We start from the raw sequence: 57,379 nt of genomic DNA, 5'->3' as shown, positions 1-57,379 counted from the left end.
CAGCGGCTCGCCCGTTCCGTACTGCGCGGCCAGCGCCTCGCGCAGCGCGGCTACGACGTCCTCGCGGGCCACCGCGACGGTGCGGACGCGCAGCTGTCGGGCCTGCTCGGCGAGGAGTGCGACGCGGCCGCCGGCGGCGGAGAGGCCGGTGACGCGGAAGCGGTCCGGGTTGCGCAGGACGAGATCGATCGCCTGGGTGCCGATGGAGCCGGTGGAGCCGAGGATCACGATGTCGCGTGGCTCGCCGGGTGCGGTGGTCGGCGGGGCGAAGCGCAGATGCGGATGGGCGAGGGATTCCGTCATGGGCACCATTGTGGCCGGTCCCGTCCGGAGTGCGGACACCAGCTCACGGGTGATCCGGCGGGGCGGGGGCGTTGAGAGGCACGAGGGGTGGTGCGCGGGGGCCGCTGTCCGTGCGAGAGCCCGTCGTCGCGCCGGTGGTTTCCGTGCGGACAGCGGGTGCGTGTCCGAGGGCGCTCGGGGGCGCCACGCGGCGCTGCGCCTGCGCCCCTGCCTGCCGTACGGGCCGGTCCCCGCTCGCGAGGACCGGCCCGTCCCCCGTCCCGTCACCGGACGGATCCGCCCGTCACCGGATCCGCCGGTGTACGTCTCACCGGGATGCGCCGTGCGTGTCTCACCTGATGCGCCGGTGCACGTTCTCCCTCCTCGCGGGCCCCGGCGTGGCGTCCGCGATCCAGGGGCCGTCGCCGCTGGGGTCGATGACGCCGTCCTCCAGCCAGGTGTAGGTACCGGTCAGGACTCCGGCCACGACCTTGCGGTCCAGGTCGTCGGTGTTGGTCCACAGCCGCGCGAAGAGCTCCTCGACGCGGATCCTGGCCTGCCGGCAGAACACCTCGGCCAGTTGGTGCGCCTCGCGGCCGTGTTCGCCGGTGGCCTTGAGGTGCTCGGCCCGTACGCACGCGGCGCTCATGGCGAACAGTTCGGCGCCGATGTCGACGATCCGGCCGAGGAAGCCCTGTTTGGTCTCCATCCGGCCCTGCCAGCGCGACATGGCGTAGAACGTGCTGCGTGCGAGCTTGCGGGAGGTCCGTTCGACGAACCGCAGGTGGGTGGCCAGCTCGCCGAACTCCGCGTACGTGCCGGGCACCTGGCCGGGCCCGGCGACCAGCTTGGGCAGCCAGCGGGCGTAGAAGCCGCCGGCCCGGGCCGCGGCCTTCCCCTTGTCGCCGAGGGACTTGTCGGGGTCGATGAGGTCACCGGCGACGGAGAGGTGGGCGTCCACCGCTTCGCGGGCGATGAGCAGGTGCATGATCTCGGTGGAGCCCTCGAAGATGCGGTTGATGCGCATGTCGCGCAGCACCTGTTCGGCGGGGACGGCGCGTTCGCCGCGTGCGGCGAGCGACTCGGCGGTCTCGAAGCCGCGGCCGCCGCGGATCTGCACCAGTTCGTCCGCCATGAGCCAGCCCATTTCCGAGCCGTAGAGCTTGGCGAGTGCGGCTTCGATGCGGATGTCGTTGCGGTTCTCGTCGGCCATCTGCGAGGAGAGGTCGACGACGGCTTCCAGCGCGAAGGTGGTGGCGGCGATGAAGGAGATCTTGCCGCCGACCGCTTCGTGCTTGGCGACCGGCTTGCCCCACTGCTCGCGCGCGGCCGACCATTCGCGGGCGATCTTCAGGCACCACTTGCCGACGCCGACGCACATGGCGGGCAGCGACAGCCGTCCGGTGTTCAGCGTGGTCAGCGCGATTTTCAGGCCCGCGCCCTCGGGCCCTATGCGGTTCGCGGCCGGGACCCGTACCTGGTGGAAGCGGGTGACGCCGTTCTCGATGCCGCGCAGGCCCATGAAGGCGTTGCGGTTCTCCACCGTGATGCCGTCCGAGCCGGCCTCGACGACGAAGGCGGTGATGCCGCCCTTGTGTCCCTCGGACTTCGGCACCCGGGCCATCACCACGAGCAGGTCGGCGACGACTCCGTTGGTCGTCCACAGCTTGACGCCGTCCAGTACGTAGTCGTCGCCGTCCGGTACGGCCATGGTGGCCAGCCGGGCCGGGTCGGAACCTACGTCCGGTTCGGTGAGCAGGAACGCGGAGATGTCCGTACGGGCGAGGCGCGGCAGGAACTGGTCCTTCTGCTCCTGTGTGCCGAACAGTTTCAGCGGCTGCGGTACGCCGATCGACTGGTGCGCGGAGAGCAGCGCGCCGATCGCGGGGCTGGCGGAACCGACCAGCGCCAGCGCCTTGTTGTAGTACACCTGGGTGAGCCCCAGGCCACCGTACTTGCTGTCGATCTTCATGCCGAGCGCGCCGATCTCCTTGAGGCCGGCGATGGTCTCGTCGGGGATCTGCGCCTCGCGCTCGATGCGCGCACCGTCGATCTTCGTCTCGCAGAAGTCGCGGAGCTTGGCGAGGAACTCCTCACCACGCTGGACCGCTTCGGCGGCGGGGGTGGGGTGCGGGTGGATGAGGTCGAGCCGGAAGCGCCCCAGGAACAGCTCCTTGGCGAAGCTGGGCTTCCGCCAGTCCTGTTCGCGGGCCGCCTCGGCGACCTGCCGGGCTTCGCGCTCGGAGACGTTGCGGGTGGTTGGAGCCGTCATGAGGAGGGTCACCTCACCGCGGAGTCGGGTGGTCCGTACCGGTCCACCGGGATCGGCTGCCGGTCAGTGGCCTGTCCGGGCTGGCTACCGGTCAGTGCTACTTGTGAGTCTGTACCCGATCCGCACGACTTGCACCAGTCCTCGCGCACTCGGACGCGGAGCGGTGCCCCCGGGGCCCGCCGTCCGGTCCCCCGCCGTCAGCCCCGCGGCGGGTCGATGAGGCCGCGCTGGTACGCCTTCACCAGACGGCGCGGCACGGTGTACCGGCTGCCGTCGATGGTGATCGGTACCAGGTCGGGCGTGCCGGCCTTCCAGTTGGAGCGGCGGTGCCGGGTGTTGGCGCGGGACATCTTCCGCTTCGGGACGGCCATGGTCTTCCTCCTGTGGCGCGGGGTGCGATACGGCAGTCAGCCTACATGAAAACGATTCCCATATTTATAAAAGGGGGGCCGTGCCCGGACAGACCGGAGGGCCGGGGCGCGCCCGATGCGCGCCCCGGCCCCTGCTGTCCGGTGTCCGGCCCGATGGCCGGAAGCGTCAGAGTTCCAGCCCGGTCATCACCATCACTCGCTCGTAGGTGTAGTCCTCCATCGCGTAGCGGACGCCCTCGCGGCCCACACCGGACTGCTTGGCGCCGCCGTACGGCATCTGGTCGGCGCGGTACGACGGCACGTCGCCGATGATCACGCCGCCCACCTCCAGCGCCTTGTGGGCACGGAAGGCGGTCTGCAGGTCGTGGGTGAACACGCCTGCCTGGAGGCCGTACTTGGAGCTGTTGACGGCGGCGAAGGCCGCCTCCTCGCCCTCGACCTTCTGGACCGACAGGACCGGTCCGAAGACCTCCTCGGTCGCGAGCGTGGTGCCCTCGGGCAGGTCGGCGAGCACGGTCGGCGCGTACGTGGCGCCCTCGCGCTTGCCGCCGGCCAGCAGCTGCGCGCCGGCCTGCACGGCCTCGTCGACCCAGGACTCCACGCGCCGGGCGGCGTCCTCGCTGACCAGCGGGCCGACCTCGGTCGCGGCGTCCGTCGGGTCGCCGGTGACCTGCGCCTCGACGCGCTCGACGATCTTCGGCAGCAGCCGGTCGTACACGGACGCGTCGGCGATCACGCGCTGCACGGAGATGCAGGACTGGCCGCCCTGGTAGTTGGAGAAGGTCGCGATGCGCTGCGCGGCCCAGTCGAGGTCCGCCTCGGAGGCGTAGTCGGCGAGGATCACGGCCGCGCCGTTGCCGCCGAGCTCCAGGGTGCAGTGCTTGCGCGGCACCGAGTCCATGATCGCGTAGCCGACCTTCTCGGAACCGGTGAAGGAGATCACCGGCAGCCGCTCGTCCTGGACCAGCGCGGGCATCCGGTCGTTCGGCACCGGGAGGATGCTCCAGGAGCCGGCCGGCAGGTCGGTCTCGGCGAGCAGCTCGCCGAGGATTAGGCCGGAGAGCGGGGTGGCCGGGGCGGGCTTGAGGATGATCGGCACGCCGGCGGCGATCGCCGGGGCGACCTTGTGGGCGCTCAGGTTGAGCGGGAAGTTGAAGGGCGCGATGCCGAGCACGGTGCCCTTGGGCACGCGGCGGATCAGCGCGAGGCGGCCGGTGCCGCCGCCGTCGGTGTCCAGGCGCATGGCCTCGCCGGCGTTGAAGCGGCGGGCCTCCTCGGCGGCGAAGCGGAAGACCGACACGGCGCGGCCGACCTCGCCGCGCGCCCACTTGATCGGCTTGCCGTTCTCCGCGGAGATCAGCTGGGCGATCTCCTCCGTACGCTCCACCAGGCGCTGGGTGACGTGGTCCAGCGCGGCGGCGCGCACGTGCGCGGGGGTGGCGGCGAACTCGGCCTGCACCGCGACGGACGCGGCCACGGCCTCCTCGACCTGCTCCTCGGTGGGCACGCTCACGGTGCCGACGGTGCGGCCGTCCCAGGGCGAGGTGACCTCGAAGGTCTCGGCGCCGGTGGCCTCGCGGCCGGCGAGCCAGAAAGCCGTGGTGGCTGCGTCATTACGGATCGGCACAGTGGTTACCGGCCCTTCTCGGTGGCGGGGTGGGTGGCGCGCCGGCCGGTGCGCGCGACGGTTCCCGCCACGCCGGCCTCGGTCGCCCTTCCGGACGGGAACCACGGTAGGTGCGCACTCCCGGACCGGTGTTTGTCCGGGACGTACTAGTCCACGGAGCGGGTCCTACGGATTGGCGAGTGCGGGCGCGGCAGCCGGCCGTCCGCGTCGCCTCCGCGGCCGGCGTCCCGGGGCTCCGTCGCCACTGTCCGTACTGTCCGTCTCGCGTCCCGCGGCTCAGCTCTCCGGGGAGAAGGTGGTGGCCTTCAGGGCCAGCCACAGTTCCATCCGGACGTCCGGGTCGTCCAGGGAGCGCCCGAGGATCTCCTCGACGCGGCGCATCCGGTAGCGCAGGGTGTGCCGGTGGACGCCCAGGTCGGCGGCGGCCGCGTCCCACTGGCCGTGCCGGGACAGCCAGGCGCGCAGCGAGGCCACGAGATCGCCGCGGCCGGTCGCGTCGTGGTCGTGCAGCGCGCGCAGCATGCCGTCGGCGAAGGCGCGTACCGCGTCGTCGGCGAGCAGCGGCAGTACGGAACCGGCCGCCACGTCCTCGTGCTCGACCAGCACCCGGCAGCGCCGCCTGGCCACCGACATGGCCTGCTCGGCCTGGCGGTGGGCGGTCGCGGCCGCCGCGGGCCCGGCGGGCGCGGAGAGGCCCACGGCCAGGCCCGGGGTGGCGCGGAGCGCGCCGGGCGCGCGCTTGGGCGTGCTCGCGCCGGCCCGGGCCTCCAGCGCGGCGGCGTGTGCGGCGCACGCCTCGGCCGCCGCGCCGCCGTCCGCCGCGAGGACGGTCAGCCGGGCGCCGTCCGGCACCGCGAGCACCGCCTCGCCGCTGCGGGCCGCCGCCGACTCCATCGCGTCGGCCAGCGCGTCCAGCACCGCGGTCGGCTCGGCCGCGGACCGTTCCTCGCCGCCGCTCCCCGGCACCGGCTCCGCCACCAGCACCCGGAACGGCGCGTCCAGCAGCCCGCCGTACAGCCGTCCGGCCACGGCACGCGCGTGGTCCGGCTCGCCGGCCAGCAGCATCCGCAGCACCGCGGCCCCCAGGCGCTGCTCGGCCTCCTGGAGCGCGCGGGACCGCTCGGTGGTCAGGGTCAGCAGGGCGACGGCGGAGTGCACGGCGTACCGCTCCGCCGTGCCCAGCGGGGCCCCCGTGCCGACCGCGAGGACGCCGCGCGCCCGGCGCCCCGTGCCCAGCGACTGCAGCTCCACCCGGTCCTCGCCCTCGGTGTCGGGGACCACCGAGCTCGCGGGGGCGGGGCGTTCGCGCAGCTTGGCGATGTCGTCGGAGAGCCGCGCCGCACGGCGGGCCGCCCAGTCGGGGGCGGCGGCGACCACCGCGCCGGAGGCGTCGTACAGCGCGGCCCAGCCCTTCAGGTGCGCGGCGAGCCGGGCGAGCAACTCAGCCGGGCCCTCGGCGGACAGTGCCGCGCGGGTGAGCTCCCGCTGCGCCTCGAAGCCCTCGGTCACCGCGCGGTACTGGTCGGCGGCGACGGCCGCCGAGACGGCCTTGCTGATCGCGACGAACGGCGTTCGGCGGGGCACCGCCAACAGCGGGAAGTCCTCCTCGCGGGCCGCGGTGAGCAGCGCCTCCGGTACGTCCTCGTAGTTCACCCCGACGGCGAAGCCCAGGCCCACCACGCCGGCGCCCGCGACCCGCCGTACGTACCGCCTGGCCACCTCCGGATCCTCCGCGTCCAGCTTGAGCGCGGTGATCAGCAGCAGCTCGCCGCCCTCCATGTAGGGCACGGGGTCGATCAGCTCGCTCACGTGCGCCCAGCGGACGGGGGTGTCCAGCCGGTCCTCGCCCGCGAGCACGGTCAGCTTGAGCGCGGAGTGGTGGGCGAGGGAGGCGAGGGTGTGAGGCATGGGACCTTCGATGCGCGGGAGGCGGGAACCGGGAGCTTTCTCCGTCCCGTATGAACGACCACCATCGATTCTGCCTCAACGGAGGAAAGCAGGTGGCCGCTCCCGCTCGAAGGAACCGCGGGAGCGGCAAGGGGCCCTCATCCCCGCAGATCGACCAGCACCGGTGGGGCCGTCTCCCCCGTCACGGACGTCACCGACAGGACCGCGTGCCCGGCCGGTACGGCATTGGCCAGGTCCGACGCCGACCACCGCTCCCGTTCCACGGTCCGTACCGTCACGGCCTTCGCCGTCACGTCCTTGCCCGTCACCAGCCGCCTGATCGAGTGCATCAGCTTGGTGAACGGCTCGTCGGAGACGATCTGCCGGTCGGTGACGTCCCGCGTCTCCACCCACGCCTTGCCCCACACCTCGGCGAACCGCGCACCGTCCCACGTCGTCACGCCGGCGAACGCCATCCGGCAGCCGACCGTGCCGAGCAGCGCCCCGCGCAGCGGCTCCGGCACGTCGTCCAGCGCGCGCAGCGTCAGCACGACCCCGGCGTTCGCCGACCGCAGCCGCTGCAGGCCGCGCAGCGCCTCCTGCGTGACGACGTGCGAGGCGTCGTCGAGCACGAGGCAGGCGAACACCGACCTGTCGGCCCGCGCCACCGCGCACTCCGTGAACTGCGCGAGCACCAGCCGCGCCAGAATCCGCGACGCGTCGGCGTGCCCGCGCTCCGGCAGATCGATCCGTACCCGCAGCGGGCGGTCCAGCGCCCGCAGCGACACCTGGCGCGTCTGCCCGGTCGGGTCGAAGAAACCGGCGAAAGCGGGCCTGTCCAGCAGCGCGATCCGGTCCGCGAGCAGCGTTCCGGCGTCCCCGGCACGCGCCGCCTGCCGCTCCCGTGCGTCCAGCTCGCGCAGCGCGCCCTGCTCCCCCGCCGCCTCCAGCGCGGTCCGCAGCGCGGTCATCGCCTCCGGGGCCCCGTCCAGCAGCTCCCGCAGCTCGGCCACCCCGGGGAACCGCCCGTGCGCCGTACGGAACGGGCCGAGCAACTGCCCCAGCACCGTCGCCGCCCGCCGACTCTCCCCACCCGGCGCCGCCGCGGCCATGTCCCCGACCAACGCCTCCGCCAACACGGCAGCCGCCTCGTCGGGATCGCTGGTCCCGCCGTAGAGGTCCAGGTCGCAGGGGGACTCGCGGTGACCGACGCGGACGACGGCGTCGAACGCGTCGTCGCCCGCCGGTCCGTCGCCGGCCGCGCCGACCGAGACCACCGCGGCCCGGCCGGCGAGCGCCTGCAGGCACATCGCCTCCAGCACGGGGCGTACCAGCCGGGACGTCTTCCCCGCGCCGGGCGGTCCGACCGCCAGCAGCGAGGTCCCCAGGACCGCGGGGTCGAGCGCCGCGCCGGTGCCGCGCCGGTCGTAGGGGTTGCGGATGTCGTCGGACGCCGTGCCGATCCGCACCTGGCCGGTGAGCAGGTCGTGCCGGGCGGTCCGCACCGACAGGTCGCGGGCGCCGGAGGGGTGGCCGCAGGCGGCGGAGCCGTGCCGCTGGACGCTCTCGACGAAGGCGGGGAAGCGGCTGGTCTGCACCCGTACGGATTCCCAGGCCCGGCCGATCCGCGCATGGTCCACGTCGTTCATCAACCCGGCCCGCGCCTCCCGAGCCAGCCGCTCCGCAGCGTCCCCGGCCCCCGCGGCCCGCAACTCGGCCCACTCGGCCTGATCCACCTGAAGCACGGGGGCGTCGGTGGCGTCGGTGGCGTCCGCTTCGCCCTTGCGGCGCCAGCCCGGCGGGGCGTGGCGGCGCCACACCTCGGTCCAGCACCCGAACGGGGCGAGGACGGCCAGCACGATCACCAGGTCGATGAGCGAGTAGCTCGCGGAGTAGTAGACGTACGACGCGGCGTCTCCGTTCGGCGGCGTCAGATTCTCCAGCTGGAGCATCAGCAGCGACGAGTCGCGCGTCTTGTCGGTACACCACTCCCACAACAGCCAGGCGACGGCCAGCGCCGCCACGGCGCGTAGGAGCAGCGCGCCGCCGGGGAGGGCGCCCGGGGCCTTCGGGGCCAGCCACCCCGGCAGCCGCTTCCACACCCGGCGGCCCACGGGGGCGAGGAGCCGCCGGACGAGCGTCGGCCACCGGCCCACCCGTCCGAAGAGGGTGACGATCACACCGAGGATCAGCGCCATGTAGACGAAGGACGAGACGACGCCCGCGTTACCCTCCCGCCAGGAGTCGGGCAGCATCACTTCCAGCGGCCACTTCCAGTAGGGGCCGAGGTAGTCGTTCATCAGCAGCGACCACAGCAGCCACGCGCACAGGAACGAGATGACGGCCCCGGCGATCAGCTGCGGCACCGCGATCTCGTGCGGCTCCTCCTTGGGTCGGACCCGGTGTTCGAAGGACCAGATGCCCGGGCCCGCCAGGACGCGGGGGGCGCGGAGCCAGGTCATGAACGGAGACTCCGGCGCGCCGGGAGCCGTGGTGGGCTTCGGCGGTACGGGTACCGCCCCGGGCGGCCTGCCGCCCCCCGCCCCCGGCGGTGGTCCCGGCGGATGCGGGATCCGGGCCGAGTGGGTGTTGCGTGCGTCGTGCGTGCCCTCGGTGTCCATCCGGTGTCCCTGTTCCCCCTAGTTCAGCGGTGGCGGTGCGGCGAGGCGGCGATCGGTGTGCCGCGGATCAATCTACTGGCCGTACGCCGTCGTCATACCCGGCCCGCGCTATGTCCGGTGCGGACAAGGCGCCCCCCGCACTTCTCCCGAACGGTGCATGCCCCGGCCGGCCGACCGCCCCTAGCCTGCGAACGCAACCCCTTAGTACGTCACGTAGTACGCCGCCTCAGTGCATGCGTGTCCGCGTCCTCGTTCCTCCAGGAGACTCCCATGACCGAACTGACCGGAGGCCCCGCCCTCCCCCAGGAGCGCCGCGTCGTCACCGCGATCCCCGGCCCCAAGTCGCAGGAGCTGTGGGAGCGCAAGTCGGCCACCGTGGCGGCCGGCGTCGGTGCGGTCCTGCCCGTGTTCATCAAGCGCGCCGGCGGCGGTGTGCTGGAGGACGTGGACGGCAACTCGCTGATCGACTTCGGCTCCGGTATCGCGGTGACCTCGGTCGGCAGCAGCGCGGAGGCCGTCGTGCGCCGCGCCGCCGCGCAGCTCGCGGACTTCACCCACACCTGTGCGATGGTCACGCCGTACGAGCCGTACATCGAGGTCTGCGAGCAGCTCGCCGAGCTGACCCCGGGCGACCACGAGAAGAAGTCGGCGCTGTTCAACTCCGGCGCGGAGGCCGTGGAGAACGCCGTCAAGATCGCGCGGGCGTACACCAAGCGGCAGGCCGTCGTCGTGTTCGACCACGGCTACCACGGCCGGACCAACCTCACCATGGCGCTGACGGCGAAGAACATGCCGTACAAGCACGGCTTCGGGCCGTTCGCGCCCGAGGTCTACCGCGTGCCGCTGGCCTACCCGTACCGCTGGCTGACCGGCCCGGAGAACTGCGCCCGGGAGGCCGCGGACCAGGCCATCTCGCAGATCACCAAGCAGATCGGCGCGGAGAACGTCGCCGCGATCATCATCGAGCCGGTGCTCGGCGAGGGCGGCTTCATCGAGCCGGCGAAGGGCTTCCTGCCCGCCATCGCGCAGTTCGCGAAGGACAACGGGATCGTCTTCGTCGCGGACGAGATCCAGTCCGGGTTCTGCCGGACCGGTCAGTGGTTCGCGTGTGAGGACGAGGGCATCGTGCCGGACCTCATCACGACCGCGAAGGGCATCGCCGGTGGTCTGCCGCTGGCGGCCGTCACCGGTCGTGCGGAGATCATGGACGCCGCGCACGCGGGTGGCCTGGGCGGCACCTACGGCGGCAACCCCGTCGCCTGCGCCGCCGCCGTCGGCGCCATCGAGACGATGCGCGAGCTGGACCTGAACGCCAAGGCGCAGCGCATCGAAGAGGTCATGAAGGCGCGCCTGCAGACCATGGCCGAGAAGTACGACATCATCGGCGAGGTCCGCGGCCGCGGCGCGATGATCGCGATCGAGCTGGTGCGGTCCGGCTCGAAGGACCCGAACCCGGAGGCGACCTCGGCGCTGGCCAAGGCCTGCCACCAGGAGGGCCTGCTGGTGCTGACCACCGGTACGTACGGCAACGTCATCCGCTTCCTGCCGCCGCTGGTCATCGGCGAGGACCTGCTGAACGAGGGCCTGGACATCCTGGAGTCGGCCTTCGCCGCGCTCTGAGCCCTGAGCCTCCTGAGGCCTCTGCGCCTGTGAGTCCACCGAGCGCCCGCCGGCACGTGCCGGCGGGCGCTCGTGTGCCTGCCGCATGCGGAATCCGGGCCACCGGCCCGAAGTGGCGAGACGGCGTGAAGAAGATGTGCGGGGGCGATGGCGGGTGGGTGATCCGCCTGTCGGAGGGCCACCGCTCTGCCGTACGGTTCCTGCAGATGAGAGAAACACCCCGCTCGCAGGGGACTGCGAGCGTTGCCCGGTCGACGCTTCCCCGGCTTCGACCTGGCTGTGCCCTCGCGCACACCACCGGAGCCTCCGGCTCCGGGAATCCTCACCGATCGGATGGCCGCCCGCCCCAGACCCCCCGGGGCGCGCGGTTCACCGGTCAGCACGGCCGCCCCGGAACCACCCCCCCTGTTCCGGGGCGGCCGCCTTTTCTCCTCGCGTACGCGTGCACGCTGGCCGCGTCGCTCACCCTCTTCACCCTCCTCACCTGGCAGGTCGCCGCCCACGGAGCGCTGCTGCGGCTGGACGCCCGGCTGGACCGGGTCCTGCTGGGCCGTGCGCTGCCCGCACAGCTCGCCGAACTCCTCGCCGATCTCGGCAACCTGGCGGTGGCGCTGCCGGTGCTGCTGATCGCCGCCGGGTACGCGGCATGGCGGGCCCGCGCCGCCGGACTCCCCCGCTGGTGGGTACCGCCGCTCGCCGCGGCCGTCGCCATGGGCCTGGTACCGGCGCTGGTGGGGCCGTTGCAGGCCGCGCTGGCCCGGCCGGCCCCACCGGGCGTGCTGGCCGGCGCCACCGGCTTCTACCCCTCGGGGCATGCCGCGACCGCCGCCGTCGCGTACGGCGCGGCCGCGCTGCTCCTGCTCCCGTACGCGGCCGCCCCGTACGTCCGGCGTCTGCTGCTCACCGTGGCGCTCGTCCTGATCCTGGCCACCGGCCCCGGCCTGGTCGTCCGCGGCTACCACTGGCCCTTGGACGTGCTCGGCTCCTGGTCCCTCTCGGCGGCGCTGCTGACGCTGTGGCACGGAGCGGTACACGGCATCCCCCGACGCCCCGCCACGAAGGACGTCCCGCAGACCTCTTAGCCCGGCGAGGACCAGGCCCTCGTAGCCCGGCGAACGGCTGCCCCCGTAGCCCGGCGAGCGACAGCCCCCATAGCCCGGCGAGCCGCTGGCTCCCTAGCCCATCGAGCCCCCTGCCCCTCGTAGCACGGCGAACGGCGGACTCTCTTAGCCCAGCGAGCCGCTGCCCCCGTAGCCATCGAACCGCTGACCCCCGTAGTCCATCGAGCCGCAGGCCTCCATGGTGCGGTGCTTACCGGGAGTTCCTCAGGGGTCCCCCGTCACCCGGGCCGCGGCTTCGTGCAGGGCCAGTTCCAGGAGGCCGGGGTCGGTGAGCGTGCCGTGGCCGTCCGGGGGGATCAGCCAGCGGATGGCGCCGGTGGCCCGGCCCGGACGGGGGACGACGATCCAGGTGCCGCGGCCGACGCCGCGTACGCCCGTGCCCACCCAGCGGTCCGTCGTGCCCGGCGGGACGAAGAACCCCATGCGGCTGTCGCCGAAGTCGGCGAGCACCGGGCCCGGGCGGTCGAGGCAGTAAGTGAGCACGTCGAGCGTGGGGTGACCCAGGGACCCGGGGATGATCAGTACGTCCCAGGCCAGGCCGGCCGGGAGGAGCGCCACGCCGTGCGGGTTGCGCTCCCATTCGAAGCGGCAGGCCTCCGGGTCGGGTGCCACCGATGCCAGCCATTCCACGGCGCGCTTGTCCCCCGTGGGGTCCATGTCTGTCTCCCTCATTCGCTCGCCGGCCCGTCGCGGCCGCGTTCCGAGAGGGAGAGCGGGAGGCTGCCGCCTTCTTACACGAGTTGATCAATGGTCTTGGAGTGGTGTGGCACACCGCCCGCCCCGAAGGGGTGCGCGGGCGCACCCACAGGGCACGCCCGCGCCGGAAAGGAGACGGCCCTCGAAGGAGGACGGCTGTCGAAGGAGGACGGTTGTCGAAGGGCTACGGCCGTCAGCTGTCGAAGCCCAGGCCCACCTTGTCCATCGCCTTCAGCCAGAGGTTCCGCCTGCCGCCCCGTGCGTCGGCCCGGCTCATCGACCACTGGGTGATGCCGATGCCCGCCCAGCGCAGCGGTTCCGGCGGGAAGGGCAGCGGCTTCGTGCGGACCATCTCCAGCTCCGTGCGCTCGGTGCGCTCCCCGGAGAGCAGGTCGAGCATCACGTCGGCGCCGAAGCGGGTGGCGCCGACGCCCAGGCCCGTGTAGCCCGCGGCGTAGGCGACCCGGCCGCCGTGCGCGGTGCCGAAGAATGCCGAGAAGCGGGAGCAGGTGTCGATCGCACCGCCCCAGGCGTGGCTGAAGCGGACGCCCTCCAGCTGCGGGAAGCACTGGAAGAAGTGGCGGGCGAGCTTCTCGTACGTCGCCGGGTGGTGGTCGTACTCGGCGCGGACGCCGCCGCCGTACCGGTAGACGATGTCGTAGCCGCCCCACAGGATGCGGTGGTCGGCGGTGAGGCGGAAGTAGTGGAAGTGGTTGTTGCTGTCGGACAGGCCCTGCCGGTTCTTCCAGCCGAGGGCGGCGAGCTGCTCGGCGCTCAGCGGCTCGGTCATCAGCGCGTGGTCGTAGACCGGGACGACGTAGGGGCGGACCCGGCGGACCAGGTGGGGGAAGGCGTTGGTGCCCAGCGCCACGTGGCGCGCGAAGACGCGTCCATAGGGCGTGCGCACGGCCATGCCGGTGCCGTCGGCGGCGAGGGCGGTGGCGCGGGTGTGCTCGTAGATCCGTACGCCCTGGTCCAGGCAGGCCTGTTTCAGGCCCCAGGCGAGGCGTGCGGGGTGGAGCATGGCGACGCCGTTGCGGTTCCACAGGCCGGCCAGGAAGGTCGGCGAGTGGACCTCGGCGCGTACGGCGTCCCGGTCGAGGAAGTCGTACCCGGTGAGGCCGAGGCGGTCGGCGTCCTCGGCGGCCTCGCGGAGCTCGGCGATCTGGTGCGGCTCGGTGGCCAGATCGATCTCGCCGGTGCGCTCGAAGGCGCAGTCGATGCCGTACCGCTCGACGGCGTCCCCGATGGCGTCGAGGTTGCGGGCGCCCAGCTCTTCGAGCTTCTTCAGCTCGCCGGGCCAGCGGGCCAGGCCGTTGCCGAGGCCGTGGGTGAGGGAGGCGGCGCAGAAGCCGCCGTTGCGGCCGGAGGCGGCCCAGCCGACCTGTTGGCCCTCGACCAGGACGACGTCCCGCTCCGGATCGCGTTCCTTGGCGAGCAGCGCGGTCCACAGGCCGCTGTAGCCGCCGCCGACGACGAGCAGGTCGCACCGCTCGTCGCCGACGAGGGCGGGGAGCGCGGCGGGGCGGTCGGGGTCGTCCAGCCAGAAGGGGGTGGGGGCGGCGTCCGCGAGCGCGTGGACGGCCGGTGCGGGGGCCCGGGTGGTCTGCCCGGTGGGGTTCATGGCAGCTCGTGCCATGGTTCTCAGCTCCTCTTACGGCGTCCGGTGAACAGTTGCCCGCCCAGGACGCAGAGCACGGCGATGAGGAACATCGCTGTTCCTATGACATTGATTTGAACGGGTGTGCCCCGTTGTGCCGATCCCCAGACGAACATGGGGAACGTCACGGTCGAGCCCGCGTTGAAGTTCGTGATGATGAAATCGTCGAACGAGAGAGCGAAGGAGAGCAGCGCGCCGGCCGCGATGCCGGGCGCCGCGATCGGCAGCGTCACCTTCAGGAACGTTTGCGTCGGCGAGGCGTAGAGATCCTGCGCCGCCTGTTCCAGCCGCGGGTCCATGCTCATCACGCGGGCCTTGACGGCGGTGACGACGAAGCTCAGGCAGAACATGATGTGGGCGATGAGGATCGTCCAGAAGCCGAACTGGATGCCCATGTTGAGGAAGAGCGTGGCCAGCGAGGCGGCCATGACGACCTCGGGCATCGCCATCGGCAGGAAGATCAGCGTGTTGACGGAGGAGCGGGCGCGGAAGCGGTAGCGGGCCAGCGCGAAGGCGATCAGGGTGCCGAGCACGGTCGCGCCGATCGTCGCCCAGACCGCGATCTGCAGGCTGAGGCCGAGCGAGCCGCACAGGTCGGCGACGCCGCACGGGTCGGACCAGGCGTCCGTGGAGAACCGCTGCCACTCGTAGTTGAAGCGCCCGTTGGGCTTGTTGAACGAGAAGACCATGACGATGACGTTGGGCAGGATCAGGTAGGCCAGCGTCAGCAGGCCGGCGATCACCACCGCGTTGCGTCGGAGCCAGCGCATCAGACCAGGTCCTCCGTCCCCGCCTTGCGGATGTAGAGCGTGACCATGGCGAGGATGGCCGCCATGAGGATGAAGGAGAGGGCGGCGGCGGTCGGGTAGTCCAGGACGCGCAGGAACTGCGACTGGATGACGTTGCCGATCATCTTCTGGTCGGTGGAGCCGAGCAGTTCGGCGTTGATGTAGTCGCCGGCCGCCGGGATGAAGGTGAGCAGCGTGCCCGCGACCACGCCCGGCATGGACAGCGGGAAGGTCACCTTGCGGAAGGTGGTGACGGGCTTCGCGTAGAGGTCGCCGGCCGCCTCGTGCAGCCGGGGGTCGATCCGCTCCAGGCAGGTGTAGAGCGGCAGGATCATGAACGGCAGGAAGTTGTACGTGAGGCCGCAGACGACGGCGAGCGGGGTGGCGAGCACCCGGGTGCCCTCGGTGAGGCCGATCGCGCTGGTGACGTCCAGGAAGTGCAGCGAGTTCAGGGCGGAGACGACCGGGCCGCTGTCGGCGAGGATCGTCTTCCAGGCGAGCGTACGGATCAGGAAGCTGGTGAAGAACGGCGCGATGACCAGAATCATCACCACGTTGCGCCAGCGGCCCGCCTTGAAGGCGATCAGGTACGCGAGCGGGTAGCCGAGGACCAGGCAGAGCAGCGTGGCGACGGCGGCGAAGAGCACCGAGCGGACGAACTGCGGCCAGTACTCGCCCAGCGCGTCCCAGTAGGTGGCGAAGTGCCAAGTGACCTTGAAGCCCTCTTCGAGGGAGCCGGTCTGGATCGAGGTGGACGCCTGGTAGACCAGCGGCGCGGCGAAGAAGACCAGCAGCCAGAGGATGCCGGGCAGCAGCAGCCAGTACGGTACGAGCCGCTTGCGGACCGGGGGCTTGCGCACTTCGAGGACGGGCGCGGGCGCCGGCTCCGGCGGCGCCTCGGTGGCGGCGCTCACGCGGCCTCCTCGTCCACGTCGGCCCCGGCGGCGATGTCCTGGTCGGCGGAGAGCCCGAAGGTGTGCGCCGGGTTCCAGTGCAGGACCACCTCGGCGCCCGGCACCAGCCGGCCGTCGCGCTCGATGTTCTGCTCGTAGACGGCCAGTTCGCCGGCGCCGGGCGTCTCGATGACGTACTGCGTCGAGACGCCGATGAAGCTGGCGTCCTTGATGCGGCCCGGGAGCCGGTTGGCGCCCTCGGGTATCGACCCCGCGTCGTCGGCGTGCGCGAGGGCGACCTTTTCGGGCCGCACGCCCGCCAGCACCTTCTCGCCCGTACGGGCGCTGCTCGCGGAACACCGCGCGGCGGGCAGCCGGAGCTTGGCGTCCCCGGCGGTGAGCAGCAGGTGCTCGCCGCCCGTCTCGGCGATCTCGGCGGTGATCAGGTTGGAGGTGCCGAGGAAGTTGGCGACGAAGGTGGTGCCGGGGTTCTCGTACAGGTCGGCGGGGGCGCCCAGCTGCTCGACCCGGCCGCCGTTCATCACCGCGACCGTGTCGGCCATCGTCATGGCCTCCTCCTGGTCGTGCGTGACGTGCACGAAGGTGATGCCGACCTCGGTCTGGATGCGCTTGAGCTCCAGCTGCATCTGGCGGCGCAGCTTCAGGTCGAGGGCGCCGAGCGGCTCGTCCAGGAGCAGCACCTGCGGGTGGTTGATCAGGGCGCGGGCCACGGCCACGCGCTGCTGCTGGCCGCCGGAGAGCTGCTGCGGCTTGCGGCGGGCCAGCGGTCCGAGCTGGACCAGGTCGAGCATCTCCTCGACCTGCTTCTTCACGGACCTGACGCCGCGGCGGCGCAGGCCGAAGGCGACGTTCTCGTAGATGTCCAGGTGCGGGAAGAGCGCGTAGTTCTGGAAGACGGTGTTGACCGGCCGCTTGTAGGGCGGCAGCGCGGTGACGTCCTTGCCGGCCAGCTCGACGGTGCCGGTGGTGGGCTCCTCCAGGCCCGCGATCATGCGCAGGGTGGTGGTCTTGCCGCAGCCGGAGGCGCCCAGCAGGGCGAAGAAGGAGCCGGCGGGGACGGTGAGGTCCAGCGGCTGGACGGCGGTGAAGGAACCGTAGGTCTTGCTGATCCCGGTGAGGCGGACGTCGCCGCCGCTGCTGTCGGTCGTCGCGAGATCGGTCATGTATCCATTCCCGGGCGGTGTCGTCGATGGGGGGAAGCGGGGCCGGGCCGGGTGGTCAGGCGCCGGTGAGGTCGGCGAACTTCTGCGCGAACTCCTTGTTCTCCTTGCTGCCGAGCGCGCGGAAGGCGTGCGACCTGGCCGCCATCTCCTTGTCCGGCAGGATCAGCGGATTGTCCGCGAGGCTCTTGTCGATCTTCGCAAGCTCTTCGCGCACCCCGTCGACCGGACAGACGTAGTTGATGTACGCCGCGATACGGGCCGCGATCTTCGGCTCGTAGAAGTAGTCGATCAGCCGCTCGGCGTTCTCCTTGTGGCGCGCCTTGTTGGGCACCATCAGGTTGTCCGTCGAGGTCATGTAGCCGGCGTCCGGGATGGCGTACGCGATGTCGCTGTTGTCGTTCTGGAGCTGGACGATGTCGCCCGCCCAGGCGATACACGCTGCCAGGTCGCCCTTGCTGAGGTCGTTGAGGTAGTCGTTGCCGGTGAAGCGGCGGATCTGCTTGCTGTCGACGCCCTTCTGGAGCCGGGCGAGCGCCGCGTCGAAGTCGTCGGAGCTGACGTCCTCGGGCCGCTTGCCCATGTCCAGCAGGGTCATGCCGACGCTGTCGCGCATCTCGGAGAGGAAGCCGACCCGGCCCTTGAGCTTCGGGTCGGTCAGCAGCTGGTCGACGGAGTCGACCTTCCGGCCGCCGGTGGCCTTCTTGTTGTACGCGATGACGGTCGGGATGCCCTGCCAGGTGTAGGAGTGGGCGCGGCCCGGGTCCCAGTCCGGGTCGCGGAACTGGGGCGAGAGGTTGGTGTAGGCGTGCGGCAGGTGCGCGGGGTCCAGCGGCTGGATCCAGCCCAGCGAGATCATCCGGGCGCACATCCAGTCGGTCAGGCAGATCAGGTCGCGCCCGGTGTCCTGGCCGGCCGCGAGCTGGGCCTGGACCTTGCCGAAGAACTCGTCGTTGTCGTTGATGTCCTCGGTGTATTTGACCTTGATGCCGGTGCGCTTCGTGAAGCCCTCCAGCGTCGGGTGGTGCTTCTCGTCGTCGCTGACGTCGATGTACTCGGTCCAGTTGGAGAAGGCGACCCGCTTCTCCTGGCGCGAGTGGTCCGCCGAGGACCCCGCGTCGGTACGGCCGGCGGGCGGGATGCCGCAGGCCGAGAGCGCGCCGAGGCCGCCGAGCCCCAGCACTCCGGCGCCGCTCGCGCGCAGCAGGGACCGTCGGGTCAGGGCCATCCGGCCGTTGGTCATGCTGCGCCGCATGGCGGCCAGTTCCGCCGCGGACAGCGGCTCGGGCTGCGGCTCGGGCCGTGGCTCGGACTGCGCGAGGTGCTCCATACGGGGTGGCCTTTCGAGGTCGGCCGGTGGTCAGCCGGTGAGGTGACGAACGGTGCGGTGCGCCGGTGTGCGCTCAGCCGCGGTCCCCGAAGACGGTGCGGTGCCAGTCCTTCCTGGCCACGCCCGTGATGTCGTACATGACGTGCTTGACCTGCGTGTACTCCTCGAAGGAGTACGCCGACATGTCCTTGCCGTAGCCGGACGCCCGGTAGCCGCCGTGCGGCATCTCGCTGATGATCGAGATGTGGTCGTTGACCCACACGCAGCCGGCCTTGATCTCGCGGACGGCGCGGCCGGTGCGGTAGACGTCGCGGCTCCAGGCGGAGGCGGCGAGCCCGTAGGGGGTGTCGTTGGCGAGCGCGATGCCCTCGTCGTCGGAGTCGAAGGGCAGCACGACCAGCACCGGGCCGAAGATCTCGGACTGCACGACCTCGCTGTCCTGCGCGGCGCCGGTGATGAGGGTGGGTCGGTAGTAGGCGCCCTTGGCCAGGTCGCCGCCGGGCGCCGCGCCGCCGGTGACGACGGTGGCGTACGTCCGCGCGCGGTCGACGAAGCCGGCGACGCGGTCGCGTTGGGCGTGCGAGATGAGCGGCCCGAGGTCGGTGGCCGGGTCGAAGGGGTCGCCGAGCCGTACGGTCGCCATCAGGTCGGCGACGCCGCTGACGAACGCGTCGTAGAGGGGGCGCTGTACGTAGGCGCGGGTGGCGGCGGTGCAGTCCTGGCCGGTGTTGATCAGGGCGCCGGCCACCGCACCGTGCACGGCGGCGTCCAGGTCGGCGTCGTCGAAGACCACGAAGGGGGCCTTGCCGCCCAGTTCGAGGTGGAGGCGCTTGACGGTGGCGGTGGCGAGCTCGGCGACCCGCTTGCCGACCGCGGTGGAGCCGGTGAAGGAGGTCATCGCGACGTGCGGGTGGCCGACGAGGTGCTCGCCGGCGTCCTGCCCGGCGCCCGAGACGATGTTGATGACGCCGTCCGGGATCCCCGCCTCGCGCGCGGCCTGCGCGTACATCACGGAGGTCAGCGGGGTGATCTCGGCGGGCTTGAGGACGATGGTGTTGCCTGCCGCGATCGCCGGAAGGACCTTCCAACTGGCCATCTGCAGCGGGTAGTTCCACGGCGCGATGGAGCCGACGACACCGATGGGCTCGCGGCGCACCGAGGAGGTGTGGTCGCCGCTGTACTCGCCGGCCGCCTTGCCCTCCAGGTGGCGCGCGGCGCCCGCGAAGAAGGCGGCGTTGTCCACCGAGCCGGGCACGTCGAACTCCCGGCTCAGCTTGATCGGCTTGCCGCACTGCAGCGACTCGGCGTACGCGAACTCCTCGGTCCGCTCGTCCAGGACGGCGGCGAAGCGGTGCAGCGCGTCGGAGCGCTCGCCGGGGGTGGCGCCCGCCCACTCGGGGAGCGCCTGCCGGGCCGCCTCGACGGCCGCGTCGACGTCCGCCGTGCCGGCGAGCTCGTAGGTGTACGCCCGCTCGCCGGTCGCCGGGTCGGTCACGTCCTGGGTGCATCCCGAGGTTCCCGCGCGGAGCTCTCCCGCGATGAACTGAGCCCCCTGGGCGAATCGTTCGGTGACATCGAATCGCTGATCCATGGCGCTCTCCTCCACCGGCGGCCGGGCTTCCGCGAGGCCTGCCGGGCGTAGCTCTTTCCCGAATTGATGGCCGATCTTGACAGAGCAGAGGGGTCCCAACAAGTGATTCCGTTGTTGCCTTTTGGTTACGCGACGGATTCTGCGAAATCCGTCGCATCGGCGCCCGACATGTTGTCAGTGCCCGCTGACAGAATCCCGGCATGGTGCAGGACCGGGGAAGACGGACGGCGGGGAGAGCGGGGGCGACGGGGATGACGACGGAGGGGGGCCTGGCCGACGGGCCGCGGTCGGTGAGGGAGCTGCGCAGCGCGCTGGAGTCGGGCAGTACGTACAAGTACGTGTACTTCTGGGGGCATGCGCCGCGCCGGGACGGCAGCCTGGGGGCGAGCTGCTTCAGCCAGTGGTGGCCGGCACCGTTCACTGTGGACGGCGTGCCGTACCCCACGGCGGAGCACTGGATGATGGCCGGCAAGGCGCGGCTGTTCGGCGACCGGCAGGCGCTGCAGCGGGTGCTGCGCGCCGGCCATCCCAAGCAGGCGAAGGACGCGGGCCGGACGGTGCGCGGCTTCGACGAGGAGACCTGGCAGCGCCATCGGTACGCGCTGGTGGTCCAGGGCAGCGTGCACAAGTTCGGGCAGGACGCGGCCCTGCGCGACTATCTGCTGGGCACCGGGCAGCGGGTCCTGGTCGAGGCGAGCCCGCTGGACCGGATATGGGGCATCGGGCTGGCCGCCGACGACGACCGCGCGGCCGACCCGGCCGACTGGCAGGGACTGAACCTGCTGGGCTTCGCGCTGATGGAGGCGCGACAGCGGCTGGCGGCGGAGCGGGGCTGAGCGAGCGGCCGAGCCGCGCGGGGTGCGGACGGGGCCGCTCGGGCTGCGAACGGGGCCGCTCGGGGCCGGGCAGCCGGCTGTCAGCGGGCCGGGCCGGGCGCTGCGGGGGCCGCGTTGTAGGTGTCGGAGTAGTCGTCGTAGGGGGACCTGTCCGATCCCTCGCTGATGCCGATGACGAGCGCGACGATCAGCAGGGCGCTCACGAGCACGCCGGCCACCCCGCAGAGCAGCCCGGCCAGCGCCATGCCGCCGTTGGTCGCCTCGCCTCGCCGGGCCTTGGCCCGACCGATGGCGCCGAAGACGATCCCGAGGATGCCGAGGACGAGACCGAAGAAGAGGGTGAGGCTGGAGACGACGGCGAGGATGCCGAGGACGAGCGCGGTGATACCCATGCCGTTGCTCGGCTGCCCGGGCCAGCCGGCCTGCGTGCCGGGCCCGCCCGCCACGGGGTAGGTCCCGGCCCCGGGTATCCCCGGGGCGCCGGGGTACGGCGCGGGTCCCGCACCGTAGGGGACGGCGCCGGGCTGCTGGGGGCCGCCGTACGGGGCGCCGGCGGGGCCGCTGCCGTACGGCTGCGGGGCGTAGGGCGTGCCGTAGCCGCTCCGGGGGCCGCCGGGGTAGGGGGCATCGGGTGCCGAGTCGTGCCCGGGTGCCGGCGGCGGCGCCGGGACGGCGAATCCGGCGCCGGCGGTGGGCTGGTCATGTGCCGGCATGCCGTACGGCTGCGGGCCGGACGCCCCGGCCCCCGCCCGACGCGGCGGGGCCGCGTCCTCGGACGGCGGCGCCCACGGGTCGCGCGGCTCGGGCTGCTGGCTGTCGGACATCGTTCTCCCCCATTGGCTGGGCTCCATGCTAAGACCTGGCCCTGCGGCGCCGCCCGGGGGTCACGGGGCTGCCGGGGAGCGGCACCGGCCGTCCCGCATACGATGAACGACCGGCCGGCACCCGTCGGCCGGACGCTCGGCGACCAGGAGGCACTGTTGTCCGATCTCGACGCATTCATCGCGGGCCTGCCCAAGGCGGAGCTGCACGTCCATCACGTCGGCTCGGCCTCCCCGCGCATCGTCGCCGAGCTGGCAGCACGCCACCCGGACTCCAAGGTGCCGCACGATCCCGAGGCGCTGATGGACTACTTCACCTTCCGGGACTTCGCGCACTTCATCCAGGTCTACCTCTCCGTCGTCGACCTCATCCGGGACGCCGAGGACGTGCGCCTGCTGACGTACGAGGTCGCCCGCGACATGGCGCGGCAGAACATCCGGTACGCCGAGCTGACCGTCACCCCGTACAGCTCCACCCGGCGCGGCATCCCGGACGCCGCGTTCGTCGAGGCCATCGAGGACGCCCGCAAGTCCGCCGAGGCCGAGCTCGGCGTCGCCCTGCGCTGGTGCTTCGACATCCCCGGCGAGGCGGGCCTGGAATCGGCGGAGGAGACCGCGCGGATCGCCTGCGAGCTCAAGCCCGAGGGACTGGTCTCCTTCGGTCTCGGCGGGCCCGAGATAGGCGTGCCCCGCCCGCAGTTCAAGCCGTACTTCGACCGCGCGATCGCCGAGGGCCTGCACTCCGTGCCGCACGCCGGCGAGACGACGGGCCCGGAGACGATCTGGGACGCGCTGAACGAGCTGCGTGCCGAGCGCATCGGCCACGGCACCAGCTCCGTGCGGGACCCGAAGCTGCTCGCCCACCTCGCCGAGCACCGCATCCCGCTGGAGGTCTGCCCGACCTCGAACATCGCCACCCGCGCGGTCCGCACCCTCGACGAGCACCCGATCAAGGAGATGGTCGAGGCCGGCGTGCTGGTGACGATCAACAGCGACGACCCGCCGATGTTCGGCACGGACCTGAACACCGAGTACGGCGTGGCCGCGCGGCTGCTGGGGCTGGACGAGGCGGGCCTCGCCGCACTGGCGAAGAACGCCGTCGAGGCCTCCTTCATGGACGGCCCGGCCAAGGCCCGGCTCGCCGCCGAGATCGACACCTACACGGCGTCCTGGCGCCCCTGAGCACGGCGCGCGGCACCGGAACGGCGCGCCACCGCGGAAGCGCGCCGTTCCTCACAACCCCACCATCCCGTTCCACGCCTTCGCGAACTCCGGGCGTTCCTCGGCGCCGATGTCCTTGGCGATGGCGAGGCGGTCGCGCATGGTGTCGTCCGGGAAGATCAGCGGGTCCTCGGCGAGCGCCGCGGTGTCCTTGTCCTTCGACGAGGCCAGCACGTCGCGGGCCGCCGGCACCGGGCAGACGTAGTTGACCCAGCTGGCGAGCGCGGCGGCGACCTCGGGCTCGTAGTAGTGGTCGACGAGCCGTTCCGCGTTGCGCTTGTGCGCGGCCAGGTTGGGGATCATCAGGCTCTCCGACCACAGTTCGGCGCCCTCTTCGGGGACCACGAACTCGATGTCGGGGTTGTCGACCTGGAGCTGGATGACGTCGCCGGAGTACGCCTGCGCGGCCAGCACGTCGCCCGAGGACAGGTCCTTGATGTAGTCGTTGCCGGTGAAGCGGCGGATGTGCTGCTTGCGGACGAGCGCCGCGATCCGGTCGGTCATGCGGTGGAAGTCGTCCGCGGTCCAGCGTGTGATGTCCACGCCCTCGCCCTGCATGAGCAGCGCGAACGCCTCGTCCATGCCGGCGAGCAGGGTGACCCGGCCGCGCAGGTCGTCCGCCCACAGGTCGCTGGTGTGCTTGATCTCCCGGCCGAGCTTCCTCCGGTTGTAGGCGATGCCGGTGATGCCGGACTGCCAGGGGACGCAGTGCCTGCGGCCCGGGTCGAACGCGGGCCTGAGCAGCAGCGGGTCGAGGTGTTTCGCCACGTGCGGCTGGCGGTCCCGGTCCATCTCCTGGACCCAGCCGAGCCGTACGAAGCGCGAGCACATCCAGTCGCTGATGACGATGAGGTCGCGCCCGGTGGGCTGGTGGTTCATCAGCGCGGGGCTGATCTTCCCGAAGAACTCGTCGTTGTCGTTGATCTCTTCGGTGTACGTCACGGAGACCCCGGTGCGCTTCTCGAACGCGTCCAGGGTGGGCCGCTTCTGCTTGTCGTGGTCGTCGACGTCGATGTAGAGCGGCCAGTTGGCGAAGGTGAGGGTCCGGTCGGCGGCCGAGCGGTCGGGGGCGCCGCGCTGTCCGGCCTTCACGTACGCGGGCGGCACCCCGCACCCCGCCGTCGCCGCCAGGATTCCGACCGTACCGACACCTCTGAGCAGCGCACGCCGCGAAAGACCAGCCATGTGAGGACCCTCACCCGGCGCGGGCCGGGACGGCAACAGACAGATCGTCTGCCGCCGGGCCCCGGCCCGCGACGGTGTGTCAGGCGCCCCGCACGCCACCCGACTCGATGTCGTACGGCCACGGTTCGCCGGTACGGCGTCGAGCCGGTGCCGTACGGCGAACCGGCCGTCAGCCGTCCAGCGAGGTCATGACGTGCTTGACGCGGGTGTAGTCCTCGAAGCCGTAGGCGGAGAGGTCCTTGCCGTAGCCGGACTTCTTGAAGCCACCGTGCGGCATCTCGGCGACGAGCGGGATGTGGGTGTTGATCCACACGCAGCCGAAGTCGAGCTTCTTGGACATCCGCATGGCGCGGGCGTGGTCCTTGGTCCACACCGAGGAGGCGAGCGCGTACTCCACGCCGTTGGCCCACTCGGTGGCCTGGTCCTCGTCGGTGAAGGACTGGACGGTGATGACCGGGCCGAAGACCTCGTTCTGGATGATCTCGTCGTCCTGCTTGAGGCCGGAGACGACGGTCGGGGCGAAGAAGTAGCCCTTGTCGCCGACCTGCTGGCCACCGGCCTCGATCTTCGCGTGCGCGGGGAGGCGCTCGATGTAGCCCTTGACCTGCTTGAGCTGGTTGGCGTTGTTCAGCGGGCCGTAGAGCACGTCCTCGTCGTCGACCGCGCCGGTCTTGGTCTCCGCGGCGGCCTTGGCGAGCGCGGCCACGAACTCGTCGTGGATGGACTCCTGGACGAGCACGCGGGTGGCGGCCGTGCAGTCCTGGCCGGCGTTGAAGTACCCGGCGACGGAGATGTCCTCGACGGCCTTGGCGATGTCGGTGTCCTCGAACACCACGACCGGGGCCTTGCCGCCCAGCTCCAGATGGACCCGCTTGAGGTCCTTGGCGGCGGACTCGGCGACCTGCATGCCGGCCCGGACCGAACCGGTGATGGAGGCCATCGCCGGGGTCTTGTGCTCGACCATCAGGCGGCCGGTCTCGCGGTCGCCGCAGACGACGTTGAAGACGGCCTTGGAGTGGCCGAGCTCGGCCAGCACGTCGCCGATGATCTCACCGATGAGGACGGTGGACGCCGGGGTGGTGTCCGAGGGCTTGATGACGACGGTGTTGCCCGCGGCCAGGGCCGGCGCGAACTTCCACACCGCCATCATCATCGGGTAGTTCCAGGGCGCGACCTGCGCGCAGACGCCGACCGGCTCGCGCCGGATGATGGAGGTCAGGCCCTCCATGTACTCGCCGGCCGAGCGGCCCTCCAGCATCCGCGCCGCACCGGCGAAGAAGCGGATCTGGTCCACCATCGGCGGGATCTCCTCGGAGCGTACGAGGGCGATCGGCTTGCCGCAGTTCTCCGACTCGGCGGCGATCAGTTCCTCGGCGCGCTCCTCGAAGCGGTCGGCGATCTTCAGGAGCACCTTCTGGCGCTCCGCCGGGATCAGGTCGCGCCAGGCCGGGAAGGCGCCTTCGGCGGCGGCCATCGCGGCGTCGACGTCGGCGGCCGCGGACAGCGCGGCGGTGGCGTACACCTCGCCCGTCGCCGGGTTGACGACATCCGTGGTGCGGCCGTCGGCGGCGTCCCGGAACTCCCCGGCAATGTAATTACGGAGCTTGCGCAGCCGTCCCAGTTCGGTGGTCACGTGCGACCCCTCCTGTCAGGTGTTCGGTGTCAGATGACCGGTGTCGGGTGTCCGGTGGTTGAGACGCCCACTCTAACCATGCGAGCCCCGTTTTCGACATACCCACGCGCCGGTAACAACGGATTCCGTGGCGTCGACTTCAGTGAACAACTGATTTCGCCGAATCAGGCTTGCATGACGGACGAGGCTCGTGCACAGTGAGGGGCGTGGCCACTCGTGACAGAAACGGCACCCCGTCGATCGACTCCGTCTCCCTGGCGATCATTGAGCAGCTCCAGGAGGACGGACGCCGTCCGTACGCCGCGATCGGCAAGGCCGTGGGCCTGTCCGAGGCGGCCGTACGGCAACGCGTACAGAAGCTGCTCGACCAGGGTGTGATGCAGATCGTCGCCGTCACCGACCCCCTCACGGTCGGTTTCCGGCGGCAGGCAATGGTCGGAATCAACGTCGAGGGCGACGTCGATCCCGTGGCAGAGGCCCTCACGGGCATGTCCGAGGTCGAGTACTGCGTCGTCACCGCCGGCTCCTTCGACCTGCTGATCGAGGTCGTCTGCGAGGACGACGACCACCTCCTGGACGTGATCAACAAGCGCATCCGCACGCTTCCCGGCGTGCGCTCCACCGAGAGCTTCGTCTACATGAAGCTCAAGAAGCAGACCTACACCTGGGGAACGCGATAACCATGAGCGCCGACGCGTCTCTGACAAGCACGGACAAGACGGCGTACGACCACCTGTGGATGCACTTCACCCGCATGTCGTCGTACGAGAACGCCCCCGTGCCCACCATCGTCCGCGGTGAGGGCACCAACATCTACGACGACAAGGGCAAGCGCTACATCGACGGCCTCGCGGGCCTCTTCGTGGTCAACGCCGGCCACGGCCGCGTCGAGCTGGCCGAGACCGCGTACAAGCAGGCCCAGGAGCTCGCCTTCTTCCCGGTGTGGTCCTACGCCCACCCCAAGGCCGTCGAGCTCTCCGAGCGCCTGGCCAACTACGCCCCCGGCGACCTGAACAAGGTCTTCTTCACCACCGGCGGCGGCGAGGCGGTCGAGACCGCCTGGAAGCTCGCCAAGCAGTACTTCAAGCTCACCGGCAAGCCCACCAAGCACAAGGTCATATCCCGCGCGGTGGCCTACCACGGCACCCCGCAGGGCGCCCTGTCGATCACCGGCCTGCCGGGCCTGAAGGCCCCCTTCGAGCCGCTGGTCCCCGGCGCGCACAAGGTGCCGAACACCAACATCTACCGCGCCCCGCTCTTCGGCGACGACCCCGAGGCCTTCGGCCGCTGGGCCGCCGACCAGATCGAGCAGCAGATCCTCTTCGAGGGCCCGGAGACCGTCGCCGCGGTGTTCCTGGAGCCGGTGCAGAACGCCGGTGGCTGCTTCCCGCCGCCGCCCGGATACTTCCAGCGCGTCCGCGAGATCTGTGACCAGTACGACGTGCTGCTCGTCTCCGACGAGGTCATCTGCGCGTTCGGCCGCCTCGGCACGATGTTCGCGTGCGACAAGTTCGGCTACGTCCCGGACATGATCACCTGCGCCAAGGGCATGACCTCGGGCTACTCCCCCATCGGCGCCTGCATCATCTCCGACCGCCTGGCCGAGCCGTTCTACAAGGGCGACAACACCTTCCTGCACGGCTACACCTTCGGCGGCCACCCGGTCTCCTCGGCCGTGGCGCTGGCGAACTTCGACATCTTCGAGCGCGAGGGCCTGAACAAGCACGTCCTGGAGAACGAGGGCAACTTCTACGCCACCCTCCAGAAGCTGCACGACCTGCCGATCGTCGGCGACGTCCGCGGCAACGGCTTCTTCTACGGCATCGAGCTGGTCAAGGACAAGGTCACCAAGGAGTCGTTCAACGACGAGGAGACCGAGCGCGTCCTCTACGGCTTCCTGTCCAAGGCGCTGTACGACGCCGGTCTGTACTGCCGTGCGGACGACCGCGGCGACCCGGTCATCCAGCTGGCCCCGCCGCTGATCGCCGACCAGTCGGTGTTCGACGAGATCGAGCAGATCCTGCGCGGCGTCCTCACGGAGGCCTGGGCCAAGCTCTGATCCGCGGTACCGAGCTGTCCCTCCGGCCCTCACCGGAGGGAACGGGCGGAGCGGGGCCACGGAACCCGCTCCGCCCGACCTGCTCGACGGTCCCCGAGGAGGGGACGTACAGAGGACACGTACAACGGAACAAACAGCGGCCGAGGTCACTCATTTCAAGCCATATGAGTGAACCTCGGCCGTCTTCCGTGCTGACCGGTGAATGGCGGGACCCGGCAGTACCTACCGTGCTTGTGACCGATACCCTCCATGGTCGTTCACCCGGTCAGGGGAACGAAGGACGCGAGCGAGCACGAGGTGCGCAGATGGTGGCCCCGCCCGACAACGACGTTCTATGGGCTCGCGGACTGCACCACGCCCACGGTCAGAGCCCCGCACTCACCGGCGTCTCGCTCGGTGTGCGCGAAGGGGAGATCCTGGCCGTCACCGGTCCGCGCGGCAGTGGCAAGACCACGCTCCTGAAGTGCCTTTCCGGGCAGCTCGTCGCCGACAGCGGCGAGGTCTGGTTCCACAGCCATCCGGTCCACACCCTCTCCGCGACCAGCCGGGAACGGCTCCGGCTGGACCGCTTCGGCTGGGTCGGTACCGAGCCCCGGCTGGTCCCCGAGCTGACCGCCCGGGAGAACGCCGCGCTGCCCCTCCTGGTGCGCGGCGAGGGCCACCGGGCGGCGAAGCAGGCCGCCACCGAGTGGCTGGAGCGGCTGGACGTGGCGGACTGCGCCAAACGGCGGCCGGCAGCGCTGAACCGGGCGCAGCAGCAACGCGTGGCGGTGGCCCGTGCGCTGGCCGTCGCCCCGCAGGTGCTGTTCGCCGACGAGCCGACCGCGCCACTGCACCGCGCCGACGCCGCCCAGGTGCTCCGCACGCTCGTCAACGCCGCCCGCTCCCACGCCATCAGCGTCATCCTGGCCACCCAGGAGGCGGAAGCGGCCACGCTCGCCGACCGCACCCTCGCCCTCGTGGACGGCCGGCGGGCCGGCGCCGGCCAGGCCGAGGGCCCCACAGAGACGGAAGGCAGGGAAGAGTGCTCGCTCTCCGTCTAGGCCGGGGCGCCCGCCCGGCGGTGCACCTGCGCCGCCTGCTGGTCGTCGGGGCGGCGGCCGGCACGGCCTTCCTGCTGCTCGCCACGCTCGGCCACGCCGTCGACACCCCGGGCGACAGCGCCGGGTCGGCGCTGCGGCTGGCCTGGTGCCTGGTCCCGCTCGCCGCCACCGCACAGCTCGCGGTCGCCGTGGCCCGTACGGACCCGGCCGCCCGGCTGCACGACGGCATGACGGCCGCCGGCCTCGGCCCGGTCCGGCTCGCCCTCGTCACCGCCGCCACGACGGTGCTCATCTGCGCCCTGGGCAGCGTGCTCGGCCTGCTGGCCTTCCTGCGGCTGCGCGGCAGCCTGGGCGGCGCACCGCTGGGCCCCGAGGCGCTCCTCGGCCGGGCCCCGCTCCCGTACGCCGCCGTCGGCGTGCTGCTCGCGAGCGTCCCCGCGGTGGCCGCCGCCGCGACCGCCGTGGCGCTCCGCCCGGGCCGGAGCGAGCCGTCCGCGCCGTGCGCCGACGACCCGCCCCGCACCGCGGGCAGAACCCCGGCAGGCCTCCCCTGGGGCGTCGCCCTCACCGCCGCCGGTCTCGCCCTGGAGGTCTACGCGGCGGGCCACACCGGCCCCGGCGCCCGGCTGCTGCCGCTGCCCGGTGGGCTGGTCACCGGCGAGGCGGGCGTACTGACCGGCTGGCTGCTGTCGGCCGCAGGGCTGGTACTGGCCGCGCCCGGGCTGGTCCACCTCATCGGGCGCGTCCTGGGCGCGGGCCGCAGCGGCGCGGTGCGGCTGCTGGCCGGCCGGGTGCTCCAGGAGGAGTCCCGCCGGCTGGGGCGTCCCCTCGGCGTCCTGATGGCGGCCGCGTCCGGCGGCTACGCGGGATACGTGGTGTACGGCCCCGGCGCGTTCGCCCTGCAGGGCCCCGGTGGCCGCGCCTCCTTCGGCCCGCTCACCGCCCTCGGCGCCGTCCTGGTGCTCTTCTGCACGGTGCTCTGCGTGCTCACCGCGGTCGCGGAGTCCCGCACCGCCCGCTCCGCCACGACCGAAGCACTCCGCCGCCTCGGCACCCCCGCCGGCCTCCTCCGCCGCGCCGCGGCGCTGCGCGCCTCCGTCCTGCTCGTGGTCCTCGCCGCGGTCACGGGCGGCGTCGCCCACCTGGCCGCGGGCCCACTGGCAAGCTGAGAGCGGGCACGGGGAGCGGAAAGCCGGCGCACGCCCAGGGGCGGCGACCGAGATCCGCGCGTCGCGCTCCTGGGACGGTGTACGGGACGGCCGACGCATGGGACGACGGCCGGCGTGTGGGACGACGGCCGCGGCGGCTCAACTGACGTACGGATGACCGGCGGCGGCTCAGTCGGCGTACGGGGGCAGCCGGCATACGGGAGACGGCCTGCCGCCGGGGAGGCCGGTGTGCGGCTCAACCGGCGTACGGGACGGCCGGCCTACGGGAGACGGCCGGCGTTACGGCATGGCCGGCGTACGGGACGGCCGGTGTGCGGCTCAGTCGGTGGCCGGCAGCACCACCACGTCGTCCGACGTGAACGCCGCGCCGACCCGGTCGCCCACCTCCGGGGCGGCCGCGAGGGCGCAGGCCGCGTCCAGCTCGGGTCCGCTGTCCGGGCGCAGCCGCAGGGACACGTGCGTACCGCGGAAGGTGCGCGCCGCGACCGTGCAGGGCAGGCCCTCGCGGGCCGGTACGAGGCGGACGCCGGCCGGGCGGACGAGGAGGCGGCAGGCTCCCTCCGCCGTACCACCCGGGACCGGCACCTTGCCCCAGGGCGTGTCGGCGGCCTCGCCGGTGACCGTGGCCGGTACGACGTTGTCGAAGCCGAGGAAGCGTGCGACGAACTCGTCGGCGGGGCGCTGCCACACCTCCAGCGGCGTTCCGGCCTGCGCGATCCGCCCGTCCCGCATGATCACGACCCGGTCGGCGAGCGCGAACGCCTCGCCCTGATCGTGGGTGACCGCCAGCACGGTCGTCCCCAACTCGCCGAAGAGTCGCCGGAGTTCGACCACGAGGCGCTCGCGCAGACCGCGGTCGAGCTGGCCGAGCGGCTCGTCCAGCATCAGCAGCCGGGGCCCGGGGGCCAGCGCCCTGGCCAGCGCGACGCGCTGCTGCTCGCCGCCGGAGAGCGAGCCGACGGCGCGGTGCTGGGCGCCGGGAAGGCCCACCAGGTCGAGCAGTTCGGCGACCTTGCGCTCCCGCTCCGCCCGCGCCGTACCGCGCATCCGCAGCCCGAAGGCGACGTTGCCCGCCACATCGCGCTGCGGGAAGAGCTGATGGTCCTGGAACATCAGCCCCACGCCACGCCGGTGGGTCGGCACGGTACGCAGGTTCCGTCCATCCAGTACGACTTCGCCCGCATCGGCCGGCTGCAGCCCGGCGATCACCCGGAGCAGCGTGGACTTGCCGCTGCCACTGGGCCCGAGGACGCAGACCGTCTCGTGCTCGGCGACGTCCAGGTCCACCGTGTCCAGCGCGGTGTGCGCCCCGAAGCGCACGGTGAGGCCGCCGAGCCGCAGCAACGACGCCCGGGAAGCGGACGTCGGGCCGGCCGCGGCGGCGCTTGCCACGCCCTGAGCCCCCTCCGTGCCCTCCACGTCTTCCGAGCCTTCCGCGCGCTCCGCGCCTTCCGCCGGGTTCTCGGTCACCTAGAACTCTCCCGTCCGGTCGGTGCGTACCCGCTCCAGCGCCAGCAGCGCCGCCGCGCACACCACCATCAGAATCGTCGACAGGGCCATCGCCTGCCCGTAGTTGAGCTCCCCCGCGCGCCCCAGCAGCCGGGCCACGGCCACCGGCAGCGTGGGCCGGTCCGGGCTCGCGATGAACACCGTCGCGCCGAACTCGCCGAGCGAGACGGCGAAGGCGAACCCGGCCGCGACGAGCAGCGCGCGCCGCACCAGCGGCAGGTCCACCTCGCGCCACACCTGCCAGGGCGTGGCCCCCAGCACCGCCGCCGCCTCGCGCAGCCGGCCGTCCACCGCGCGCAGCACCGGCAGCATGGTCCGTACGACGAACACCACGCCCACCAGCGCCTGCGCCAGCGGCACCAGCCACCACGAGGCACGCAGGTTCAGCGGCGGCTCGTCCAGCGCGATCAGGAAGCCGAAGCCGACCGTCACGGCGGAGACGCCGAGCGGCAGCATGAGCAGCGCGTCGAAGCCGCGGACGAGCCGGCCGCCGCCCCGCCGCGCCAGCGCCGCGGCGGCCAGCCCGCCCACGAGGACGGCGACGGCGGTCGCGGCCACCGCGTACGCCAGCGAGTTCCACAGGGCGGTCAGCGGCGGCACGGTGAACGTCGAGTCGGCGCCGGCCGCGGCCCGCAACGCCCGATAGAAGACCAGGCCGTGGCCGTCGGGCCCGGCGAAGGACCGTTCGACCAGCACCGCGAGCGGCAGCACCAGCAGGACGGCGATCACCGCGAGCGTGCTCCACAGCAGCGCCCACTGCCCGGCCCCGCGCGGCCGGCGCGCCGTGCGCGCGGCGTCAACGAGCTTCAGCGCGCTCTCGCGGCGCCGGACCGTCCACGCGTGCAGCCCGAGCAGGGCGAGGACCGCGGCGAACTGGAGGAGGGTGAGCACCGCGGCGGTCGGCAGGTCCAGGAAGTCGGCGGTCTGCCGGTAGATCTCCACTTCGAGGGTGGCGAAGCGCGGGCCCCCGAGGATCTGCACGATGCCGAACGAGGTGAAGGTGAAGAGGAAGACCATCAGCGCCGCGGCCGCCACGGCGGGCGCGAGCGCGGGCAGCGTCACCCGCCGCCAGGCAGCGAGCCGCCCGGCGCCCAGCACCCGCGCGGCCTCCTCCTGGCGCGGGTCCAGCGCGCCCCAGAGCCCGCCCACGGTCCGTACGACCACCGCGTAGTTGAAGAAGACGTGCGCGAGCAGGATCGCCCAGACCGAGGTGTCCAGCCGTACGCCCCACAGGTCGTCCAGGAGCCCGCCGCGGCCGACGAGCGCGAGGAAGGCGGAGCCGACGACGACGGTGGGCAGCACGAACGGCACGGTGACGACCGCCCGCAGCAGCCTCTTTCCGGGGAACTCATAGCGCGCGAAGACGTACGCGCCGGGGAGCGCGATCAGCAGCGTGAGCGCCGTGGAGGCCGCCGCCTGCCAGACCGTGAACCACAGCACGTGCAGCAGGCCGGAGTCGCCGAGCACCTCGGCCGCCCGACCCCACTGCCAGCTGCCGTCCGCCCGCAGCCCCCGCCCGACGATCGTGAGGACGGGGTAGGCGAAGAAGACGGCGAAGAAGGCGGCCGGCAGGGCCATCAGCGCCAGCCGGGTCACCGTGGCGCGGCGGCCCGCACCACGGGCGCCCGGAGCGCCGGCCGGGCCGCCTTCTCCCGTCGCTTCCTCCCCTGCCGCTTCCTCCGCTGCCGTCACTTCAGGACGAGCGACGACCACTGCTTGATCCACTGTTCGCGGTGCTTGCTGATCTCGTCGGGGGCCACCGTCTTCGGGTCGTCGATCTTCTGCCCGTACTTGGTGAACAGCTCGGGCACCTTCGCGCTCTCGAGCGCCGGGTTGACGAACATCTGCAGCGGCATGTCCTCCTGGAACTCCTTGCTGATCAGGAAGTCCAGCAGCGCCTTGCCGCCCTTCTCGTTCGCCGCGCCCTTCAGCAGCCCGGCGAACTCGATCTGCCGGAAGCAGGTACCGGTGGCGACGCCGGTCGGCGCCTCCTTCGGCGCGGGCTTCTTGTCCATCACCTCGGCGGGCGGGCTGGAGGCGTAGGAGACGACCAGCGGCTTGTCCCCCTTGCCGCCGCCGCCCCCGGCGCCGGAGAACCGCTCGTAGTACGCCTGCTCCCAGCCGTCGACGGTCTCGACGCCGTTGGCCTTGAGCTTCTTCCAGTAGTCCTGCCAGCCGCCCTTGCCCTTCGTGCCGTACTCCGCGACGGTCCCGAGCTGGAAGGCCAGCCCCGGCGACGACGTGGCCGGGTTCTCGGTGACCAGCAGTCCCTTGTACGCGGGCTTCAGCAGGTCGTCGAAGGACTTCGGCGGCGCGAGGTGGTGCCGCGCGAAGTACGCCTTGTCGTAGTTCACGCACGTGTCGCCGTAGTCGACGGGCGTCACCCGGTGCTGCGCCTTGTCCAGCTGCAGCTGCTCGGGCACCCCGGCCAGCCCCTTGGCCTTGTACGGCGTGAACAGCCCCTCGTCCAGCCCACGCGACAGCAGCGTGTTGTCGATGCCGAAGAAGACGTCGCCCTGCGGGTTGTCCTTGGTCAGCACCGCCTGGTTGACGGCCTTGCCGGCGTCGCCGCCCTTGATCATCTGCACCTTGTAGCCGCTGCGCCGCTCGAACTCCTTCAGCACGGACTTCGAGATGGCGAAGGAGTCGTGGGAGACGAGCTTGACGGTCTTGGCGTCGGCCGCCCCGCCGCCGGACGTCGAGCAGCCGGCCAGCGCCGTACCGCCCACCGCTAGGGCGACGGCCGCCACCACGGCCTTCCTGATGGTGCTCACTGGTTTCATTCCTCCTGGCTGGCCAGGAAGAGACGCGGCCCCGCCCGCGGCGCCGAGGAACCGGTGCCGCGGGCGGGGCGCAACAGCATGAGGAGACCGAACTTCCTACCCGGAATGACCCGGGCGAGGTTCAAGGGTCTGCGGCAGCGGCGTCGGCTTCACTGCTCGCACTCTCAGCGCTGTGGCGCTCCCCTGTCGGATGGTGTGCGGTATGGGTGATGTAGGAACGTTCGACACAGGTGAGGTAAGAACGTTCGACGCCACGGTACCAGCGCGCCTGCGGCCTTCCGAGGCCCCGCTGCCCGGCAGGGGGCGACAGGCCGAGCCCGCCGTCCCGCTCGCTCAGCGCTCCGAGGCCGCGAGCTGCCCGCAGGCGCCGTCGATCTCCTGCCCACGGGTGTCCCGCACCGTCACCGGCACCCCGTGCGAGGCGATCGCCTCGACGAACGCCTTCTCGTCCTCGGGCCGCGACGCGGTCCACTTCGAGCCGGGCGTCGGATTGAGCGGGATCAGGTTCACATGCACCCGCTTCCCCTTGAGCAGCTTCCCGAGCAGGTCCCCGCGCCACGCCTGATCGTTGATGTCCCGGATCAACGCGTACTCGATGGAGATGCGCCGGCCGGACTTCTCGGCGTACTCCCACGCCGCGTCCAGCACCTCGCGCACCTTCCAGCGCGTGTTCACCGGCACGAGCGTGTCACGCAGCTCGTCGTCCGGCGCGTGCAGCGAGACGGCCAGCCGGCACTTGAAGCCCTCGTCGGCGAAGCGCAGCATCGCCGGCACCAGCCCCACCGTGGACACGGTGATGCCCCGCTGCGACAGCCCCAGCCCGTCCGGCTCCGGGTCCGTCAGCCGCCGAATCGCCCCCGTGACCCGGTTGTAGTTGGCAAGCGGCTCACCCATGCCCATGAAAACGATGTTCGACAGCCGCGCTGGCCCGCCCGGGATCTCCCCGTCCCGCAGCGCCCGCATACCGTCAACGATCTGATGAACGATCTCGGCGGTCGAGAGGTTCCGGTCCAGCCCCGCCTGCCCCGTCGCGCAGAACGGGCAGTTCATCCCGCACCCGGCCTGCGAGGAGATGCACATCGTGACCCGGTCCGGATACCGCATCAGCACCGACTCGACGAGCGTCCCGTCGAACAGCTTCCACAGCGTCTTACGGGTCTGGTCGTCGTCGCACGAGATGTGCCGCACCACGCTCATGAGCTCCGGCAGCATCTCGGCCGCCAGCTTCTCCCGCGCCGCGGCCGGGATGTCCGTCCACTGCTCCGGGTCGTGCGCGTACCGCGCGAAGTAGTGCTGCGAAAGCTGCTTGGCGCGGAACGGCTTCTCCCCGATCGCCGCCACGGCCTCCTTGCGCTCGGCAGGCGTGAGATCGGCAAGATGCCGCGGCGGCTTCTTGGCCCCCCGCGGCGCGACAAAAGTAAGTTCTCCAGGTGCAGGCATGGTCCGTCCAGTGTGGCAGATCAACTAGCCCGACCCAGGTGAGAGCAGGGTGGGGGCCGTCACCCTCGACCGTCACTTGTCGTCATTGGCCGACCTCGCACGGCCCACAGACGACCCAGCTGTCCCGTGCAGTGCGTCACCCGGCCGGCACGGGTCCCGGCCTACTTCGCACCCTCTGACCAGCCTCGATACAGGTCGGTCACTGCAGCAGGATTTCTTCCGGCCGCCGGTTGGTGACGGCCGTCGCCTGACCATTCAGAACGTGCTCGATGCACGCCACCAGGTCACCGCCGTGATCGTCCCGGGCCATGCTCCGAAGCTCTCGGGCAAGGTCGGCGCCGTTCACCAGGACAATCGGGTACTGATCTTCGACCATCTCCGTCTGCGCCGGCTCCGAGTAGGCCCCGGTCGTCACGTAGACACCGATCCACCCGCGCCGGAGGCGGGCAACCACCCGGGCGATCTGCTCCGCGGTGATCAACGTCTCGGGCTTCACGCACTTGGCCTGTCCCAGCACCACGAGACTGGTGCCGGCCAAGCCACTGCCGAGATCAAGGCGCCCGACGAAGTCCGCGCCGCCATCTCCGGACCTTCGAGTCAGCCAGCCTTCGAGGTAGCTGTGTCCGCTGCCGCGCAGTACGCGCGCGGCCACGGCTGAAGCCAATCCTTCGAAGTCGTGCTTCTTCTTGTCGAAGTACTTATAGATCACTTCCAGGTCGGCGGCTTCGGCAGTGCCGACCTGGGGACGCTGATCGCGCACCTTCGCCACCTTGGCTCGCGCGACGCGACGGCGAAGCCTCGGCAACGCAGAGTTGCCATGCTTGACCCACTCCCGCCAGGCGCGCGGGGCCGATGCGAGAGCCTGCGAGTCCGCAGCCCCCTCGTCCCTGCGAGCGCGAATCCACTCCCAGGCCACCTCGTCGTCCTCAGCGGTCAGATCGATGAGAGCGATGTCGTAGACATAGTTCACGAACGTCGTGTGCTCCCGGCCGGCCCACTGGACCAGCCGCTCGGCACGCTCGATGACGCCGACGCCGCAGAACTCCACGTATCCCTTCTGCTTGCCGTTGCGGGTCACGGAACGGAAGAGGAGCAGGGGCGTCGCCGCCGCTCGCTCCTCCGGGGTGTGCCCCTGATGCCCGCTGAAGGCTTCCAGCAGCGCTGCGTTTCCCGTGGTGGTGCCCGGCGCAGCACTCTGGCCGGCCTTGTGGTCTCCGAAGTAGCGAACGTGCCCGTTATCCATGTCGAACACGTCATGCCACGGCGTCTGCTCAGTGCCGGCCTTCCAGGGGCTGGACCGGATCAGGATGGCGGGGCGGCGGGCACCGTCCGGGCTGCTGATCTTGGCCATCCCATTGATGCCAGCCTCCAGCGAGGCGCGCTTGAGGCCCGGTGAGTGCGTTGCGAAATAGAAGTTGGGATGACCGTCCACAGCAGGCGGCTTGGGGTCCTTACCGCTCGCGTAGCGGAAGACCTGGCCAACTCGCAGCTTTCCACCCACTGTTGCTGCCCCTCCCCGGATGATGCAGTCTCGATGATCTTCCGCCGAGACTAGAGGGACCCACTGACACGGGCGGTGCCCATGCCGGCAACCAGCACTGATCACTGCCTTGTAAGTTCCTGCCGGGGCCTGTGTGCCGTACCACCTATGGGGCGTGGTGAACCGTCCGAATCTCCCGCCGTCCGCCACTGTTGATGTCAGCGCCGGATGTCAGCTGCGTGGCTCCTCAGCTCCGCCAACGCTCACGGTGGGCCTTCACACCCCCCAGCGTCCGAAGATCCACGTCTGGCACAATCCCTGCCATGAATGCGGGGGACACGGCTGTAGTGGCCGCTGTGGCGGCGGTTGTTGGCGCAGCGCTCGGCGCGGTGGGAACGCTCGGGGCTGCTCGGTTCACTGGGAGGATCCAGCGCCAGTCTCAGCATGAACATTGGCGCAGGCAGGGGCGACGCGAGGCTTACGCGTCCTTCGTCGCAGCAGCTACCGACTACCTCGCAGCTCTCCATGCGGTGCATAGACGCCAAACCGAAGACGGACCGCTTACCTCAGAGGTGCGAGACTTGCTGCAGACAGCTGCTGAGTCGCAGGGATCCTTCAGCAAGGCCAGCTCCATGGTTGTCGTGGAGGGCCCGACGGTCGTAGCGCAGGCTGCCGACGCTGTTGGACGATCACTCGGTGAGTGGCGTTCGCGTCTCGCCAACGAGACGGCGCAAGGGATTGTTCCATCGCCTCCGCCACGCCCCTACGAGCGCCTGCCAGGAGAAGCCAGGGAGGCGCTGAGGGCCTTCGAGCGCACGGCTCGCGAAGCTTTGGACGATCCAAGCAGCGGCCTGAGCCGCGGGCAGTAAGCTCGTACAACCTTGAAAACTGTCGTGGCGGCAACGTCACCGTGGGTTCAAATCCCACAGCCTCCGCACTTAGAACGCCCCTGACCAGCAAATTCGGTCGGGGCCTTCCACTTTGAGCGCTGCCTGTCAGTGCCTGCGACTCCCCGTCGTTCCCCGACCGATCGGGCACGGAAGGGGCACGGGGCCGCAGCTTCTTGCCCTGAGGCTTGCTAGTGATCTTGCCGACCTGCGCTTTCCTTGGCCTGAGCACGGACCGCTGACGCCGGGCACGGCCGTCACCGGTCGTCGTTATCCGCTGCTGAGCGACCTCGGACGTCTCAGAGAGGACCCAAGCGTGGAGTCGAGGAGCTACCCTCCATCTGCGGCAGGAGAACGATCGGGGGGTTCAAATGGCCGGGCTTACGCCATGGATAGCACCAATTTTCGCGCTCGCTGGCGTGGCCATAGGCGCCTTCCTAAACCCCTGGGGGACCCGCCGTCAGTCTTGGCAGACAGCTCGACGCGAGGCATTTGACCGGGCCATCGCAGCCGTCAAGGCAGCGGACTTCGCCCGGCACTACCCCCGGCACGTGGCTCCAAGCGAGCTTGGGCCAGACCCGCAACGTGCAGCCGACTTCAACGCGGAGCTTGCTATTCGCGGGTTCGATCGGTTGGCGGAAGCCATGCACGAGATGCGCCGAGAGCTTGCAGCGCTGGAACCCTACTTCGAGCCACAGTGGGACCCGAATCAGTGGCCCATCACAGATGAAACGGCAGCATCACTCTTGGCGCAGCTAAAGCGAGAACGACACCAAGTGTCACTGGGTGGGAGACGCGCTAGCCAATGAAGTGGATAGTCACTGTTCTTACTGTGCTGGGTGGCGTGCTGCCTGCTGTTGGCCTCTATAACATATGGCGAGCCTTCGGGGACCGACGGACCCAACTTCAGGTCAAGCTCGACCTGGTTGATCAGGTCATGTCTGACTCTGCTCTTTCCGACGAAGAAAAGAGCGCTCGGCTAACCCGGGACCTTCCCCCCGAAGGAACGTGGTTGGACGTGATGTACAGCCGTGAGCGCCTGCAGCTGGAACTGCTCAAGCAATCGGTGCCGGACATCAGCATGCCGGCTGTCCTAGCCGGTCTCGGCGTGGTCTGTGCCACGGCTGCCGGCGTGCTCTCCACGTGGTTCGAGGTCTGAAGCGCAACTGGCGACGCACGAGGCCCACAAAGGTTTCGCTAAGACAACCATTGGAGCTGCTGGTCAGTCTCCTCTCCGCCAATGTCATTTACCGGAAAGGAGCAGAGTATGAGCGAAGGGGCCTTCACGCTCGCCGGTGCTGTCGTCGGTGGGCTCATCGGCGTCGTAGGCACCATAGGCGCTGCGCGTCTAACTGGTCGCGATCAAAGACGAAACCAGCACGAACAATGGCGCCGGGAGGTGCGCAGAGACGCGTACAGCGCCTTCATCACGCGGGCGACGCAAGCGCTCAGAATCGGGACAGTGGCCCATGAGTCCGCACAACGTTCTGAAGCTGAAGTGACAAGTCTCATCGATGACCTGGAAACGGCCGCTGCTCTAGCTGAAGAGGCAGCATCACTTGTAGCACTAGAGGGGCCACAAGAGATCGGTAATCTCACCACTAATATCTCCTTCCGCCTCGACCTCTGGCATCGTCTGTTGCGAGTGGCGTATGACGGTCCAGTCGAGCGGCGAGGCGAGTCCTGGGATCGTGCAAGGTCCGCTAGTGACGAAGCCGAAGAGTTGCTTGAGCAGTTCACCGAGCTTTGTCGGAGCTTGTTGGACGGATGAGAAGAAGATCGCAGGCATAGAAACGGTGCATTGTGAGAGCCTGTCCTGAGTGAATGCACCCATGACGGGCCTGGCCACATCACGGCAACAGAACAGAACTCCCTTCGACCGCGCGTCGTGGTGCGGCCCGCTGACACGCTGGGAGTGGCGCCCGCGGCGGGGTGGTGCAAAAGACTCTAGGCGCGACACGCTCCTCGGCCCCGACGGCGCCGCGTCGAGTGGAACGCCTACGGACCTTCGCCACATCGCGGCAGCAGGTGCTCCCCCTCAGCCACGTACTCGGCGTCCGGTCCGCTCACGCTGGTGCATCCGTGACGGTGGCGGTACGGCGGCCCGCGCCATGCCGGCGTTCTCGCCCGGACTGCTCGGCCGCCCCGACCCCACCCCTCCCGTAGCCCGCCTTCTCTCAGAACTAGGGCCTATGGGGCAGTCGGCAGCGCGCCTGGCACGTAAACCGCTCACCGCTTCCGCCCACCCTCACCACTTCCCACCTGCACTCTTCTCGCCGCCCCCGGGGCTCCCCGATGGGCACGCCCTGAGCCGCGGGCGTACTCTGGCTGCTCCCCCTGGACCTGGTGGTGGGTGCCCGTGATGGCCCTGGGATCCGCCGGTGGGGGCGTTGGCCGGTGGGGTGGCTGCTCGTTCCGGCGCTGCTTTGGGCGGGACAAAGCGTGAAGCGAATTACCCCGTGGCATCCTTCGGTGGCGCGGGGCCGGGGGCCGGGCGGAGCGGGCCGAAGGCAGGAGCGGCGCCCGAGCCCCCGTGCCCGCGCCGGCCCGTGTGACGGGCCGGTGGGGTGTGATTCGTAGCGGCGGCTGGACAAGCCGTTGGCCTGCGCGCCGGATGCCGAAGGCAAGAGCCCCCGCAAGGCCAAAGCCGCAAGCCGCGCGGTTCCGGAGGGCCTTCGCGGAGCTCCCGGCCGACAAGGTTCGTGACGGATGCTGGCCGTGATCGATGCCCACGGGCTTCAACGGCGAGCCCCGGTGATCGGCACCAGGTAGGCCCGGCAGGGAACGGCACCCCTCAGCGAGAGCCCCAAGAGTGGCCCCGCCCGCCTCCTCCCCGCCCGCAGGGTGGGGAGCTTGATGAGGTAGAGAAACCTGTAACAGCTCCCTTCCCCACCGCCCAACGCCGTCTTGTCGTGGCGCCGTACGCATGCTGCTCTGACTGCCGTAACTGATCAGCAGGAAGGCAGGGATGATGCACGAAGATCTGGCATTGAATAGACCGGGTGCCGCGGTACGCCGCAAGATCCGGGATCTGGAGCCCAACGGTTTCAAGCGGATGATCGCCCGGCTGTCTCCCAAGTCTGAGATCCGCTCCTGGACGGATGGCCTGATCGGAGAGCGGGCCACAGCACGACGGCTCAACAAGTTACGTTCGCGCGAGTGGCATATCCTGCACGCCATCCAGTGGGCGAGCGGATCCGACATCGATCACTTGGCTATCGGCCCGGCCGGCGTCTTCACGATCAACTCGAAGCGGCACAAGGGCAAGACAGTCTGGTACGGAGATCACGCCATCACCGTGAACCGGGCTCCCACCCGGCACATCGCGATCAGTCAGCACGAGGCACAGCGTGTAGAGAAGAGCCTCGCTCGGCGTTGCGCTGTGCCAGTGCCCGTCCGGCCCGTCATCGCTGTCGTGGACGCTGCCAAAGTCACGGTGAAGAACTCAGCTCCACCCGTACTCGTCGTCGACGTTGCCGGGCTGGATCGCCTGCTGTCAGGGATGACACCTGTGCTGTCCTCGGAGACCGTTGACCGCATCTTCGAGGTGGCGCGCCAGCCCGGCACCTGGTCGTCGCATTGACCGGTTAGGCGTCGAAGTCATACTCAAGTACGTAGGAAGCGGAGTCGAGAGTCATCTCGTTGACCTCGACGGGTCGGCCTCCGTCGGCGAATGCGGTCCGGCAGATGAGCATCACCGGCGTGCCCATGGAGAGGTTGAGCCGCTTCGCTTCGTCCTGGGAGGGCATACGGGACCGCACTTCTTCGCGGAAGTGGACCGGCTTGGCTCCGAGCTCCGCAAGGCGCGCGTACGTGCCGCCCGGCCCCGTGTCCTCCTGGGTGATGGCCGAGCCCGCGACCAGCTCCGCCGGCAGGTAGCTCGTGGCCAGCAGGACCGGCTTTCCATCAAGGACGAATCGCCGGTTGCGGACGCAGACGGCCGACTCCGGGGCGATGTCGAGGACGCTCGCGATCCGCTCAGGAGTTGGCTCCTCAGTAACGGTGACCTGATCCACGGTGAGCTGTCGGCCCTCGGTGTCGGCCGACCAGATCGAACGGCCTGAGCCCCACTGCTCCTGGGAGAGGCGCTGGATGCCGCGTCGTCGCAGCGGTCGGAACGCCCGAACGAATACGCCAGCACCCTTGCGTGACTCGGCGAGCCCCTCGTTCTGCAAGACTCCAAGAGCCTGCCGGGCGGTCATCCGGGCCACGTCGTACTTCGCCATGAGGTCGTTCTCGCCTGGCAAGCGATCACCAGGGCCGTACTCACCTGCCGTGATTGCCTCCCGAAGCGCGTCAGCAATGCGCTGGTACTTCGGCTGTCGGGCGCCGTTCTTCGCGGTCATTGCGTCTCCCTCCTTCCTTCCTCTCTAGACAGCCTAGGACATACGTCCGTCGCTGCATCCGAGCCTGGTGCCCCATCCCGCCACGCGCGAACCTCTCTATACATCTCCATTGACATCTCTAGAGACGTGCGCTTCACTCGAAGATGTCTAGAGAGGTCGCCGACCGGGTGGCCTCCCCAGCAACAAGGGGTGCTCTATGCCTTCGTTCAAGATCGACACTTCGACCGCCGTGGTGTTCGTCGCGACCGCGCCGACCCCGAAGGTCGCCAACCGGAAGACGGGCGAGATCGCCAAGGACCGCGAGACCGGCGCCGACCTGATGACGGTGGGCCTGCTGGTCTCGGATGAGGGGGAGGGCAACCTCTACCAGGTCTCCGTGCCGCAGACGGGCGTCCCCGAGGGGCTGACGCCGGGCATGCCGGTCTCGGTCGTCGGCCTGAAGGCGCGGGACTGGGAGAACGAGTTCAACGGCGAGAAGCGGCACGGCATCGCCTTCCGCGCGGCGGCCCTCGCGGCGGGTGCCTGATCATGGCGGACCTGACCACGGTGCTGGAGGCCACCGGTGCTCTCGCCGGTGTCGGTGGCCTCGGCTACGCCAAGGGCCACGCTCCTCGCGTGTACTGGTCGCTGGTGGGCATGCCGGTGACGATGGGCCGGTTCACCTGGACCTACGGCACCACGATGGATGTGTGCGGGCTGACGGTGCAGCCGTCGAAGCTGCGGGCGTTCATGGTCCGCAACGTCGCCCGCCGCGAGGTCCAGCCCGTACCGCCCAAGGTCCGTCGCCTGCGGGGCGCCTCCACCGGCCTGGTCGCCTCGCTCCGGCTCCCGGCCGGTCTGGAGACCTCGGACATAGCGGCGGCCACGGAACGGCTGCGGCACGCCTGGGGTGTCCACTCCGTCACCGTCGCCGAGACCAAGCCGGGTGTGGTCGAGCTGCGGATGACCGGCTACGACGTGCTCCGCCGGGTGAAGATGCCGCGCCGGCGGAAGGCTTCGGGGCCGATGGTGGTGCCGGTGGCACTGCGGGAGGACGGGTCGGTGTTCGTCCGTGACTACCGCCAGGTCCCGCACAGCCTGACGCTGGGCGCCACGCTGTCGGGCAAGTCCATGTACCAGCGCAACCTGGTCTCCAAGCTGGCCAAACTGCCGGTGGGGCTGGTCGGGATCGACTGCAAGCGCGGGGTGGAGCACAGCACCTACGCCCCGCGCCTCTCAGCCCTGGCCACCACCCCCGAAGACGCCTCACAGGTCCTGGACGCGCTGGTTGAGGAGATGGAAAAGCGCTTCGACCTCCTGAGCGCCTACGGCGTCTCGGACCTGTGGGCCCTGCCCGAGGACGTCCGCCCGGTCCCCCTGGTGCTCCTGGTCGACGAGGTGGCAGAGCTGTTCCTGACCACGGCAAAGAAGGAGGAGGAACGCCGGGACCGGATGGTCATGCAGATGGTGCGGCTGGGCCAGCTCGCCCGCGCGATCGGCATCTACCTGGAGGTCTGCGGCCAGCGCTTCGGCTCCGAACTGGGCAAAGGCGCCACCACACTCCGCGCCCAGCTCACCGGCCGCGTCGTCCACCGCGTCAACGACAAACAGACCGCCGAAATGGGCCTGAACGACATCTCCCCCGAGGCGGTGGCCGCCGCCACCTCCATCGCCGCCAACCGGCCCGGCGTCGCGGTGGCCGGGGACTCCTCCGGCGGCTGGTCCCGCATCCGCACCGCCGAGACCACCCCGGCCCAAGCGGCAGCCATCTGCCGGGAGTACGCCCACCTCGTCCCGGACCTGCCGTACCTGGCCCCGTTCCGCCCGGTGATGCCGGCCGAGTACGAGCCGACCGATGCACCCTCGCTGATCAAGCCGCAGCCGATCACCGAGTAACACCCCACCCCGTCACCGGTTGGTGCGCCGTCTCGCGCCAGGCCCCTACCTCTCCCATGCCAAAAACCTGACCTTGGAAGGAGGACGCGATGACCAAGCCGCAGGCGGAACGCACCGCGATCCTCGTCGCCGGGGCCGTGATCATGATCCTTACGATCGCCGCGTTCTGGCTCTCCTACGCCCATCTCGCCTCGGTCGCCCAGTCCCACGGCCTTGGCTCATCCCCGGAGCGTCGGTGGGCCTGGCCGGGCACCATCGATCTGTTCATCCTGGCCGGTGAGGTCCTGATGTTCCGCGCCGCGCTGCGGCATGTGACCGACTGGTGGGCCATCGGCCTGACCGTCGCCGGATCCCTCGGCAGCATCGGCCTCAACGTCGCCGGAGTCGGCACCAACGCCCCGATCCTCGACTACGTGGTAGCAGCCGTGCCGCCGTCCGCCGCGCTGCTGGCCTTCGGCGCCCTCATGCGGCAGGTGCACACCCTGGTCACCGACCCCGCCCCGGCCCCGGTGCCCGCGGCTGAACCGGTCGCGGAGCCGGTCACCGTCGAACGGCTCCCGGAGCCATCTCCGGCGGAACTCCCCGAGCCGGAGCCCGAGAAGGTGCCTGAACCGGATCCGGTGCCCGAGCAACGGCCGGAGCCTGCCCCGGTCGAGCCGTCGCCCCGGCCCGCCCCGCCGGCACCTGCCGTGCCCCCGGCTCTGATCGCCCACGCCCGGAAGGTCGCCGACAACCACCAGGCCGCCACCGGCACCCCGATCGACGCGGACACCCTCCGCGCCCGCCTCGGCGTCCCGCCGGTCCTCGCCGACGCCATCACCGCCCAACTCGCCTGAAAGGAAGAGCAATGGCTCGCCCGAACCGCTTCTACGACGTGATCCGCATCGGCCCCGTCCAGGTCGGCTCCTACTACGACGGGCGGGGACGGACCAAGCACACCGCCACCTGCACCGCCCCCGGCTGCCGCTTCTCGGTCGAGAAGCCGGACAGGGCCGCCGCCGAGCTCGCCGCTCGCACCCACCGCTGCAACCCCTGACCGGACGGAGGCAAGGCCCATGCGCTACCCGGACGCCCAGCTCCGCGCCAACCACCGCCCGGCCGACCTGATTCCGGCCAGCGTCCACCCCGGCGAAGTCGTCGTCATCCAGGCGCCGCCGCGCTCCTACGCGGGCCCGATCCTGCTGACCATCACCATCGCGATCGGCGCATCCGTGGTCCTGATCGTCCTTGCCGTGACGTTCCAGATCGCGGCCGCCGCTGCCGCAGCCGCCGTCCCCACCGTGGGCGGCGCGGGCATCAGCCTCAAGCTCGCCCGCAAGCGCTGAACGGCCCCCGGGGCGGCCTCGGTCGCCAAACTTCCGCCGCCCCGGGCGCCTGACCCCTTCCAGATGCACTGACCCGAAAGGGACACCTTCATGATGCCCGAGACCCGCCCTGCCCGCGTCCGGCTCTGCCCCGACTGCGACGGCTTCCCGACCGTTGCCATCACCACCGGCCAGAAGAACCTCGACGGCACCCGCAAGACCCTCACCGTCGTCTGCCGGACCTGTGAGGGCGCCGGCACGTTCGCCCGCCGCGTCGCCGTCGCGTCCCTGGACCGGTGAGCGTCGTGGCCGATCTCACCCCGACCCCGGCCGGCCCCGGCGTCCATGTCTCCAAGCCCTCCCCGCACCGCCCGGCCACCGCGTCCTATGCCTGCGGCTGCGGCGAGACCCGTCAGGCCCAGGGGGACGACCAGGCCCGCGACCTCGTCGCCGCCTGGACCGACCACCGCAACACCTGCGCCGGGCGAAAGGGCCGCTCATGACCACCGCATCCCGCAACGGTCTGCGCCTCCTGGACCTGTTCTGCTGCGCAGGTGGCGCCGCCATGGGCTACCACCGCGCCGGCTTCGCTGTCGACGGCGTGGACATCGCCGACCGCCCCCGCTACCCCTTCACCTTCCACCGCGCCGACGCCCTGGAGCACCTGGCCCGGCTCATCGACACCGGGGAGATCGAGCGCTACGCCCTGATCCACAACTCCCCGCCCTGCCAGGCCGGCTGCACGCTGACTGTGGGCACCAACCAGTCCCGCGGCTGGGGCGGCGAGCACGTCCAGCTCATCCCCGAACTGCGCGCCCTGCTGGACGCGTCCGGTCTCCCGTACGTGATCGAGCAGCCCACCGGCAAGGCCCCGGTCCGCCGGGACCTGCGGCTGTGCGGGGAGTCCTTCGGCCTGGGCGTGCTGCGCCACCGCACCTTCGAACTCGGCCGCTGGTCGACCCCACAGCCTCCCCACCCCGCCCATCGGGGCTACGTCCGCGGCGTCCGCCATGGCGTCCACCGCGACGGCCCGTATGTCGCCGCCTACGGCGCTGGCGGGGGCAAGGCCACCGTGCCCGAGATGCAGACGGCCATGGACATCACCTGGACCGACGTCCGCGAGGAGCTGACCGAGGCCATCCCGCCGGCCTTCACCCAGTGGATCGGCACCGCCTTCCTCACCTGCCGTCAGGAGGTGCTCGTATGACCGACGCCGCCACCCTGGCGGGCCTGGACCCGACCACTCTGGGGGATCTCCTCCGGGTGGCCGGGTCCCCCGGCTTCGACCGCTGGGAAGAACAGATCCGCCGCACCGGCGGATGCTCCGACCCGATCCACCTGACCGGCGCGACCAAGACCGTCGACCGGGCGACCGGCACCGTTCTGCACGCCTACTCCACCGACGCCGAGCCCGGCGGACGGCTCCGGGTGGCCTGCGGCAACCGCCGCGCCTCCCGCTGCCCTTCGTGCGCCTGGACCTACGCGGGCGACACCTACCACCTCATCCGCGCCGGGCTCACCGGCGACGAAGCCAAGGGCACCCCGGAGACCGTCCGGGACCACCCGCGCGTCTTCGCCACGCTCACCGCCCCCTCCTTCGGTCCGGTGCACAACCGTCCCGACGACGGCCACCGTCCCTGCCGCTGCGGCGTCCACCACCAGGCCGACGCCCCCGAGCTCGGCACCGCCCTGAACCCGGAAACCTACGACTACGCGGGCGCGGTGCTGTGGAACAACCACGCCGGCCACCTGTGGCGGTACGTCACCATCTACCTGCCCCGCGAGCTGGCCAAGCGCGCCGGCATCACGCAGAAGGCGCTCAAGGGACAGCTCCGGGTCTCCTACGGCAAGGTCGCCGAGTACCAAAAGCGCGGCGCCATCCACTTCCACGCGGTGATCCGCTTCGACGGTCCGGACGGACCCGACACCGCACCCCCGGCCTGGGCGACCATCGACCTGCTCACCGACGCCCTGCGGGCCGCTGCTGCCCGCGCGGAGATCGAGCTGCCTCCGGTCGGGGACCAGCCCGCCCGCACCTTGCGCTGGGGCACCCAGCTCGACGTCCGGCCCATCGGCGCCTTCGGCAACGGCGAAGACCTCACCGAGCAGGCCGTCGCCTCCTACGTGGCCAAGTACGCCACCAAGGCCGCCGAGACCACCGGCACCGTCGACCGCCGCATCGGCGAACTCGCCGAACTGGACAAGCTCCCCGATCTGCCCGACCACACCCGCCGCCTCATCCGCGCCTGCCGCGACCTGGACGACATCTACCCCGACCGCAAGCTCTGGCAGTGGGGCCACATGCTCGGCTTCCGCGGCCACTTCTCCACCAAGTCCCGCCGCTACTCCACCACCCTCGGCGCCCTGCGCCAGGTCCGCGCCGACTACCGCGCCGCCCAGCAACGCGCCGCCCTCGGCCTCCCCGGCCCCGACGACCACCCCGAAGCCACCACCCGCGTCATCGCCCACTGGGCCTACGCCGGGCACGGCCACACGCCCGGCGAATCCTGGCTCGCCGCCAACCTCGCCCGCGAGATCCAGGAGAACCGCGAGATCGCCCGCGAAGTACGCGCCGAACTGGAGTCAGAGGAGAGCTGGACATGAGCGCCCGCACGCTGCCCGAGCGGTTCCTGACCCCGGTCGACCTCGCGGACCTCTTCGGTGTCCCGATCGAGACCGTCTACCAGTGGCGGCGCAAGCGCACCGGCCCCCGCGGCTTCCGGGTCGGCAAGCACGTCCGCTACGACCCCGAGGTCGTCCGCCGCTGGGTCACTGAGCAGATGAGCGAGGCCGCCTGATGGCCGGGCACATCCAGGACCGCTGGTACAAGACCGAGATCGGACCGGACGGCAAGCCCCGCAAGGTCAAGAGCGACCGCTACGGCTCCGGCATGCGCTACCGCGCCCGCTACGTCGGCCCGGACGGCACGGAGAAGAGCAAGTCCTTCCCCGACCGGCAGAAGCGTCTTGCTGAAAAGTGGCTCGTCAACATCGAAGCCGACATGACACGCGGTCAGTACATCGACCCGCGAGCGTCTCGCATCACCTTCCAGCAGTTCGCGGAGCGCTGGCTGACCGCGCAGACCACAGACCCGACAACGCAGGTCTCGGTCGAAACGCGGCTGCGGCTGCACGCCTTTCCGCGGATCGGTTCGCGGCCTCTGGACTCCTTCCGGCCGTCCCACATTCAGCAGCTCGTCAGGGCCCTGGAAGATGCCCCGATCGAGGGAACGTACGCGCGCACCATCTACGCAAACGTGCGGGCTGTCCTGTCGGCGGCCGTCGATGACGGGCTACTCAGCCGCAACCCATGCAGCGCGAAGTCCGTACGACCTCCGGCTGTTGAGTCCGGTCGCGTCATCCCATGGCTCCCGGAACAGGTCTTCGCCGTACGGGCCGCGCTCCCGGAGCGGTATCGAGCGATGACCGATGCCGGCGCCGGGTGCGGCCTCCGTCAGGGCGAAATCATCGGGCTTGCCGAAGATGACGCCGTGGACTTCGAGGCCAACACCCTTCACGTCGTACGGCAGGTGAAGCTCATCCGTGGAAAGGCCGTGTTCGCGCCGCCGAAGGGCAACAAGGAACGTGATGTCCCGCTGCCCTCCTCAGTGGCCGACGCGTTCCGCGACCACATGGACGCCTTCAAGCCGGTGCCGGTCACGTTGCCGTGGAAGAAGCCGGACGGGCCCCCGGTCACGAAGCGCCTCCTGTTCTCGAACACAGCTGGCGGCATCGTCTGGCGGAGCAACTTCAACGTGCAGGAGTGGAAGCCCGCCCTCGCTGCGGCCGGCCTTATCCCCGAACCGGAACAGGGCGAGCCTTACGACTCGGCGCGCGAGCACGGCATGCACGCCCTACGGCACTTCTACGCTTCGGTCCTCCTGGACGCTGGAGAAAGCATCAAGGCCGTGAGCGAGTACCTCGGGCACAGCGACCCGGCAATGACGCTCAGGGTGTACGCGCACCTGCTGCCGACCAGCAGTGAGCGCACCCGCAAGACAGTAGATCAAGTGTGGTGCACCGCACAGTCTTGAGACAGTCACACCAGACGGACTCTGCATGGAAGGCGTCCAGGGCTGGCGGGCCAATACCTTGCTGGCCCTATAGCAGCAACGCTTACGAATCAACGGAAGCGAACCTTTGAACCGCAGGCGATTGACGCGTATAACTTAACTTTCTTTCGCGAAAGATAGCTATTCACCTTGGAAAGGTGCGCATAGTGAAGCTCGGAACGGCTATCGTGATGCCGCCCGCAGGCACTGCACGCCAGGCGGGCGGCAAGTCCCCGAATCGCGCTAGGAAGCGGAGACCACGACCACTATGGACAATCGTTCGCCGAGAAGCCACGGCCCCATGCCCGCTTGGGTAACTGGCCTCACCTATGTCAGCGCACTCGCCGCGGGAGCCGTCCTCATCACCGCTGGCGCCGCTACCCCCACAGAGGCGACCGCCTACATCGCCCCCTTCCTCGTCGTCTACGAGCGGGTGTTTGCCCGCCGCGCTTGAGGCCCGGCGGCCCACAGACGGCCCAGAGCACAAACGACGGCCCCCTATCAGCGGAGAAACCGCAGGTAGGGGGCCGTTTGGCTACCCGTGAGACGCAAGTTCTCCAGGTGCAGGCATGGTCCATCCAGTGTCGCAGATCATCGGGGGCGGCCCGGGCGGGAGAAGGGTGGGGGCCGTCACCCTCGCCGTGGCACGGGGCGCCCTCCGGGCCATGGTCCGTCCGGTCGCCGCTGTGGGCGTACGGGCGGAGGACGGAGGGGGACCGGCACGGTCCACTGCCTCTCCGAGGCCCCCTCGGCCGACGCGGTCCAGCGCATCCACGAACGCGCCGGTCACCGGGCCGACGAGAGCTACCCGGTCCCCTTGTCCATGTGACGGCACGGCTCCGGACCGCGAGGAACCGCGGAGAACCACGGAGAACCACGGAGAACCACGGAGAACCGCGGAGAACCGCGGACAGGGGTACGTACCCGACGATCACAGGCCCCCGCGCAGTTCGCGCGGGGGCCTGTGGGGTGGTGCGAGGGGGCGCGTCAGCCCGTGCCCACGAAGAGGACCAGGAGGAGCCAGACCACCGGGGCCGTGGGCAGGAGGGAGTCCAGGCGGTCCATGATGCCGCCGTGGCCGGGCAGCAGCGTGCCCATGTCCTTGATGCCCAGGTCCCGCTTGATCATGGATTCGCCGAGGTCGCCGAGGGTGGCGCTGGCGGCGACGGCGAGGCCCAGGAGCAGGCCCTGCCACCACGCGCCGTCCTCGATGAGGAACTGCATGCACAGCGCGCCCGCCACCATGGCGAAGACCACCGCGCCGACGAGGCCCTCGCGGGTCTTGCCGGGGCTGATGCGGGGGGCGAGCTTGCTCTTGCCGAAGCGCCAGCCGACGGCGTAGGCACCGGTGTCGCTGACGACCGTGAGCAGCAGGAACGTCAGGACCCGCCACGGCCCGTCCGCGTCGGCCGCGAGCATCATGGCCACGAAGGTCGCCAGGAACGGCACGTAGAACGCCGCGAAGACGCCCGCGGTGACGTCCCTGAGGTAGTGGTCCGGAGCCTCGGTCATCCGCCAGACGAGGACCGCGAGCGCCGTGAGCGCCATCGCCACCCAGGCGCCCTCGGCCCCGCGTACGTAGCCGGCGACGACCATGGCCGTACCGCCGACCGCGAGCGGCACCAGGGGCACGCGGATGTCCTTGCGCTCCGCGAGGCGGGAGGTCAGCTCCCACAGGCCGACGACCACGGCCACCGCGATGACGCCCACGAAGACCGGCTTGTAGACGAACAGCGAGAGCACGATGATCGCGCCGAGGCCGACGCCCACCCCTATGGCGGCCCGCAGATTGCGGCCCGCGCTCTTCTTCGCCGGTTTCTCCGGGGAGGGGCTGTCGTCCGGTGCCGGCGGGGTTGTGGGCATGGGTTCCCGGTGCTGGTCATCGTGGAAGAGGGGGCCACTCAGCCGAGCGGCCCCCCGTTCGTCCCGGTGGTCGTCCTGGTCTCCGCCTGCGTCGGGCACGGTGGGCATGGGCCGAGTCTGCGCTGCCGCGGCCCGGTCGTGCACGGGACCCGCCGACGGGGCGGCCGGTACCGTGCCAGGTGGCCACGGCCCGGCGCCGGGTGGGGTCCCGCCCGCCGAGGGCGTGGGGCGGGCCCCCCAGGAAGACTCGTTCATCAGACCTCGAGCAGCTCGGATTCCTTGTGCTTGAGCAGCTCGTCCACCTGCGCGACGTACTTCGCGGTGGTGTCGTCGAGCTCCTTCTCGGCGCGGCGCACCTCGTCCTCGCCGGTCTCCTTGTCCTTGACGAGCTTGTCGAGGGTCTCCTTGGCCTTACGGCGGATGCTGCGGATCGAGATCTTCGCGTCCTCGGCCTTGTTCTTGGCGACCTTGATGAACTCCTTGCGGCGCTCTTCGGTGAGCTCGGGGAAGTTCACGCGAATGATGTTGCCGTCGTTGCTCGGGTTGACGCCGAGGTCGGAGTCGCGGATGGCCTGCTCGATGTTGCGCAGCGCGCTCTTGTCGAACGGGGTCACCACGGCCATCCGCGGCTCGGGCACCGAGAACGACGCCAGCTGGTTGATCGGCGTCAAGGCACCGTAGTAGTCCGCCACGATCTTGTTGAACATCGCCGGGTGCGCACGCCCGGTGCGGATCGCGGCGAAGTCCTCCTTGGCGACCACGACGGCCTTTTCCATCTTCTCCTCGGCCTCGAGGAGGGTCTCTTCGATCACCACTTGCTCCTGGTCTTATTCGTAAGAAGCAGAGCCTCGCCCCTGCGCGCGTCTTCTCCTGCACGGTGTCCGACCGGCAGGCGGTTGTCCATCCCCGTGCCGTGGTCTTCCCACGGCAGGGAGTTGCCGCGCGTACGGGTGCCGCCCGTACGGTTCGTGCGGGCGAACGCATGCTCCCCGTACGGCTCGTACGGTCGGCCCGTGCCGCCCCTACGGATCGTACGGACGGCCACGAGGTGTCCGTACGGACCGTACGGGCACCTGCTGCCCGTCACGGATCGCGGCGGTGTGAGCTGTCAGGCCCTGGTGCCCTGATCGCTGACGAGCGTGCCGATCTTCTCACCCTTCACGGCGCGCGCGATATTGCCCTCGGCGAGCAGCTCGAAGACGAGGATCGGAAGCTTGTTGTCGCGGCACAGCGTGATGGCGGTGGCATCGGCGACCTTCAGGTCGCGGGTGATGACCTCGCCGTACTCGAGCGCGTCGAACTTCACCGCGTCGGGGTTCTTCTTGGGGTCGGAGTCGTAGACGCCGTCGACGCCGTTCTTACCCATGAGCATGGCCTGCGCGTCGATCTCCAGGGCGCGCTGGGCCGCGGTGGTGTCGGTGGAGAAGTACGGCATGCCCATGCCCGCACCGAAGATGACCACGCGGTCCTTCTCCAGGTGGCGGATGGCGCGCAGCGGGATGTACGGCTCGGCGACCTGGCCCATGGTGATGGCGGTCTGCACGCGGCAGTCGATGCCCTCCTTCTCCAGGAAGTCCTGAAGGGCCAGACAGTTCATGACCGTGCCGAGCATGCCCATGTAGTCGCTACGGGCCCGGTCCATGCCGCGCTGCTGCAGTTCGGCGCCGCGGAAGAAGTTGCCACCGCCGATCACGATGGCGATCTCGTACCCCTCACGGACCACGGCCGAGATCTCACGGGCGATGGCGTGCACGACGTCCGGGTCGACACCCAGACCTCCGCCGCCGGCGAACGCCTCCCCCGAAAGCTTCAGAAGGAAGCGGCCCTTCCCCTTTTTGTGGGCTTTGTCCGCGCCGTCGGCACCGTGATTCATTGCGCTCTCCTCGTGCACATACGAAGAAGGCCATTGCCGGGGAACTGGTCAGATCCCTGTACGGCAATGGCCTCCTCGTCACATCTGCGGTCGGCCGGTGAGCGGCCGACTGCGTACGACCCTAGCGGGGCCGCGGGTCATTCGCTGCCCTGCGACAGGCCCGGCCCGGAAGACCGTGGCCCGGCGGCAGGGTTTCGACTCGACTCAGATGCCGACCTTGATGCGCGCGAAGCGCTTCAGGGTGACACCGGCCTCCTGGAGGACCTTCTCGACGGACTTCTTGTTGTCGAGGGCGTACGGCTGACCGAGCAGCGTCGCCTCCTTGAAGAAGCCGTTGACGCGACCCTCGACGATCTTCGGCAGGGCGGCCTCGGGCTTGCCCTCCGCGCGGGTGGTCTCCTCGGCGACGCGGCGCTCGGCCTCGACGACCTCGGCCGGCACGTCCTCGCGGGACAGGTACTTCGGCGCGAAGGCGGCGATGTGCTGCGCGATGCCCTTGGCGACCTCGGCGTTCTCCTTGTCGAACTCGACGAGGACGCCGATCTGCGGGGGCAGGTCGGGCATGGTGCGGTGCATGTACGCGGTCACGAAGCCGTCGGTGAACTGCGCGAAGCGGTCCAGAACGATCTTCTCGCCCAGGTTCGCGTTGGCCTCGTCGACGAACGCCTGAACGGTCTTGCCGGGCTCGATCTCGGAGGCGAGCAGGGCCTGGATGTCGGCCGGCTTGGTGGCGGCGACGTGCTCGGCGATCTGCTTGGCGACGGCCTGGAACTTGTCACCCTTGGCGACGAAGTCCGTCTCGCACTTCAGCTCGACGATGACACCGGAGGCGTTGTCGTCGGCGATGAGGGAGACGACGGCGCCGTTCTCGGCGGAACGGCCCTCGCGCTTGGCGACGCCCTTCTGGCCCTTGATGCGCAGGGCCTCGACGGCCTTGTCGACGTTGCCGTCGGCCTCGTCCAGCGCCTTCTTGCAGTCCATCATGCCGGCGCCGGTGAGCTCACGGAGCTTCTTGACGTCAGCGGCGGTGTAGTTCGCCATGATCTGTGAATCTCTTCTCGAAAGTCGAAAGATCTACGGGTGGACGGCGGGGGCGGCGCTTGTGGCACCGGCCCCCGCCGTCGTCATCCGATGCTGAGGTGTCAGGCCTGCTCGGCCTCGGCCGGCTTCTCGGCCTCGGCGGCGGGGGCCTCGGCCGGCTTCTCCTCGGCCTTGGCCTCGTCAGCCTTGGGCTCCTCGGCGGCGTCCTTGGCCTTCTCACCCTCGAGCAGGTCACGCTCCCACTCGGCGAGCGGCTCGCCGGCGGCCTTCTCGCCCTTGGCCTCGGCACCACCGGAGCGGGCGATGAGGCCCTCGGCGACGGCGTCGGCGATCACGCGGGTGAGCAGGGTGACGGAGCGGATCGCGTCGTCGTTGCCCGGGATCTTGTAGTCGACCTCGTCGGGGTCACAGTTGGTGTCGAGGATGGCGACGACCGGGATGTTGAGCTTCCGGGCCTCGCCGACCGCGATGTGCTCCTTCTTGGTGTCCACGATCCAGACGGCGCTGGGCACCTTCTGCATCTCGCGGATACCGCCGAGGGTCTTCTCCAGCTTGGCCTTCTCGCGGGAGAGAACCAGCAGCTCCTTCTTGGTGAGGCCGGAGGCGGCCACGTCCTCGAAGTCGATCTGCTCGAGCTCCTTCAGGCGCTGCAGGCGCTTGTAGACGGTCGAGAAGTTGGTCAGCATGCCGCCGAGCCAGCGCTGGTTCACGTAGGGCATGCCCACGCGGGTCGCCTGCTCCGCGATGGCCTCCTGGGCCTGCTTCTTGGTGCCGACGAACATGACGGAGCCGCCGTGGGCGACGGTCTCCTTGACGAACTCGTAGGCGCGGTCGATGTACGACAGCGACTGGAGCAGGTCGATGATGTAGATGCCGTTGCGCTCGGTGAAGATGAAGCGCTTCATCTTCGGGTTCCAGCGGCGGGTCTGGTGCCCGAAGTGGACGCCGCTCTCCAGCAGCTCCCGCATCGTGACGACGGCCATGGCCGTTCTCCTTGTGTTTCTCGGTTCCACCGCGGCCGGGCGGCCGCTGTGCCTGACGCCCCTGCGCGCCTGCCTGCACGGGGGCTCCGGCATGGACCGGGACACCTGTTCAGGACCGAGGGACGCGGCCACCGTGTGCGCTGCGTCTCCACTGCGCTTCGCGTGAAGCACGGGGAGTGACGCGCTGGTGGCGGGGCGTGCGAAGTCGACCCGGTCACCCGGATCGCCACAAGAAGTGTACGGGAACCCCGAACCACCTAGCGACATGCCGCGGCAAGGGGCGCGAGCCGAGGGGCTCGGGTTCGGGGTGAGGGTGGGGGTGTGGGTGTGGCGAAGGCCCCGCTTCCACACTCACAGCCCGCACTCGCGTTCCACACTCACACGAGTGACGGTGTCGTCCACAACCACGACCGTGATCCACAGCCTCGCCCCAAGATCCCCCCGCCTGGCCCCTCATCGGTCACGGTCACCTCATGCGCCAGTCACAGCAGCACCTTCGCACTTGCCCCGGGGGCCGGACGCGAGCCCGGATTCGGGTTGGCTTGCGAGCCCGGACGCGGCCCCCGGACCGGAGCCGGCCCTGGCTATGGCTATGGCTATGGCTATGGCTATGGCTACAGGTACGGGTACGGGTACGCAGCGGCAGCGGCACGAGGGCTGGGGCGCGGGCGCGGGCGCGGGCTGCGGCTGGCGCCATCGTCCGCGCCATCGGTCGCGTCGCCGATTGCGTCGCCGATTGCGTCGCCGGATGTGTCATCGGTTTCGTGGTTCTGGTCGGGCCCGGTCCCTTCCCCTCCCCGCCGCCTGCAGTGGCGGCAGCCCGCAGCGCCCCGACCGCCCACCGATCACCCTCGGCGGGACACGTGCCCAGAGGAACCTCCGCAAACCGGGCCTGGCCGGTCTCGGGGATAACAGGCGCGCGTCCAGTCGTCATGCGCCCCTGGTTGCCTCCGCCCACCCCTTGGGCGGCCGGCCACCGTGGCGTGGACCTCGGCTCACGTTCCGGGGCGACCGTACGAGCAGCCGCCCCCGGCCGCGTCACGTTCGCGGGCAAGGTCGCCGGCCGGGGTGTCCTGTCCATCGCCCTGTCCGACACCGGCCGGCCACCGCTCCGCACGACGTACGAGCCGGTGCGCCCCACGGTCCGCAAGGGCGCCCACGTCAGAGCCGGTCAGCCCGTCGCCGTCCTCCAGGCCGGCCCGTATCACTGCGAGACCGCATGCCTCCACTGGGGCCTCCGCCGCGGCCGCACCTACCTGGACCCGCTCTCCCTCCTCCCACCGTCCCTGCTCACGAACGCCGCGCCCCGCCTGCTCCCGGTCTTCCACATCCCCGAACCCCGTCCCCGACCCCCTACCTACAAGCCCCGAACACCGCCCCTCCTGTCCCCCACCGCGGCCGACCTCGCTTCCGACACCAGCCTCACCACAATCGCCGCAACCCTCGCGCTCGCAGCAACAGCCGCCTGGTCCCACACCCGACACACCCACCTACGCCACAGGGAAGCCCGGAGAGAAACCGGGAGGACTGGGAGGACCGGGTGGGCCGGGAGGCTCGGGCAGGCCGAGCGAACCAGGAGGGCCGGGAGGGTCGGGAGGATCGGAAGGAGGTGACGGTCTCGTAGCGACCTCCCTCGGAGGCCTAAGGGGGCGAGGCGACCACCGGCAGATTGACCAAGGGGGCAGCCGCGCCGCCGCCAGCCGTCAGCCGTCAATACAGGCGTACGGGCAAGTGCGTACCCAACACTGATGGGGCGCGGTCAGCGCTGGAGGGGCGCGGCCAGCGGCCCCTGGAGGAGCCGGCGCCTGGAGGGACCGGTGCCTGACGGGCCGGTGCCTGGCGGGGGGCAGGGCTGACGGCCGGCGCCCACGACGCCGGGCGCGAGTGCGTGGGCGGATGAGCCCGCGTGGCGGGAGAGGGCCGTCCGGCGGACAGAACGCCGGAGGTGGGCTGTCTCGTAGGTGGTGGTGGAGAAGAAGAGCTGTCTCTTATACACATCTCCGAGCCCACGAGACTAGGCATGATCTCGTATGCCGT

Annotated in this window: 50 protein-coding genes and 1 pseudogene (1 of these 51 cut by a window edge); 24 read left to right on the top strand and 27 right to left on the bottom strand. The window is 70.7% G+C overall.

Translation table 11 applies throughout. The features are described from left to right. The 6 genes from dxr to IF20_RS34580 form a co-directional block, all read right to left on the bottom strand. On the bottom strand, positions 1-303 hold the 5' end (the start) of the coding sequence (dxr, locus tag IF20_RS34605) for a 1-deoxy-D-xylulose-5-phosphate reductoisomerase (protein ID WP_052869406.1). Its footprint begins 963 nt before the window's first position; the window shows 303 of its 1,266 coding nt (coding positions 1-303); its start codon is at positions 301-303; the stop codon falls past the left edge of the window. A 331-nt stretch (positions 304-634) separates the two neighbouring features. Then, complete coding sequence (locus IF20_RS34600) at positions 635-2,554, bottom strand: acyl-CoA dehydrogenase family protein (RefSeq protein ID WP_052869405.1); 1,920 nt, start codon at positions 2,552-2,554, stop codon at positions 635-637. A gap of 197 nt (positions 2,555-2,751) precedes the next feature. Beyond that, on the bottom strand, positions 2,752-2,925 hold the full coding sequence (rpmF, locus tag IF20_RS34595; RefSeq protein WP_052869404.1) for a 50S ribosomal protein L32: 174 nt from the start codon (positions 2,923-2,925) through the stop codon (positions 2,752-2,754). A gap of 166 nt (positions 2,926-3,091) precedes the next feature. Further along, a complete protein-coding gene (locus IF20_RS34590; RefSeq protein ID WP_052869403.1) occupies positions 3,092-4,552 on the bottom strand; it encodes an aldehyde dehydrogenase family protein in 1,461 nt (486 codons plus the stop codon). 276 nt (positions 4,553-4,828) lie between these two features. Next, complete coding sequence (locus IF20_RS34585) at positions 4,829-6,460, bottom strand: PucR family transcriptional regulator (protein ID WP_052869402.1); 1,632 nt, start codon at positions 6,458-6,460, stop codon at positions 4,829-4,831. 137 nt (positions 6,461-6,597) lie between these two features. After that, complete coding sequence (locus tag IF20_RS34580; protein WP_407702605.1) at positions 6,598-8,901, bottom strand: ATP/GTP-binding protein; 2,304 nt, start codon at positions 8,899-8,901, stop codon at positions 6,598-6,600. 429 nt (positions 8,902-9,330) lie between these two features. On the opposite strand from IF20_RS34580, the gene gabT reads away from it, so the two are divergent. After that, a complete protein-coding gene (gene gabT / locus IF20_RS34575; RefSeq protein ID WP_052869400.1) occupies positions 9,331-10,680 on the top strand; it encodes a 4-aminobutyrate--2-oxoglutarate transaminase in 1,350 nt (449 codons plus the stop codon). Between the two features lie 206 nt (positions 10,681-10,886). Continuing rightward, complete coding sequence (locus IF20_RS34570) at positions 10,887-11,762, top strand: phosphatase PAP2 family protein (protein WP_052869415.1); 876 nt, start codon at positions 10,887-10,889, stop codon at positions 11,760-11,762. Between the two features lie 243 nt (positions 11,763-12,005). On the opposite strand, the gene IF20_RS34565 is transcribed toward IF20_RS34570, so the two are convergent. From IF20_RS34565 to IF20_RS34535, 7 genes are all read right to left on the bottom strand, one after another. Further along, the gene (locus IF20_RS34565; protein WP_052869399.1) at positions 12,006-12,458 is read right to left on the bottom strand and encodes a hypothetical protein; all 453 of its coding nucleotides are present in this window, start codon (positions 12,456-12,458) and stop codon (positions 12,006-12,008) included. A 232-nt stretch (positions 12,459-12,690) separates the two neighbouring features. Beyond that, on the bottom strand, positions 12,691-14,136 hold the full coding sequence (locus IF20_RS34560) for an NAD(P)/FAD-dependent oxidoreductase (protein WP_407702604.1): 1,446 nt from the start codon (positions 14,134-14,136) through the stop codon (positions 12,691-12,693). Positions 14,137-14,141: 5 nt separating this feature from the next. Then, on the bottom strand, positions 14,142-14,927 hold the full coding sequence (locus IF20_RS34555; RefSeq protein ID WP_052869397.1) for an ABC transporter permease: 786 nt from the start codon (positions 14,925-14,927) through the stop codon (positions 14,142-14,144). After that, positions 14,927-15,859, bottom strand: a complete 933-nt coding sequence (locus tag IF20_RS34550) for an ABC transporter permease (protein WP_052869396.1) — start codon at positions 15,857-15,859, stop codon at positions 14,927-14,929. Before IF20_RS34550 ends, IF20_RS34555 begins: the two co-directional genes overlap by 1 nt. Continuing rightward, positions 15,856-17,022: an ABC transporter ATP-binding protein gene (locus IF20_RS34545; protein ID WP_052869395.1), complete on the bottom strand. Its 1,167-nt coding sequence runs from the start codon at positions 17,020-17,022 to the stop codon at positions 15,856-15,858. Before IF20_RS34545 ends, IF20_RS34550 begins: the two co-directional genes overlap by 4 nt. 55 nt (positions 17,023-17,077) lie before the next feature. Beyond that, positions 17,078-18,349, bottom strand: a complete 1,272-nt coding sequence (locus tag IF20_RS34540) for a polyamine ABC transporter substrate-binding protein (RefSeq protein ID WP_052869394.1) — start codon at positions 18,347-18,349, stop codon at positions 17,078-17,080. Between the two features lie 73 nt (positions 18,350-18,422). Then, the gene (locus tag IF20_RS34535; protein WP_052869393.1) at positions 18,423-19,940 is read right to left on the bottom strand and encodes a gamma-aminobutyraldehyde dehydrogenase; all 1,518 of its coding nucleotides are present in this window, start codon (positions 19,938-19,940) and stop codon (positions 18,423-18,425) included. Positions 19,941-20,191: 251 nt separating this feature from the next. Here IF20_RS34535 and IF20_RS34530 point away from each other — a divergent pair, with 251 nt between their 5' ends. Then, complete coding sequence (locus tag IF20_RS34530; protein WP_052869392.1) at positions 20,192-20,776, top strand: NADAR family protein; 585 nt, start codon at positions 20,192-20,194, stop codon at positions 20,774-20,776. An 80-nt stretch (positions 20,777-20,856) separates the two neighbouring features. Here IF20_RS34530 and IF20_RS34525 read toward each other — a convergent pair whose 3' ends face one another. Continuing rightward, entirely contained in the window at positions 20,857-21,600 is a 744-nt protein-coding gene (locus IF20_RS34525) for a DUF4190 domain-containing protein (RefSeq protein ID WP_052869391.1), read from the bottom strand. 156 nt (positions 21,601-21,756) lie between these two features. On the opposite strand from IF20_RS34525, the gene IF20_RS34520 reads away from it, so the two are divergent. Then, positions 21,757-22,779, top strand: a complete 1,023-nt coding sequence (locus IF20_RS34520) for an adenosine deaminase (protein WP_052869414.1) — start codon at positions 21,757-21,759, stop codon at positions 22,777-22,779. Positions 22,780-22,830: 51 nt separating this feature from the next. Here IF20_RS34520 and IF20_RS34515 read toward each other — a convergent pair whose 3' ends face one another. Further along, complete coding sequence (locus IF20_RS34515) at positions 22,831-24,003, bottom strand: polyamine ABC transporter substrate-binding protein (RefSeq protein WP_052869390.1); 1,173 nt, start codon at positions 24,001-24,003, stop codon at positions 22,831-22,833. Between the two features lie 169 nt (positions 24,004-24,172). Next, positions 24,173-25,636, bottom strand: a complete 1,464-nt coding sequence (locus IF20_RS34510) for a gamma-aminobutyraldehyde dehydrogenase (RefSeq protein ID WP_052869389.1) — start codon at positions 25,634-25,636, stop codon at positions 24,173-24,175. 206 nt (positions 25,637-25,842) lie between these two features. On the opposite strand from IF20_RS34510, the gene IF20_RS34505 reads away from it, so the two are divergent. The 4 genes from IF20_RS34505 to IF20_RS34490 all read left to right on the top strand — a co-directional run bounded on the left by IF20_RS34505 (position 25,843) and on the right by IF20_RS34490 (position 29,907). Beyond that, a complete protein-coding gene (locus tag IF20_RS34505) occupies positions 25,843-26,316 on the top strand; it encodes an Lrp/AsnC family transcriptional regulator (RefSeq protein ID WP_037773605.1) in 474 nt (157 codons plus the stop codon). Continuing rightward, entirely contained in the window at positions 26,301-27,695 is a 1,395-nt protein-coding gene (locus IF20_RS34500) for an aspartate aminotransferase family protein (protein WP_407702606.1), read from the top strand. The genes IF20_RS34505 and IF20_RS34500 overlap by 16 nt, the downstream gene beginning before the upstream one ends. Positions 27,696-28,000: 305 nt before the next feature. Then, complete coding sequence (locus tag IF20_RS34495) at positions 28,001-28,738, top strand: ABC transporter ATP-binding protein (protein WP_052869387.1); 738 nt, start codon at positions 28,001-28,003, stop codon at positions 28,736-28,738. Continuing rightward, positions 28,720-29,907: a hypothetical protein gene (locus IF20_RS34490; protein WP_052869386.1), complete on the top strand. Its 1,188-nt coding sequence runs from the start codon at positions 28,720-28,722 to the stop codon at positions 29,905-29,907. The genes IF20_RS34495 and IF20_RS34490 overlap by 19 nt, the downstream gene beginning before the upstream one ends. A gap of 318 nt (positions 29,908-30,225) precedes the next feature. On the opposite strand, the gene IF20_RS34485 is transcribed toward IF20_RS34490, so the two are convergent. From IF20_RS34485 to IF20_RS34465, 5 genes are all read right to left on the bottom strand, one after another. Further along, the gene (locus tag IF20_RS34485; RefSeq protein WP_052869413.1) at positions 30,226-31,299 is read right to left on the bottom strand and encodes an ABC transporter ATP-binding protein; all 1,074 of its coding nucleotides are present in this window, start codon (positions 31,297-31,299) and stop codon (positions 30,226-30,228) included. Between the two features lie 78 nt (positions 31,300-31,377). After that, positions 31,378-32,994, bottom strand: coding sequence for an ABC transporter permease (locus IF20_RS34480; protein WP_052869412.1), 1,617 nt, complete (start codon positions 32,992-32,994; stop codon positions 31,378-31,380). 110 nt (positions 32,995-33,104) lie between these two features. Further along, positions 33,105-34,199 carry a thiamine ABC transporter substrate-binding protein gene (locus tag IF20_RS34475; RefSeq protein ID WP_052869385.1) on the bottom strand — a complete coding sequence of 365 codons (1,095 nt, stop codon included), beginning with the start codon at positions 34,197-34,199 and terminating at the stop codon, positions 33,105-33,107. A 333-nt stretch (positions 34,200-34,532) separates the two neighbouring features. Beyond that, positions 34,533-35,639: a 23S rRNA (adenine(2503)-C(2))-methyltransferase RlmN gene (rlmN, locus tag IF20_RS34470; RefSeq protein WP_052869384.1), complete on the bottom strand. Its 1,107-nt coding sequence runs from the start codon at positions 35,637-35,639 to the stop codon at positions 34,533-34,535. A gap of 199 nt (positions 35,640-35,838) precedes the next feature. After that, positions 35,839-37,140, bottom strand: coding sequence for a restriction endonuclease (locus tag IF20_RS34465; RefSeq protein ID WP_052869383.1), 1,302 nt, complete (start codon positions 37,138-37,140; stop codon positions 35,839-35,841). A gap of 1,878 nt (positions 37,141-39,018) precedes the next feature. On the opposite strand from IF20_RS34465, the gene IF20_RS39580 reads away from it, so the two are divergent. The 3 genes from IF20_RS39580 (at position 39,019) to IF20_RS34460 (ending at position 41,589) form a co-directional block, all read left to right on the top strand. Further along, entirely contained in the window at positions 39,019-39,165 is a 147-nt protein-coding gene (locus tag IF20_RS39580; RefSeq protein WP_199896890.1) for a hypothetical protein, read from the top strand. 108 nt (positions 39,166-39,273) lie between these two features. After that, complete coding sequence (locus IF20_RS39575; RefSeq protein WP_199896889.1) at positions 39,274-39,777, top strand: hypothetical protein; 504 nt, start codon at positions 39,274-39,276, stop codon at positions 39,775-39,777. 1,197 nt (positions 39,778-40,974) lie between these two features. Further along, on the top strand, positions 40,975-41,589 hold the full coding sequence (locus IF20_RS34460) for a nuclease-related domain-containing protein (RefSeq protein ID WP_234426954.1): 615 nt from the start codon (positions 40,975-40,977) through the stop codon (positions 41,587-41,589). A gap of 4 nt (positions 41,590-41,593) precedes the next feature. Here IF20_RS34460 and IF20_RS34455 read toward each other — a convergent pair whose 3' ends face one another. After that, a complete protein-coding gene (locus tag IF20_RS34455) occupies positions 41,594-42,352 on the bottom strand; it encodes a GntR family transcriptional regulator (protein WP_052869382.1) in 759 nt (252 codons plus the stop codon). A 196-nt stretch (positions 42,353-42,548) separates the two neighbouring features. On the opposite strand from IF20_RS34455, the gene IF20_RS34450 reads away from it, so the two are divergent. The 12 genes and pseudogenes from IF20_RS34450 to IF20_RS40305 all read left to right on the top strand — a co-directional run. Beyond that, entirely contained in the window at positions 42,549-42,878 is a 330-nt protein-coding gene (locus IF20_RS34450) for an SCO3933 family regulatory protein (RefSeq protein ID WP_052869381.1), read from the top strand. A 2-nt stretch (positions 42,879-42,880) separates the two neighbouring features. Then, on the top strand, positions 42,881-44,227 hold the full coding sequence (locus tag IF20_RS34445) for an FtsK/SpoIIIE domain-containing protein (RefSeq protein WP_052869380.1): 1,347 nt from the start codon (positions 42,881-42,883) through the stop codon (positions 44,225-44,227). Positions 44,228-44,316: 89 nt separating this feature from the next. Continuing rightward, positions 44,317-45,063: a DUF2637 domain-containing protein gene (locus IF20_RS34440; protein WP_052869379.1), complete on the top strand. Its 747-nt coding sequence runs from the start codon at positions 44,317-44,319 to the stop codon at positions 45,061-45,063. An 11-nt stretch (positions 45,064-45,074) separates the two neighbouring features. Then, entirely contained in the window at positions 45,075-45,263 is a 189-nt protein-coding gene (locus IF20_RS34435; protein WP_052869378.1) for a mobile element transfer protein, read from the top strand. A 19-nt stretch (positions 45,264-45,282) separates the two neighbouring features. After that, the gene (locus IF20_RS34430; protein ID WP_052869377.1) at positions 45,283-45,552 is read left to right on the top strand and encodes a hypothetical protein; all 270 of its coding nucleotides are present in this window, start codon (positions 45,283-45,285) and stop codon (positions 45,550-45,552) included. 90 nt (positions 45,553-45,642) lie between these two features. Further along, the gene (locus tag IF20_RS34425) at positions 45,643-45,831 is read left to right on the top strand and encodes a hypothetical protein (protein ID WP_324605616.1); all 189 of its coding nucleotides are present in this window, start codon (positions 45,643-45,645) and stop codon (positions 45,829-45,831) included. 5 nt (positions 45,832-45,836) lie between these two features. Next, entirely contained in the window at positions 45,837-46,034 is a 198-nt protein-coding gene (locus tag IF20_RS34420) for a hypothetical protein (protein WP_052869409.1), read from the top strand. Beyond that, on the top strand, positions 46,031-46,738 hold the full coding sequence (locus tag IF20_RS34415) for a DNA cytosine methyltransferase (protein WP_052869376.1): 708 nt from the start codon (positions 46,031-46,033) through the stop codon (positions 46,736-46,738). Before IF20_RS34420 ends, IF20_RS34415 begins: the two co-directional genes overlap by 4 nt. Further along, entirely contained in the window at positions 46,735-48,135 is a 1,401-nt protein-coding gene (gene repSA / locus IF20_RS34410; RefSeq protein ID WP_052869375.1) for a replication initiator protein RepSA, read from the top strand. The genes IF20_RS34415 and repSA overlap by 4 nt, the downstream gene beginning before the upstream one ends. Continuing rightward, positions 48,132-48,329: a helix-turn-helix transcriptional regulator gene (locus IF20_RS34405; RefSeq protein ID WP_052869374.1), complete on the top strand. Its 198-nt coding sequence runs from the start codon at positions 48,132-48,134 to the stop codon at positions 48,327-48,329. The genes repSA and IF20_RS34405 overlap by 4 nt, the downstream gene beginning before the upstream one ends. After that, complete coding sequence (locus IF20_RS34400; protein ID WP_052869373.1) at positions 48,329-49,564, top strand: tyrosine-type recombinase/integrase; 1,236 nt, start codon at positions 48,329-48,331, stop codon at positions 49,562-49,564. Before IF20_RS34405 ends, IF20_RS34400 begins: the two co-directional genes overlap by 1 nt. Positions 49,565-50,297: 733 nt before the next feature. Next, positions 50,298-50,411, top strand: a pseudogene (locus IF20_RS40305) (nickel-binding protein); the annotation flags it as partial. A gap of 158 nt (positions 50,412-50,569) precedes the next feature. Here IF20_RS40305 and IF20_RS34395 read toward each other — a convergent pair. From IF20_RS34395 to rpsB, 5 genes are all read right to left on the bottom strand, one after another. Then, positions 50,570-51,700 carry a phosphatidate cytidylyltransferase gene (locus IF20_RS34395; RefSeq protein ID WP_110944829.1) on the bottom strand — a complete coding sequence of 377 codons (1,131 nt, stop codon included), beginning with the start codon at positions 51,698-51,700 and terminating at the stop codon, positions 50,570-50,572. Further along, a complete protein-coding gene (frr, locus tag IF20_RS34390) occupies positions 51,700-52,257 on the bottom strand; it encodes a ribosome recycling factor (RefSeq protein ID WP_052869372.1) in 558 nt (185 codons plus the stop codon). Before frr ends, IF20_RS34395 begins: the two co-directional genes overlap by 1 nt. 296 nt (positions 52,258-52,553) lie before the next feature. Next, positions 52,554-53,318, bottom strand: a complete 765-nt coding sequence (gene pyrH / locus IF20_RS34385) for a UMP kinase (RefSeq protein ID WP_030624865.1) — start codon at positions 53,316-53,318, stop codon at positions 52,554-52,556. A 204-nt stretch (positions 53,319-53,522) separates the two neighbouring features. Next, complete coding sequence (tsf, locus tag IF20_RS34380; protein WP_052869371.1) at positions 53,523-54,359, bottom strand: translation elongation factor Ts; 837 nt, start codon at positions 54,357-54,359, stop codon at positions 53,523-53,525. Between the two features lie 101 nt (positions 54,360-54,460). Further along, the gene (gene rpsB, locus IF20_RS34375) at positions 54,461-55,342 is read right to left on the bottom strand and encodes a 30S ribosomal protein S2 (RefSeq protein ID WP_052869370.1); all 882 of its coding nucleotides are present in this window, start codon (positions 55,340-55,342) and stop codon (positions 54,461-54,463) included. 473 nt (positions 55,343-55,815) lie between these two features. Between rpsB and IF20_RS38620 the strand changes: the two genes are divergently transcribed. Continuing rightward, entirely contained in the window at positions 55,816-56,955 is a 1,140-nt protein-coding gene (locus IF20_RS38620; RefSeq protein WP_324605615.1) for a M23 family metallopeptidase, read from the top strand. The last annotated feature ends 424 nt before the right edge of the window (positions 56,956-57,379 follow it).

Source organism: Streptomyces niger (assembly GCF_000718305.1).
In the GTDB taxonomy this organism is placed as follows: Bacteria; Actinomycetota; Actinomycetes; order Streptomycetales; family Streptomycetaceae; genus Streptomyces; species Streptomyces niger.
The sequence above is the reverse complement of the archived record's forward strand: the minus strand, read 5'-3'. Positions and strand labels throughout refer to the sequence as shown.

Bases quoted from the DNA above. Each gene is read 5' to 3' on its own strand.
- pyrH (WP_030624865.1), bottom strand. From the start codon at position 53,318: ATGAATCACGGTGCCGACGGCGCGGACAAAGCCCACAAAAAGGGGAAG.
- IF20_RS34535 (WP_052869393.1), bottom strand. From the start codon at position 19,940: ATGGATCAGCGATTCGATGTCACCGAACGATTCGCCCAGGGGGCTCAG.
- IF20_RS34540 (WP_052869394.1), bottom strand. From the start codon at position 18,349: ATGGAGCACCTCGCGCAGTCCGAGCCACGGCCCGAGCCGCAGCCCGAG.
- IF20_RS34405 (WP_052869374.1), top strand. From the start codon at position 48,132: ATGAGCGCCCGCACGCTGCCCGAGCGGTTCCTGACCCCGGTCGACCTC.
- IF20_RS34450 (WP_052869381.1), top strand. From the start codon at position 42,549: ATGCCTTCGTTCAAGATCGACACTTCGACCGCCGTGGTGTTCGTCGCG.
- IF20_RS34545 (WP_052869395.1), bottom strand. From the start codon at position 17,022: ATGACCGATCTCGCGACGACCGACAGCAGCGGCGGCGACGTCCGCCTC.
- IF20_RS34425 (WP_324605616.1), top strand. From the start codon at position 45,643: ATGATGCCCGAGACCCGCCCTGCCCGCGTCCGGCTCTGCCCCGACTGC.
- IF20_RS34445 (WP_052869380.1), top strand. From the start codon at position 42,881: ATGGCGGACCTGACCACGGTGCTGGAGGCCACCGGTGCTCTCGCCGGT.
- IF20_RS34585 (WP_052869402.1), bottom strand. From the start codon at position 6,460: ATGCCTCACACCCTCGCCTCCCTCGCCCACCACTCCGCGCTCAAGCTG.
- IF20_RS34455 (WP_052869382.1), bottom strand. From the start codon at position 42,352: ATGACCGCGAAGAACGGCGCCCGACAGCCGAAGTACCAGCGCATTGCT.
- IF20_RS34600 (WP_052869405.1), bottom strand. From the start codon at position 2,554: ATGACGGCTCCAACCACCCGCAACGTCTCCGAGCGCGAAGCCCGGCAG.
- IF20_RS34475 (WP_052869385.1), bottom strand. From the start codon at position 34,199: ATGAAACCAGTGAGCACCATCAGGAAGGCCGTGGTGGCGGCCGTCGCC.
- IF20_RS34580 (WP_407702605.1), bottom strand. From the start codon at position 8,901: ATGACCTGGCTCCGCGCCCCCCGCGTCCTGGCGGGCCCGGGCATCTGG.
- IF20_RS38620 (WP_324605615.1), top strand. From the start codon at position 55,816: ATGCGCCAGTCACAGCAGCACCTTCGCACTTGCCCCGGGGGCCGGACG.
- IF20_RS34460 (WP_234426954.1), top strand. From the start codon at position 40,975: ATGATGCACGAAGATCTGGCATTGAATAGACCGGGTGCCGCGGTACGC.
- IF20_RS34430 (WP_052869377.1), top strand. From the start codon at position 45,283: ATGCGCTACCCGGACGCCCAGCTCCGCGCCAACCACCGCCCGGCCGAC.
- rlmN (WP_052869384.1), bottom strand. From the start codon at position 35,639: ATGCCTGCACCTGGAGAACTTACTTTTGTCGCGCCGCGGGGGGCCAAG.
- IF20_RS34570 (WP_052869415.1), top strand. From the start codon at position 10,887: ATGAGAGAAACACCCCGCTCGCAGGGGACTGCGAGCGTTGCCCGGTCG.
- rpmF (WP_052869404.1), bottom strand. From the start codon at position 2,925: ATGGCCGTCCCGAAGCGGAAGATGTCCCGCGCCAACACCCGGCACCGC.
- tsf (WP_052869371.1), bottom strand. From the start codon at position 54,359: ATGGCGAACTACACCGCCGCTGACGTCAAGAAGCTCCGTGAGCTCACC.
- IF20_RS34435 (WP_052869378.1), top strand. From the start codon at position 45,075: ATGGCTCGCCCGAACCGCTTCTACGACGTGATCCGCATCGGCCCCGTC.
- IF20_RS34515 (WP_052869390.1), bottom strand. From the start codon at position 24,003: ATGGCTGGTCTTTCGCGGCGTGCGCTGCTCAGAGGTGTCGGTACGGTC.
- IF20_RS34480 (WP_052869412.1), bottom strand. From the start codon at position 32,994: ATGGCCCTGCCGGCCGCCTTCTTCGCCGTCTTCTTCGCCTACCCCGTC.
- IF20_RS34555 (WP_052869397.1), bottom strand. From the start codon at position 14,927: ATGCGCTGGCTCCGACGCAACGCGGTGGTGATCGCCGGCCTGCTGACG.
- IF20_RS34495 (WP_052869387.1), top strand. From the start codon at position 28,001: ATGGTGGCCCCGCCCGACAACGACGTTCTATGGGCTCGCGGACTGCAC.
- IF20_RS34560 (WP_407702604.1), bottom strand. From the start codon at position 14,136: ATGGCACGAGCTGCCATGAACCCCACCGGGCAGACCACCCGGGCCCCC.
- IF20_RS34565 (WP_052869399.1), bottom strand. From the start codon at position 12,458: ATGGACCCCACGGGGGACAAGCGCGCCGTGGAATGGCTGGCATCGGTG.
- IF20_RS34400 (WP_052869373.1), top strand. From the start codon at position 48,329: ATGGCCGGGCACATCCAGGACCGCTGGTACAAGACCGAGATCGGACCG.
- IF20_RS34440 (WP_052869379.1), top strand. From the start codon at position 44,317: ATGACCAAGCCGCAGGCGGAACGCACCGCGATCCTCGTCGCCGGGGCC.
- repSA (WP_052869375.1), top strand. From the start codon at position 46,735: ATGACCGACGCCGCCACCCTGGCGGGCCTGGACCCGACCACTCTGGGG.
- IF20_RS34395 (WP_110944829.1), bottom strand. From the start codon at position 51,700: ATGAACGAGTCTTCCTGGGGGGCCCGCCCCACGCCCTCGGCGGGCGGG.
- gabT (WP_052869400.1), top strand. From the start codon at position 9,331: ATGACCGAACTGACCGGAGGCCCCGCCCTCCCCCAGGAGCGCCGCGTC.
- rpsB (WP_052869370.1), bottom strand. From the start codon at position 55,342: ATGGCCGTCGTCACGATGCGGGAGCTGCTGGAGAGCGGCGTCCACTTC.
- IF20_RS34525 (WP_052869391.1), bottom strand. From the start codon at position 21,600: ATGTCCGACAGCCAGCAGCCCGAGCCGCGCGACCCGTGGGCGCCGCCG.
- IF20_RS39575 (WP_199896889.1), top strand. From the start codon at position 39,274: ATGAGCGAAGGGGCCTTCACGCTCGCCGGTGCTGTCGTCGGTGGGCTC.
- IF20_RS34415 (WP_052869376.1), top strand. From the start codon at position 46,031: ATGACCACCGCATCCCGCAACGGTCTGCGCCTCCTGGACCTGTTCTGC.
- IF20_RS34530 (WP_052869392.1), top strand. From the start codon at position 20,192: ATGACGACGGAGGGGGGCCTGGCCGACGGGCCGCGGTCGGTGAGGGAG.